The organism is Stappia sp. (assembly GCF_965276915.1).
Classification (GTDB): Bacteria; Pseudomonadota; Alphaproteobacteria; order Rhizobiales; family Stappiaceae; genus Stappia.
In genome coordinates this window covers 57249-114108 of record NZ_OZ255709.1, presented here as the reverse complement: position 1 = coordinate 114108, position 56860 = coordinate 57249, and the positions used below count along the sequence as shown (strand labels likewise).

The following is a 56860-nucleotide window of genomic DNA, read 5'->3' as shown; positions in this document are numbered from 1 at the left end:
CGCGGACGAAGTTCTTGCCAAGGTGCCGGCGCAGCCGATGCTCAATGCCGGGATTGCCGGTGCCTATCGTCGCGCGGTCGAGACGCGCGAGCGGGGCGGGGAGGCCAGCCGCCGGGATCAGGCGGGCGGGCCGGCAGGGGACGGCTGCCATGTGGCGCCTGCCGTGTTTGAAACCAGCGCGTCGGCGTTCCTCGCCGGGTCGGACCTTCATGAGGAAGTGTTCGGCCCGGCCGCGCTGGTGGTGCGCTGCCGGGATGAGGGCGAGCGTGCGGCGGTGGCTGCAGCGCTCGAGGGACAGCTGACGGCGACGCTGCTGATGGAGGACGCCGACACACGGATTGCACGCGCATTGCTGCCAGTGCTGGAGCGCAAGGCGGGGCGGCTGCTCGTCAACGGTTATTCCACAGGTGTGGAAGTGTGCCACGCGATGATGCATGGCGGCCCCTATCCGGCCTCCACCGACACCCGCTCGACCTCGGTCGGATCGCGGGCGATCCTGCGCTTCCTGCGGCCTGTCGCCTATCAGAACATGCCGGCACCGCTGTTGCCGGAAGGACTTGGCGATGCGGATCGTGGCCCGCGTCTGGTTGACGGGACGGCTCTATCGGATAGGTAAGAAGGAGAATTCAAGGGTTCGCGCGCCGGGTGCGGACCCGCCACAGTGCCGCGATCCGCGTGCTCCTCGGCTGCGCCCTGTCCCCGGCGGCGGGCAGGAGCGCCGGGCAGGAGCGGCGGGCAACCAGGAGACTGCATGCTCCCCTTCGGTCGCTTTGTCCCCGCCACCGTCCCGCATTGGCTCGCACCCGTTGCCGGACTGTTGCTGACAGCCCTGATCGCCCTCGCCTGGACAGGGCCTTCCGTTGCCCAGTCGACAGGGCAGGACACTGCGACACCCACGGCCCCCGCTGCCGCTTCTCCCGAACAGGGCGCGGATGCGCTGATCCGGTTGCTGCAGGATCCCGGCGCGCGCGACGCGCTCATCGACTATCTGCGCCGCCAGCCGGCGCAGTCCGGTGGCGAAACGGCCCCCGCAGCCGGCCCCGCGGCAGATGCACCCGCGGAGACCGCCGCCGGAGAAACGACCGGCGATGCCGCCGTGGCGGAGGCGGAAGCCGCGGTGGAAACGGCGGAGCGCCAACCGACCCATATTGCGGTCCGGATCGCTGTGGCGACGCAGGACTTCCTGCGCGAGGGGCTGACATATGCCGAGCGCATCACCCGCGCCTTCACCTCGCTACCGACCGCGCTGTCCTACAGTGCAGGTGCGAACTGGGAGCGCGTTCAGGGGATCGTCCTGCGGCTTCTTGTCATCGCCTCCGTGGTTTTCGTCATCGTCTTCGGCCTGCGGCGGATCGCCGATGGCGTTTTCGCAAGGCTGACAGGTGGCGGCGAAAGCACGAAGATCGTGCGCCGGGTGATCCTGCTGCTGCTGAGGGCCGTGATCGAGGCGGCGGTGGTTGCCATCGCGATCGCCGCGGGCTACGCGGTCGCCGTCTATGCAAGCGGCAGTGCGGGCAAGGTGGAGCTGGTCGAATCGCTCTTCCTGAACGCCTTCTTCCTGGTCCAGGTGGCGAAGGTCGCGACGCGCTTCGCGCTCAGCCCGAAGTTCAGCGCGCTGCGCCTGGTGCCGCTGGACGATAGCCAGGCGCTCTACTGGCGCCGCTGGCTGTTCGCCATCTACAACCTGCTTGGCTACGGTACGATGGTCGTGGTGCCGCTTGTGTCGCGCAACATCTCCTTCCTGCTGGCGGATTCCGTGCGGATGATGATCGTGCTGGCAAGTGTTGCGCTCGCCATCGTCGCCATCATGCGCAACCGGCAGGCGACCCGCGACCGCATCCTGTCCTATGCCGAGAACCAGTCCAACGTGTTCACCTCCGGTCTTGTCGAGGTGGCTGGGCGAACATGGCACGTGGCGGCGATCCTCTATGTGCTGCTGCTGCTCTCGGTGTGGCTGTCCCGGCCGTTCGATGCCACCACCTTCATGGTGCGGGCGACCGCGTTGTCGGTGCTGACCGTGATGGCGGGAACCATCGTCTCGCTGGTCCTGACGAGGGCTATCATCGGGGGAGTGCGCCTGCCGCAAACGGTGCATGAGCGGATGCCGCTGCTGGAGCGGCGGCTCAACACTTTCGTGCCACGCGTGCTCTCTTTCGTTCGCTTTGGCGTTTTCGTCGGCGTCGTGATCGGCATCCTGCATGCGTGGGGTGCTGTCGATGTGCTGACCTGGTTTGGTTCCGACGACGGGCGCGACTGGGTCGGGCGTTCCGCGTCGGCGGGCATTGTCGTGCTGGTCGGCTTCCTGATCTGGCTCGGGGTGATGTCCTGGGTGGATCTGCGCATGAACCCGCGCGGACGGCTGCCGACTTCGCGGGAGAAGACGTTGTTCGGCCTGTTCCGCAACGCCTTCTCGATCCTGCTGGTGGTGATGATCACGCTGCTGGCGCTGTCCGAGATCGGTGTCAATATCGGCCCGCTGATCGCCGGTGCCGGTGTCTTCGGCCTGGCGATCTCCTTCGGTTCGCAGAAGCTTGTGCAGGACATCATCACCGGCGCCTTCATCCAGTTCGAGAACGCGATGAACGAAGGCGATGTGGTGACGCTCGGCGGCGTGACGGGGACGGTGGAGAAACTCACCATCCGCTCCGTGCGGCTGCGCGATCTCGACGGCACGGCGCATATGATCCCGTTCTCCACGGTCGACCGGGTCGCCAACTTCATGCGTGGCTGGGCCTATCACGTGGCGGTCATCGGCGTTGCCTATGACAGCGACCTGAGCGAGGTGAAGATGGCGATGCATGTTGCCTTCGACCGTCTCAAGGCAGGCGATCTGGCGTCGGAAATCCTGGAGCCGCTGGAGATGCACGGCGTCACGGCCTTCGGCGACAGCGCGATCACGGTGCGTGCGCGCATCAAGACGCGGCCGGGGTCTCAATGGTCGGTGGGCCGGGCCTACAACGAGCATATCAAAACCGTGTTCGACGAGCGCGGCATCGAGATCCCGTTCCCGCAGGTGACCTACCACGCTCCGCCGTCATCCGTTCCGCCCGCGGCCGTGGCGCTGACCGCTGCCGCGACTGCCGATGCGCAGTCGGCCGGCGCGGCGGACGACGGCAAGACCGTCGACCTGCCGGCGGAGGAGGCACCGGTAGCGCCGAAGCCGGCGAAACGCGCTTCGCGGCCGCGCAAGCGCCAGCAGGACATCCCGTCCGAAGACGAGCTCTAACCCCGTCCGGCGCCTCATTTCGGAGGGGGTGGAACGGGCTTGCGCTTCACCCATCAATTCGATAAATCTCGAATTATGGAAAAGATGGATGCCATCGCGGCGCTCAGCGCCCTTGGACAGGAAACGCGCCTCGACGTTTTCCGGATGCTGGTGCGCGCCGGGCCGGGCGGGATTGCCGCCGGCGACCTGGCGGAACGTCTCGGGGTGCGGTCGAACACGCTGTCGACCCATCTTGCCGTTCTGGTCCGTGCCGGTCTCATCGCATCCGAACGCGAGGGGCGGACGATCCTCTATCGCGCGGAGTTTGACGGAGCCCGCGCGCTGATCGGCTTTCTCGTCGGCGACTGCTGTGCCGACAGGCCGGAGCTTTGTGCCCCGTTCATCGCCGGATTGCCCGGAGCTTTGCCAGTGAAGGCCGGATCATGACGACACTGACGCTCTCCCGCCGCCTGTTCGCCGAGGCTCTGGGCACGCTCCTGCTTGTCGCCACCGTCGTCGGATCCGGGATCATGGCAGACCGGCTGAGCGCCGACACGGCGGTCTCGCTTCTTGGCAACACATTGCCGACGGGGGCGATCCTCGTTGTGCTGATCACCATCCTCGGGCCGGTCTCGGGCGCCCATTTCAATCCGGCCGTGACCCTGGTTTTCTGGATCAGGCGCGAGCTTGCCTCGCGCGAGGCCATGGCCTACGCGACGGCGCAGATTGCCGGCGGACTGGCCGGGACGGTTCTCGCACACGCGATGTTCGAGCTGCCGCTGGTGCAGGTGTCGCAGACGGTGCGCAGCGGTACGGGTCAATGGGTGGCGGAGATTGTCGCGACATTCGGCCTGCTGGCGGCGATCCTCGGCGGACTGAAGCATGCGCGCCAGGCGGTGCCCTGGCTTGTCGGGCTCTACATCACCGCCGCCTACTGGTTCACCGCCTCGACCTCCTTCGCCAATCCGGCTGTCGCCATCGCACGTGCCGCCAGCGATACGTTCGCAGGCATCCGTCCGTTGGACGTGCCGGCCTTCGTGCTGTGCCAGGCCGGAGGCGCCGTGCTGGCGCTTGCCGTGATGTCGTGGCTTCTGGGAGACCCTGTCAGGGATCCGGAGGCTGCGTGAAACCTTCCGTTCGCGCGGTCGCGCTGCTCGGCCTCACGCAAATCCTCGGGTACGGGACGCTGTTCTATGCGGTGGTTCTGACGGCACCGCGCATCGCCGAAACCTTTGGCTGGTCCAAGGCAACGGGGCTTGGCGGCTTCTCGCTCGGGCTTCTGGTCGCGGGCCTCGCATCGCCGCGCGTCGGCGCGATGATCGAGGTTCATGGCGGGCGCAAGGTGATGGCAGCCGGATCGCTGGTCGCGACCTTGGGGCTGGCGGCAATGTCAGTCGTCAACGGCCTCGCAGGCTATCTCGCGGTGTGGGCCCTGCTGGGGCTCGCCATGTCGATGACGCTCTACGATCCCGCCTTCGCAACGCTCGGCCGGCTGTTCGGGGCGGCGGCACGCACCCGGATCACGGCGCTGACGCTGATCGCCGGTTTCGCCTCGACGCTCTCCTGGCCTGTTACACTGTGGCTCGTCGAGACCGTTGGCTGGAGGGGCGCCTATCTCGCGTTCGCCGCCGCCACGCTGCTGCTTGCCCTGCCGGCCCATCTGCTGCTGCCGCGCGAGGGGAGCGTGCAGCCGGACATCCCGCCGGCGGAGGCCGGACAGGCTTCAGCGATCGACCCGCCCGCCACCGGCAGTCTCGAGGCCGGTATTCGGCGCAAGGTTTTCCTGCTGCTCGCCCTGTCGTTCTCCTGCAACGCTTTCCTTTTCATCGGACTTTCCGCGCATCTTCTGGCTGCGCTGATCGCGCTCGGCCTGCCGGCGGTGACGGCGGTGGCGGTGGGAACCCTGATCGGGCCCGCGCAGGTGGGGGCCCGCGTGATCGAACTGGCCTTTGCCCGCAAGACGCATCCGCTCGGTGTGGCGCTGGTGTCGGCCGGCCTGATCCCGCTCGCTTTCGCCGTGCTGGTGTTCGCAGGTGTGGAGCCGGTGCCTGCGGCCGTCTTCGCCGTCATCTATGGCGGGTCGAACGGATTGGTGACGATCGTGCGCGGCACCTTGCCTCTGGCGCTTTTCGGAGCCGATGGCTATGCGCGATTGCTCGGGCGGATCGCGCGGCCGGCGCTGATCGTCGGGGCGGCGGCTCCCTTTGCAATCGGTGCCGTGATCGACGCGGGCGGCCCGGCGGCGGGCCTGACCCTCGCATTCGTCGCCGGGTGCCTGTCGTTTTCGGCGCTGGCCGGGATTGCCGTGCTGTTGCGCCAGCGCTGTTCGTTTGTGGTCCGTTAGGAGACCGGCTCAGCCGGATGAGCCAAGGGCGGGCATGCCGGTCGAGGCGAGGGTCATCGCCTGGCGGCGGAGATAATGCATGAGGTCGTCGGCCTTGCCGCGCGCCGCGGCGACGTCGCCGTCCGCTACCGCCTGCATCAGCTCCATATGATGCCAGGCAGCGGAGTTGAGGTCGGTCTCGCCGAAATAGCGGAACCAGAAACGGCGCGAGTGGGTTTGCAGCGGGGCGACCACGCGGGCGGCGAAGGGATTGCAGGCGGCGACCGCGACAATCTCGTCGAAGGTCTTGTCCTGCCGCATGAAGTCCTCGACATCGCCGCGTGCGGCGGCGTCCCGCATGGCGCGGGCACAGTCGGCCAGACCGTCGCGTTCGGCACGGCTGGCAAGATGCGCGGCCGCTCCCGTCAGAAGCAGTTCGAGTGCGTGGCGGGCATCCAGAACGCGGCCGAAATCGCCCGGATTTATATCGGCGACAAGAATGCCGAGGCGCGGGCGGATGGTGACCAGTCCCTCCCAGGCCAGGCGCTGGATCGCCTCGCGTATCGGGGTGCGACCCATTTCGAGCAGTGCGGCAAGCCGGTTCTCGGTGATTGCCGCGCCGGGGAGAAGGCGCAAGGTGACGATCTGTTCTTCAAGAGCCCGGTAGGCCCGCGCCGCCCGGCTTTCCTCGTTGGCGCCGTCGTCCGATGCCACGGGCTGCCCGTTGCCGTTGTCGAGGGCGGTCGCCACGGTGTGCTCGGGGGGCATCCTTGTCTCCTGCTGCTCTTTGCCGGCATCGCGATGCGTGCTGCTCAATATTGATATATCAGTTGTTGACAGAAAGAAAGTCACGTGAAAATGTGGCTTCAGCTTCTGATATATCAGTTGACGGCAAGGAGTATCCGATCATGTGGCAGGGCGTCTTTCCGGCGGTAACGACCAAGTTCACCGATGATGACAGGCTCGACAGGGCCGAGATGGAGCGCTGTTTTGCGTTGCAGGTGGAGGCCGGCGTCGACGGCCTGATCGTGTGCGGTTCACTTGGCGAGGCAATGGCGCTGGAGCCGGAGGAAAAGCTCGAGATCCTGGCGATCGCGAAGTCGGTTTCCAGTGGTCGTCCGGTGCTGATGACCGTCTGCGAGAGTTCGACCAGGCGGGCCGTTTCGGCGGCGCAGGCGGCGGCGAAGGCCGGCGCCGACGGGTTGATGGTGCTGCCGGGCGTTCCCTACAAGTCGGCGCCGCACGAGACGGTAGCCCACCTGCTGGCCGTGACACGTGCCGCCGGCGTGCCGACGATGATCTACAACAATCCGGTGGCTTACGGCGTCGATGTGACCCAGCCGATGTTCGAGGCGCTCGCCGTCGAGCCGCTGGTCGTGGCGATGAAGGAATCCACCGACGACATCCGCAGGGTCAGCGAGGTGATCTCGCATTTCGGCGATCGTTTCGACGTCTTCACCGGTGTCGACAACCTGGCGCTGGAAAGTCTCGTGATGGGCGCAACCGGCTGGGTTGCCGGCCTCGTCGTCGCCTTTCCGAAGGAGACGGTGGCGATCTGGAAGCTTGCCCAGGCCGGGCGCATCGAGGAAGCGCGTGCGATCTACCGGTGGTTCCGCCCCTTGCTCGATCTCGATGTCTCGACCAATCTGGTCCAGAACATCAAGCGCGCCGAGGTCCATGCGATCCGGTCGAACGACCGTTGCCGAGCGCCGCGCATGGCGCTCAGCGGGGCGGAGTCCGAGCGGGTGGACGCGGTGATCCGCGCTGCGCTCGATTGCCGGCCGGCCCTGCCCAACGTCTGATGCACCGGCGGCGCATCATCGCATCGAGGTCTGACAGCGCATCATGAGCGATCTGCCCCATGTGACCATTCTGGGCGCCGGCATCATCGGCCTTGCCACGGCGGCAACGCTGCTGGGGCGCGGTCATGCCGTCACGGTGATCGACCGGGGAGACCCGGGCGGCGCGACCTCGCGCGGCAACGCGGCCGGCATTGCCTGGACGGATGTCGCGCCCTTGGCTTCGCCCGGGATCTGGCGCAAGGCGCCAGGCTGGCTGCTCGATCCGCTCGGTCCGCTGTCGCTGCGTCCCTCCTACGCGGTTTCGATCCTGCCCTGGATGCTGCGCTTCATGGGGGCCTCGCGGCCGGCCAACTGGCGGAAGTCGGTTTCCGCCATTGCCGCGCTGAACGCTGCAGCCGTGCCTGCATGGGAGCGGTTGTGGAGCGAGACGGGAAGCGGGGCACGGGTGCGCCGCGAGGGATGCCTCGATGTGTTCGACAAGCAGCGGGAGATCGCGGGTGCGCGTGCCGGTTGGCAATTGCAGCGCGATCACGGCATCGAGGTGCGGGAACTCTCCGGCGACGAGATGCGCGAGATGGAGCCGGATCTCGGGTCGAGTGTCGCGGGAGGGGCATTTGTCCCGGGCTGGATGCATCTCGACGATCCGCATGGAATGTGCCTCGACCTGGCCGCCCATGTACGGGCACGCGGCGGCGTGATCGAGGATGGCGAGGCCGTGTGCGTCGGGCGCAGCGGTGACGGTCTGCTGCTGCGCATGCGCGAGGGGCCGGTCCGGCATGCCGGGCAACTTGTGGTCGCCTGCGGAGCATGGTCGCGCCGGTTCGCCTCGAAACTCGGCGAGGATGTGCCGCTCGACACCGAGCGGGGGTACAACATCACTGTTCCCGAACCGGGCGTTTCCTTCCGGCGCTTCGTCATGCTGGCCGGCTACGGGTTCGTGCTGTCGCCGATCCAGGCGGGCCTGCGCATTGGTGGCGCGGTGGAATTCGCAGGGCTCGATGCCGAGCCGAACTGGAAGCGGGTGGATGCGCTGGTGACAAGGGCGAAACGCGTGGTGCCGGGACTGCAGGCGGATCGCGGCGAGCGCTGGATGGGGTTTCGTCCGTCGATGCCCGACAGCCTGCCGGTGATCTCCGCCAGCCGCACGACACCGGGCGTCACTTATGCTTTCGGCCATGCGCATCACGGCTTGACGCAGGCCGCCGTTACCGGCGATCTGGTCGCCGACCTGATCGCCGGAAAAAAGCCGGAGATCGACCTTTCGCCCTACGCCATCGACCGGTTCTGACATCCGGTCTCCATCCGGGGAGTTCATCGTGGCCCGCCACACGTTCTTCTGCATCGACGGCCACACTTGCGGCAATCCCGTGCGCCTTGTCGCCGGCGGCGGTCCGCAGCTTGCCGGTGACAGCATGCTGGCGCGGCGCGCCGATTTTCTCGCCCGCCATGACTGGATCCGGACCGGCCTGATGTTCGAGCCGCGCGGTCACGACATGATGTCCGGCTCGATCCTCTATCCCCCGACGCGGCCCGATTGCGATATAGGGGTCCTTTATATCGAGACCTCGGGCTGTCTGCCGATGTGCGGACACGGAACCATCGGCACGGTGACGATGGCGATCGAGGAAGGCTTGCTGCGGCCGGCGATACCCGGAACTGCGCGGCTGGAAACCCCGGCGGGTCTCGTTATCGCCGACTACGAGACGGACGGCGAGCATGTGAAGAGTGTGCGCCTGACCAATGTGCCCTCCTTCCTTGCGGCGCGCGATCTGGAGATCGACTGCCCGGAATTTGGCCGGCTACGGTTCGATGTCGCCTATGGCGGCAACTTCTACGCGATCATCGAACCACAGGAGAATTTCGCCGGTGTCGGCTCGGTGGAGATCGACCGGCTTGTGGCGGCCAGTCCCGCTCTCCGCGTGGCGTTGAACGAGACCTACGAGATGGTCCATCCCGAAGACGCCCGCATTCGCGGCATCACGCATATCCAGTGGACGGGGCCTGCGATGCAGCCCGGGGCGGATGCGCGCAACGCGGTCTTCTACGGCGACAAGGCGATCGACCGGAGCCCGTGCGGCACCGGAACCTCGGCCCGCCTCGCCCAGTTGCACGCACGCGGACATCTGAAAACCGGTGATCGTTTCGTGCATGAAAGCGTTATCGGCTCGCTCTTCACCGGCGGGATCAAGGAGGAGACAACGGTGGGCGGTGTGCCCGGCATCGTTCCGACCATTGAGGGCTGGGCAGTGAAGACCGGGACGTCGACGATCACGCTCGACGAACGCGATCCCTACATGGCCGGCTTTTCCGTTACCGGCACGGGCGTGAAGCTCTATCCGCGGCCGTGAAAAGCCCTGTGTTGCGGGTGCCATTTCGCGCGCCGAAGCTGTAGACAGGGAGCGAACCAAACGGGAATCGCTTCATGGACTGGTCTCCCCAGCAACAGGATGCGCTTGCTGAAACGGCGCGCTGGCTGAAAACGCGCGACAAGCAGGTGTTCCGTCTTTTCGGCTATGCCGGAACGGGCAAGACGACACTTGCCCGGCATCTGGCCGAAGGTCTTGATGGAGATGTCGCCTTCGGCGCATTTACAGGCAAGGCGGCGCATGTGCTGCGCCAGAAGGGCTGCGTCGACGCCACCACGATCCATGCGATGATCTACCGGCCGCGCGGCCGCAAGGACGACACGGAGGAGGAGGAGGGCTCGCTCAGCTTCTCCATCAACCGGGACAGTGTCGCGGCGAAGGCCAAGCTGATCGTCATCGACGAATGCTCGATGGTGGACGAGGATCTTGGCCGGGACCTGCTCTCCTTCGGGACGCCGGTGCTGGTGCTCGGCGATCCGGCGCAGCTTCCCCCGGTCAAGGGCGGCGGCTTTTTCACCGAGGCGGAGCCCGACATCATGCTGTCGGAGGTGCACCGGCAGGCGCGCGACAACCCGATTGTCCACATGTCGATGCTGATCCGCGAGGGCGGCGACCTGACGCCGGGTCGTTACGGCGACAGCCGGATCATCTCCCGGCGGGAGATCGATGCGGGTGCGATCCTGGCCGCCGATCAGGTGCTGGTCGGAACCAACAAGACACGGCGGCTCTACAACGGGCGCATCCGCGAGCTGAAAGGGTTCACCACGCCGATGCCGGCAGTGGGCGACAAGCTCGTGTGCCTGCGCAACGACAAGACCAAGGGGCTGCTGAACGGCGGGCTGTGGACCGTCGACCGGTTGCGGCCGGCGCGGGGCAACACGCTGCGCTTCGACGTGCGCCCGGAAGACGAGGCGGGCGGCAAGTCCAAGGTTCAGGTCAAGGTGCTGCCGGGTCTTTTCGAGGAAGGTGCCGAACAACTCCCCTATGCGATACGCCGGCGCTCCGACGAGTTCGATTACGGCTATGCCCTGACGGTTCACAAGGCACAGGGCTCGCAGTGGGACGATGTGGTGCTGTTCGACGAGAGCTGGGCCTTTCGCGAATACCGCGACCGTTGGCTCTACACGGCCGTGACGCGCGCCGCGCACACGATCACCGTCGTGCGCTGAGCGGCCCCGCGCCTGTGGGCAATCGGGTGCAGGAGTGGCGTCCCATCGCGGCGGGGCGTATGGTGCGCGCCCGCCCGCGCTCGTTGCCGAGACGGGCGCAAGACCGCCAGCCCGTACGGATGCCCGCATGACAGATCCCTATACTGACGCCCCAGAGACCTCTGCCTCTCCCTCCGCTTCGGGTACGAAGGCAGCCTTGCCGCCGGCGGTGGCCGCGAAGATCGCGGGCCGTATCGCGGGTGAGCTCTCCTGCCGGCCGGAGCAGGTCAAGGCGACGGTGGAGCTGCTCGACGGCGGTGCGACGGTGCCTTTCGTCGCGCGCTATCGCAAGGAAGCGACCGGCGGACTGGACGACACGCAGTTGCGTACGCTGGAGGAGCGGCTCACCTATCTGCGGGAGATGGAGGAGCGGCGTGCGGCGATCCTGAAATCCGTCGATGAGCAGGGCAAGCTCGACGCGGACCTGAGCACGAAGATCCTTGCCGCCGATACCAAGGCGCAGCTTGAGGATCTCTATCTCCCCTTCAAGAAGAAGCGGCGGACCAAGGCGCAGATCGCCCGCGAGGCAGGGCTTGAGCCTCTGGCGGATGCGCTTCTCGGCGATCCCGCCCGCGATCCTCAGAAGGAAGCGGCCGGGTTCATCGATGCCGACAAGGGGGTTGCCGACGAGAAGGCGGCTCTCGATGGCGCCAGGCAGATCCTGATGGAAAGGTTCTCCGAGAATGCCGCCCTTGTCGGGCGGCTGCGTTCTCATCTGGCGCGCGGCGGCGTGCTGCGCTCGCGGGTTGTCGACGGGCAGGCGGAGGCAGGCGCCAAGTTCGCCGACTATTTCGATTATCGCGAGAAATGGGCCGACGTTCCCAGTCATCGAGCCCTGGCGCTGCTGCGCGGGCGCAACGAGGGTGTGCTGGCTCTGGAACTCGTCGTCGACGAGGAGGACAGCGACCCGGTCAGGCCGGTGGAGCGCATGGTGATGCATGCCGCCGGCATCGAGGTGCGAGGCCGTCCGGCGGACAAGTGGCTTGCAGAGACCGCACGCTGGGCCTGGCGGGTCAAGCTGTCGCTGCACCTGGAACTCGACCTGATGAACACGCTGCGGGAGCGGGCCGAGGACGAGGCGATCCACGTCTTCGCCCGCAATCTGAAAGACCTGCTGCTGGCCGCACCCGCCGGCCACAAGGCGGTGCTCGGCTTAGACCCGGGCATCCGGACGGGCGTCAAGGTGGCCGTCGTCGATGCCACCGGCAAGCTGGTGGAGACGGCGACCGTCTATCCGTTTCAGCCGCGTAACGACGTGTCTGGTGCCAAGGCGGTGCTCAAGGCGCTGATCGCCCGGCACGGGACCACGCTCGTGGCCATCGGCAACGGCACCGCGAGCCGGGAGACCGACAGGCTTGTCGCCGAACTGATGACGGAGGTCCCTGACGCGCAGCTGACGCGCGTCATCGTCAACGAGGCCGGCGCCTCGATCTATTCGGCCAGCGCGCAGGCAGCACGCGAGCTTCCCGATGTCGACGTGTCGCTGCGCGGCGCGGCCTCGATCGCGCGGCGACTTCAGGACCCACTTGCCGAGCTGGTGAAGATCGAACCGAAGTCGATCGGCGTCGGCCAGTACCAGCATGACGTCAACCAGACGAAGCTTGCCCGCTCGCTCGATGCGGTCGTCGAGGATGCGGTGAATGCGGTCGGTGTCGATCTCAACACCGCGTCGGTTGCGCTGCTTGGCCGGGTGTCAGGCCTTTCCGCAGGGCTGGCGGAAGCGGTCGTCGCGCATCGCGAGGCCAATGGCGCGTTTCGGGACCGCAAGGCGCTGCTGAAGGTCGCAAGGCTGGGGCCGAAGGCCTTCGAGCAATGCGCCGGGTTCCTGCGGGTTCCGGGTGGGGACAATCCGCTTGATGCCTCATCCGTGCATCCCGAAGCCTATCCGGTGGCAAGCCGTATCGTGAAGGCTTGCGGGCGGCCGATGGCCGAAGTGATGGGCAATGCGGGGCTGTTGAAGACGCTCGATCCGGCCGATTTCGTCGACGACGCCTTCGGCCTGCCGACGGTGCGCGACATCCTGGCGGAGCTGGAGAAGCCGGGACGCGACCCGCGCCCGGAGTTCAAGACGGCGCGGCTTGCCGAGGGCATCGAGACGATGAGCGACCTGAGGCCCGGCATGGGGCTCGAGGGTACGGTCACCAACGTCACGAACTTCGGTGCTTTCGTCGATATCGGCGTTCATCAGGACGGACTGGTCCACGTCTCCCAGATCGCCGACCGGTTTGTGAAGGATCCGGCAGAGGTCGTGAAGGCGGGCGACATCGTGCGTGTGCGGGTGGTCGAGGTCGACATGGCGCGCAAGCGGATCGCGCTGACGATGCGCAAGGATGGCGGGGCGGAAGCCGGTCAGCCGGGCGGGCGCGGCGCAGGACCGGGCCACAATCCGCGCGGCAACGACCCGAGAGGCGGTGGGCCGAGAGGCGGTGGGCCAAGGGGAGACGGGCCGCGAGGCGGCGGACCTGGTGGCGGCGCGCCCAAGGGGGGCGGCCCGAAAGGCGGAGGACGCTCCGGAGGCGGTGCCTCGCAGGGCGGCGGCTCGCAAGGGGGAGGCGACGGCGCGATGGCCGCCGCCCTTGCGGCCGCCTTCAACAAGAAGAAGCGCTGAACGGGGGAAGGACCCGGGACGTCGGGTCCTTCCGCTGATCGACTGGCGGGCTACTTGAACGACGCGCCGATCTTCGGCGTGCCGGGCAGTCCCTCATAGGCGAGCGTCACGCTCATGCCCGGCTTCATCGGATGGAGCGGGCCGATCGAGCCGACGGAGACAAGGTCTCCCGGCTTCAGCGCCTTGCCCTGCGCCTTGAGGACGCCCGCGATCCACGTCACCGCGTTGAGTGGATGGCCGAGAACCGCTTTGCCGGGAGCGGCCGAAAGCGTCTCGCCAGTGGCGTCGTCGGTGAGGCGGGCGGTAAACCCGGCGAGCATCGCAACGCCCTCCGCGCCTTGGGGCAGGACGATCAACTCGCCCATGACGCCGCGCCAGGCTCCGACATTGATGGAAGTGATCGCCGCGCCGTCGAGTTTCTCGTCCTTGCCGACGACCAGGGCGGGAAGCTCCAGGAACGGGCGGACGCCGGCGATCGAGGCCAGAACCTCCTCAGGCGTGGATGCCTCGTTCACCGCCGCATCGGAAATCTCGACGATGAGATCCGCCTCGTAAAGCGCGCGAACGGCATCGGACGGGCTGACACTCGCGCCGGGTTCCAGGATCATGCCCTTCAGCAACGTGCCGAAGACCGGCTCGCTGACGCCAAAGATCTCCTGTGACTTTGGCGAGGTCAGGCCTGCCTTGTAGCCGACCACCGGGCCGAGGTCCGCGGACAACCGGGCGACGATCTTTTCCTGCGCGCACAGCGCGTCGGCAATCGAGCCACCGGCCGCGACAGGTGCCGTGGTCGGCCGCGCGGCGGCACGCTCGGCGAGGAACGCATCGATTGCGGCGTCGTCCGGGCATGCGGCAAACGCCGGCGCGGAAACGAGAAACGAGGTGGCAAGCGCAAGTGTGACGACGGATGCGCGCATATGCGAAATTCCTCCCGATGAGCATGTTGTTCCGCGCGCCAGAGTGCCGAGCGCCGGACCCGGTGGCAAGAGGCCGGGGCACGTTCGCGACGGGCCGACCGGGGCCGGCGATTGTCATGCCTGCCCGTATTGTTCCTGAAGATAGGTCCAATAGTTGCCGAGATGGTGCTGCCAGAAGAAATCCTTCGGATCGGCCGGATTGCCGCCGGGCACCGCAAACAGCGGGACCATCGAGCCGGCGGTGGTGAAATTCAACGAGAGCTGGATGCGCGAGAGCATGCCGTCGATCGCATCGGCCACCGATGTCCCGTCGAGCCGTGTGCCTGCCGGGAGGCCGGGAAGTGCGTTCTGCGATACGACACCTTCGCGGATGAGCCTCGTCTTGAGATCGCTTGCGACCTCGAGCGCATGGGCAACGGCCTGCAAGCGAGCTGCCTCGACGGCGGGTTCCACGGTGGCGCAGAACGCGGCGATGCGCGGATCGACGAGAGAGGACCGGGCGCCGCCATATTCATGCAGCGGGTTGGGTGTATCGAGATCGCCGGGGATCTGGAGCGTGAACGGCACCTGCGGCACCCATCCTTGCGTGCTGGCGATCGTCCAACCGAGCCCCCTGACACCTGCGATGAAGTCGTAGTCGTATCCGTAGTGATCGTTACCGGGTTTGGCCGGAGCGAAGACATAGGTCTTGCAGGACAGCCCGGACAGTCCGGAAAAGATACCCGAGGCGTGCCCGATGAACGAAGTCAGAAGTGTCGCGATGGAAGCACCCTGGCTGTGTCCGGTGATGAGGATCTCGGCCTGCGGATCGAGCGAGAGCTCGCTCAGCGTGGCAAGCAGCGGGCGATCCGTCGTCAGCAGCATCAACAGCAGACTGAGGCTGAAGCCCAGATGCGTGCCGGCGACAACCGCGCTGCCGGTCTCGTCCCGCGCCAGATGGAAGGGAAGGTCGAGTTTCATGCCGCCGACTTTGATTGCGAGATCGAGCCGGGCATCGACCAGCGGGAACAGCAGGTCCGCGAGGATGCTGGCCTCCGTGTCCACGGTGCCGCGCACGACGATTGCATACTGGCCGGGCCTGTTATCGTTGCGCCAGACCTGCCAGAGATTGTCGAGCAGCGTGGGGGCGGAAGGCGAAAGACTGTCGACCTTCGACCAGCCGAGCTTGTCGGGATCGGGCGTCGGGACGGGGATCGCAGGAACGCCGTAGATCGCCTGCGACAGGGCGATCATCGCGGTTGCCTCGGTGAAATCGAAACCCGGCTGGAGTGCCATGCTGTCGGTTCCTTCTGCCTGCGTGGATGTTGCCACAGCATAGACCGGGGAACCGATTTTGGGTTGTGTATCTTTCAGACTGCGCCTTATGCGGGATTTCTCATGTGCAGGTGCAAACGTACAGGTACAAAAAAGCCGCCACGCGTGTTGCGCGCGGCGGCTGAATGCGGGACAGGCCGTGAGCGAGAGGCCTATTCGGCCTCGTCGGCGGATGCGGAGTTGAGCAGCGAGTAGCGCTCCACGCCGATCTTGTCGAGCAGGTCGAGCTGGGTCTCGAGGAAGTCGATATGGCCTTCCTCGTCGGCCAGAAGCTCCTCGAACAGCTTCATGGTGACGTAGTCGCCTTCGTCGTGACAGATGTCGCGTGACTTGGAATAGGAGGCGCGGGCATCCTGCTCGCCGGCAAGATCGGATTCCAGGACCTCCTTGACATCCTGGCCGATGCGCAGCGGAGCGACCTTCTGCAGGTTCGGGTGGCCCTCGAGGAACAGGATGCGCTCGATGATCTTGTCGGCGTGCTGCATCTCCTCGATGGATTCCGCCCGCTCCTTCTTGGCAAGCTTGGCGAGGCCCCAGTCGTCGAGCATGCGATAGTGCAGCCAGTACTGGTTGACGGCGCCGAGCTCCAGAAAGAGGGCCTCGTTCAGCCTTTCGATAACCTTGCTACTGCCCTTCATGTGATGCTCTCCTTTCGTGTTTCGCAGGCCACGCAGAGTGTGCGAGGGGGCCGCGCTTGATTGTCAATTTAGAATCATTCCAATCGAGTGTGAAGGGGATACGCGAGAAAAGCGCATGCGGATCGACATTTTCCGGTGCATGAACAGGACTGAACGGGCAAAAGGCCGCCCGGCGGCACGGTTCGCGACGGGCTTCCTGATTGCGGCGCCCGGTGAACCGTTGGGCTTCGGATTGCGTTAAACGTAGCAGACGTCACGCAAGGAACCTCCCATGTCGCATGCGATCGCCTTCCTCGGCACAGCCATCGTCTTTTTCGCGCTCGACTACCTGTGGCTTGCCCGGATCGCCGGACCCTTCTACCGCGAGCGACTCGGGACGCTGATGGCGGACGAGGTGAATTTCGCGGTCGCGGGTGCGTTCTATGCCGTCTATGTGGTCGGGATCGTGATCTTCGCGGTCGCTCCGGCATTGCGTTCCGGGCAGTGGCAAGACGCGCTTCTCTACGGATGCCTGTTCGGCTTCTTCGCCTACGCGACCTATGATTTCACCAATCTTGCGACCCTGCGGAACTGGCCGCTCGACGTGACCATTATCGACGTTGCCTGGGGAACCTTCGTGACGGGGGTCTCGGCGACATCCGCCTTTCTGGTTGCCCGCAACTTCGCCTGACCGGCCGGCTGCGGGAGCAGACGCCTTCAAGCTGCCGTCACGACTTGCGTTTTCCGATCCTCCACGTCCATTGTAGGGGCAATGAAGGGTGCCGATGATCAGCGGTGCCGCGGTACGCAAAGCGGAGGAAACGGCATGGCGGGTGCGGGTGATGTTGCGCTGGTGACAGGGGCGACGGCGGGTGTCGGCAAGGCCTGTGCCCTTGCCTTCCTGCGCGCGGGATACCGGACGGTGCTTGCCGGGCGGCGGGCGGCGCTTCTTGACAGCGCCATCGACGAATCCGGCGCCGACCCGGCCAACGCGCTTGCCGTTGCCTGCGATGTCAGCGACCCTGCCGCGGTCGACAGCCTGTTCGACGCGATCCAGAGCCGGTTCGGCCGGCTCGACGTGGTCTTCAACAATGCCGGTACGACGGTGCTGGGAACGCCTGTCGGGGATCTGTCCTTCGAGGACTGGCGCAAGGTGATGTCGGTCAATCTCGACGGGGCGTTCCTGATTGCGCGCGGCGCCTTCCGGGCGATGCGGGCGCAGGATCCGCAAGGCGGGCGGATCATCAACAACGGATCGATTTCGGCCTATGTGCCGCGTCCCGGATCCGTCGCCTATACGGCATCGAAGCATGCGATCACCGGGTTGACGCGGTCGATCTCGCTCGACGGGCGCGCGTGCAACATCGCCTGCGGCCAGATCGACATCGGCAATGCCGCCTCGGACATGACGGTGCGCATGAGCGAGGGCGTGCCTCAGCCCGACGGGACGGTGCGGGCGGAGCCCGTGATGCCGGTGGACAACGTCGCTGTGTCGGTCCTGCACATGGCCAGCCTGCCCCTGGAGGCCAATGTGCAGTTCATGACGGTGATGGCGACGGCGATGCCGTATATCGGTCGCGGCTGACACGCGACCGGACTTGAATCGGCCACGACCGACGCAAGGCGGGTTTCAGACGGTGAGGTGAGCGCGCACGGCGCTTTCCTCCAGCTCGTCGCGGGCGCCGGCCAGAACCACCTCGCCGCGATCCATCACGGCGAAACGGTCGGCGAGATCGCGGGCGAACTCGAAATACTGTTCGACCAGGATGATCGCCATCTCGCCGGTGTCGCGCAGGAAGGAGATTGCCCGGCCGATGTCCTTGATGATCGACGGCTGAATGCCCTCCGTCGGCTCGTCGAGGATGAGCAGGCGCGGTTTCATGACGATGGCACGGCCGATGGCGAGCTGTTGCTGCTGACCGCCGGAGAGATCGCCACCGCGCCGCGACAGCATGTCCTTCAGCACCGGAAACAGCTCGAAGACCGTGTCGGGCACCCGGCGCTCGGTGCGCGGCAGGACGGAATAGCCGGTCTCGAGATTCTCGCGAACGCTGAGCAACGGGAAGATGTCGCGCCCCTGCGGCACCAGGGCAATGCCCTTGCGGGCACGCTGATAGGGCGTCAGGCGCGATATGTCCTCGCCGTTCCAACGGATGGCTCCGCGGGAAATCGGCTGCTGGCCGGCGATCGCGCGCAAGGTGGAGGTCTTGCCGACGCCGTTGCGGCCCATCACGCAGGTGACCTTGCCGGTTTCGGCAGTGAGCGAGACGCTCTTCAGGGCCTGGGCCGCGCCGTAATGGAGGTCGATGGACTCAACGTTCAGCATGTAATCTCCGTTTCGGGCTTGCTCGTCAGTTCAGCAGCTTGCGGTTCAGAACCTGCAGCACCCGCTCCTGCTCCTCGTCCGGCCCGCCGCCAACGTTGCAGACAGCTCTGGCGATGCTGATCAACTGGTGCAGTTCGGACTGATCGAGACGGCTTCTCCAGAGCTTCTGGAATCGCTGGACCGGGTCGTCGGCATTGATGACGTTCTGTGCGATCCAGTCGCAGAAGGTCAGCATCTCCTCCATGTCGCCGGCCGGGACGATCCCCTGCATCCCCTCGCGGATGACGGCCTTGGCCTCGTCCTTGTGAGCGGGCTTTTCCTTCGCCAGGCAGAAGTAGAAAGTTACCGCGGCGATCACCGGATCCTCGATGGACGCCAGGGGGGCATCCTCGACCTTCCGGCGGAACTGCTTGCGCTTGTAGGCTCCGCGCATCCGCTCCACGGAATCGATCACCTCGCTTCCGGCTTCGCGGAGCATTTTCAAGCGCCAGTACCAGATCGCTGCGCCGACGACGATCGTCGCAAGAAGGGCCAAGAATGGCATCGTATATCTCCTGTCGGTTTGCCTCGACGAAAGACACATAGATGGCAACAGCGGCCTTGTTCCAGCGCTGATTGCATGTTCCGTGGTTACCTCCCCAGATAGACATCGATCACCTTCTGGTCGGAGGAAACATGGTCGAGCGAGCCTTCGGCCAGAACCGAACCTTCGTGCAGCACGGTCACCTTGACGTCGAGAGCGCGCACGAAGGTCATGTCGTGCTCGACGACGACGACGGAGTGGGTTTGCGCGATGTCGCGCAGGAGGTCGGCGGTGGCGGCTGTCTCCGCATCGGTCATGCCGGCCGCCGGTTCGTCGATCAGCAACAGTTGCGGGTCCTGGGCGAGCAGCATGCCGATCTCCAGCCACTGTTTCTGGCCATGGCTGAGATCGCCGGCAAGGTCGTCGCGGCGGGGAGAAAGGCGCACCAGGTCGAGCAGCGCATCGATGCGGCCCTGCTCGCCCGGTTGCTGGCTGTGGAACAGGGTCGCGAGCGGCCCGCGCGGCGCCTTCAGGGCGAGTGCGATGTTGTCCTCCACCGTGTGGCTCTCGAAGACGGTGGGCTTCTGGAACTTGCGGCCGATGCCGAAGCCGGCGATTTCCGCCTCGTCATGGCGGGTGAGATCGATGTCCTTGTCGAACCGCAATGTGCCAGTGTCGGGCCGGGTCTTGCCGGTGATGACATCCATCATCGTCGTCTTGCCGGCGCCGTTGGGCCCGATGATTGCCCGCATCTCGTTGCGGCCGATGAGAAAGGACAGGTTGTTGAGCGCCTTGAATCCGTCGAAGGAGACGCTGACACCGTCGAGATAGAGCAGGGAGGAGTGGATCGTCGGGGCTTGCGTGCTCATGCTGTTCACTCCGCTGCCTGGCCCTGCACGGCGTCATCGCTCGTTGCCCGGATGCCGTTGTCGCGATCCTCGTTCGAAGGAGCGGTGCGTGCTCTCCGGGCGGGAAGCCGGGACTTCAGCGTGTTGAAAAGACCGACGATGCCCTTCGGCAGGAACAGGGTAACGGCGACGAAGAGGGCGCCGAGCGCGAAGAGCCAGATCTCGGGAAGGGCGGCGGTGAACCAGCTCTTGGCGAAGTTGACAAGGACGGCACCGATCACCGGTCCGACCAGTGTTCCGCGCCCGCCGACAGCGACCCAGATGACCGCCTCGATGGAGTTGGCCGGGGCGAATTCGCCCGGGTTGATGATGCCGACCTGGGGGACATAGAGCGCGCCGGCAAGGCCTGCCATCATCGCCGAGACCGTCCAGACGAAGAGCTTGTAGTGCTCGACGCGGTATCCGAGGAAGCGGGTGCGGCTTTCCGCGTCGCGCAGCGCGACCAGCACCTTGCCGAGTTTCGATCCGGTGATCGCGATGGCCAGCACCAGCCCTGCGGCAAGGGCGAGAGCCGAGGCGGAAAAGAGGCCGGCGCGGGTGGCGTCCGACTGCACCGGGAAGCCGAGAATGTCCTTGAAGTCCGTCAGCCCGTTGTTGCCGCCGAAGCCCATGTCGTTGCGGAAGAAGGCGAGCAGCAGCGCATAGGTCATCGCCTGGGTGATGATCGAGAGATAGACGCCCGTCACCCGTGAGCGGAAGGCGAACCAGCCGAAGACGAAGGCGAGCAGGCCCGGCACGGCCAGCGCCATGACCATGGCGAAGGGGAAGGTGTCGAAGCCGGTCCAGTACCAGGGCAGTTCCTGCCAGTTGAGGAAGACCATGAAGTCGGGCAGCACCGGATCGCCGTAGACCCCCCGGGTGCCGATCTGGCGCATCAGGTACATGCCCATGGCGTAGCCGCCGAGCGCGAAGAAGGCGGCATGACCAAGCGACAGGATGCCGCAATAGCCCCACACGAGATCGAGCGCGAGGGCGAGCAGCGCATAGGTCAGATATTTGCCGGCGAGCGTCACCGCATAGGTCGGCACATGCAGCGGATGGCTGGCGGGCAGCGCAAGGTTGAGGGCCGGGACGAGGATCGCAGCCGCGACCAGTGCGAGCAGCAGGACAAGGCGGCCGCCGGTCAGCCCGCCGGAGAGATATCGCGAGATCATGGCTGGAGGCTCCGGCTCTGGTTGAAATGCACGGCGCTCACGCTTCCACCGCCCGACCCTTTTGCGCGAACAGGCCGCGCGGGCGCTTCTGGATGAACAGGATGATGAAGACGAGGACGAGGATCTTGGCCAGCACCGCGCCGGCGAAGGGCTCCAGGAACTTGTTGGCGATGCCGAGCGTCATTGCGCCAAGCAGGGTTCCCCAGAGATTGCCGACGCCGCCGAAGACCACGACCATGAAGCTGTCGATGATGTAGGACTGGCCGAGATTGGGCGAGACGTTGTCGATCTGCGACAGCGCCACGCCGGCGATCCCCGCGATGCCGGACCCGAGGCCAAAGGTGAGGGCGTCGACCCACGGCGTGCGGATGCCCATGGATGCCGCCATGCGGCGGTTCTGGGTGACGGCACGCACGTTGAGGCCGAAGCGGGTGAATTTCATCGCGATCAGCAGCGAGGCGAAGACGACGAGCGCGAAGACGAGGATCCACAGCCGGTTGTAGGTGATGGTGAGCTGGCCGATCTCGAAGGCACCCGACATGAAGGCCGGATTGCCGACCTCCTGGTTGGTCGGGCCGAAGATCGAGCGCACCGCCTGCTGCAGGACCAGAGAGACGCCCCAGGTGGCAAGCAGCGTTTCGAGAGGGCGGTTGTGCAGGAAGCGGATGATGCCGCGTTCGATGCCGACCCCGACGGAGCCGGCGACGAGAAAGGCGGCCGGCAGGGCGACCAGAAGCGAATAGTCGAAGAACTCCGGCGCCAGCGTGCGGAACAGGTTCTGGATGACGAAGGTCGTGTAGGCGCCAAGCATCACCATCTCGCCATGCGCCATGTTGATGACACCCATCACGCCGAAGGTGATGGCAAGACCGATGGCGGCGAGAAGCAGGACGGAGCCAAGCGACAGGCCGAACCAGATGTTGCGGGCGGTGTCCCATGCGGCCTGGAGCTTCTGGATATTGGCGATCGCTGCATTCGCCGCTTCGTGAAGGTCGGCCTGCGCGCCGTTCGTCACGGCGGTGAGCAGCGACAGCGCGTCCCGGTCGCCTCGCCCGGCGAGGGTCTCAATCGCGGCAAGCCTGTCGTCGAGCGGAAGATCTGAACTGAGGATCGCGGCGGCACGGGCCTCGCGCATCAGTGTGGCAACCGAAGGGTCGGTCTCGGCGGCAATGGCCGCGTCGAGCGCGGGGATGGCGTCGGCATCGCCGGCCTTGAAGATGGCCTCGGCCGCCTGGGCACGGACGGCGGGATCCGCGGCGCGCAGGGTGAGACCGCCGAGGGCGGAGCGAATCGAGCGGCGCAAGCGGTTGTTGACGCGGACCTTGTCGAGGGCGCCGCCGGACAGGGCGCCGAGATCCGCGCCCGTGAGCGGGTCGGTGAGCGCATAGGCGCCGCCCTTGCGTTTGCCGACAACCACCAGCGCGTCGGACTTGCGGACATAGAGATCGCCCTCGGACAGCGCTTCAAGGGCCGTGACGACCAGCGGGTCACCGGTTTCGGCGAGCCTGGCTACCTGCGCCTCGGTTTCGCTGAAGGAGCCCTTGCCGAGCGCGTTGACGAGCTCCCTGAGGACCGGGTCGACGTCCTGGGACAGGGCGGAGCCGCCGGGTGCGGCAAGGGCTGCAAGAAGAAGGAAAAGGCTGGCGGTCCACGCGGCGGCGGTCCGGCGGGCGCGTTGCGCAAGCCCGGATCGCGTAGGCGAGTTCCGGAAAAAGAATGGGGTCAAGGTCATGAGGAACGAACCTGTCACGAAGCCTGTCCGGGAAGGAATGGGAGAGGCAGGGCAAAGGAGGAGGCGGGTCTGGCGCCCGCCTCCCTCCCCTCTGGATGCGGCAGGCCGGATTAGCTGCCCGAGCCGCCGCACTTGCCCGTGACGGTGTTGAAGTTGCCGCAGGAGAGCGGCTTGCGCCAATCGGCGATCAGGTCCTTGGAGCCGTCGAGATAGTCGGACCAGGCGTCGCCGACGACGAGGCCGGAGGTTTCCCATACGGTCTCGAACTGGCCATCGTCCTGGATCTCGCCGATCAGCACCGGCTTGGTGATGTGGTGGTTCGGCATCATCGCGGAGTAACCGCCGGTGAGGTTCGGCACGGAGACGCCGACGATCGCGTCGATGACCGCATCCGGATCGGTGCTGCCGGCCTTCTCAACCGCCTTCACCCACATGTTGAAGCCGATGAAATGGGCTTCCATGGGATCGTTGGTGACGCGCTTGTCGTCGCCGATATAGGCCTTCCAGGCGGAAATGAACTCGGCATTGGCCGGCGTGTCGACGGACTGGAAGTAGTTCCAGGCGGCGAGATGGCCGACCAGCGGGCCCGTGTCGAGGCCGGCAAGCTCTTCCTCGCCGACGGAGAAGGCGACGACCGGAATGTCCTCGGCCTTGATGCCTGCGTTGCCCAGTTCCTTGTAGAAGGGCACATTGGCGTCGCCGTTGATGGTGGAAACGACGGCGGTCTTCTTGCCGGCCGAGCCGAAGGCCTTGATGTCGGAAACGATCGTCTGCCAGTCGGAATGCCCGAACGGCGTGTAGTTGATCATGATGTCTTCCTCGGCCACACCCTTCGACTTCAGGTAGGCTTCGAGGATCTTGTTGGTCGTGCGCGGGTAGACGTAATCCGTGCCGGCGAGCACCCAGCGTTCGACGCCTTCCTCGTTCATCAGGTAGTCGACGGCGGGAACCGCCTGCTGGTTGGGAGCGGCGCCCGTATAGAAGACGTTGCGCTGGCTTTCCTCGCCCTCGTACTGGACAGGGTAGAAGAGCAGCGAGTTGAGCTCCTCGAAGACCGGCAGGACGGACTTGCGCGAAACGGAGGTCCAGCAGCCGAAGACCGCGGACACGCCATTGACCTGGACCAGCTCGCGGGCCTTTTCGGCGAAGAGCGGCCAGTCGGAAGCCGGATCGACGACCACCGCCTCAAGCTTCTTGCCGAGAAGGCCGCCTTTCTTGTTCTGCTCCTCGATGAGCATCAGCATGGCGTCCTTCAGCGTCGTCTCCGAAATGGCCATGGTGCCGGAGAGCGAGTGCAGGATGCCGACCTTGATGGTCTCTTCCTGGGCGAAGGCGCCGGTGAAGGCGGTGGAGGCCATCAGCGCGCCGAGCGCGAGTGCGGCGATTGAACCTGAGCGATGGTTTTTCATTTGTTTCCCCTCTGTCGCGTCTCCCCGGGAGGAAGAGCCGCGACACAGAGGATCAAGATGCGTGCCAACTCGGCCGCAGATGTTAACGAAACCTTAACCGGCTGGATTCGCTTTGCTTTGCCGGGGCGACCGCCGACAGGGGCGCCTCACCCGGCAAAAAGGCAGGTGCACATGATATCTGCACAATTGTGCATCGCACCAAAAAACTGCACACATTTTCGGCAAACCTGCCGCTGCGGCAGCTGGCGACCTACCGTCCTTCGACGATGCCGGACTGTTCCAGGGCGCTGATCTCGGCATCGGACAGGCCGAGGACGTTCGCAAGCACGCTTCGCGTGTGCTCGCCGAGCACGGGCGGGGCGATCCTGTCGTTGACCGGCGTCTTGGAGAAGCGCAAGGGGCTGGCAACGCCGGGCACCGTGCCGCCGCTGCCATGGGGAAGGGCGGGGTTCATGAGGCCGCGCGCCTTGGCCTGGGGTTCCTCGAACACCTGGTCGATGGTGTTGATCGGGCCGCACGGCACGGCGGCAGCCTCCAGGTCGGCGATCCACTCGCGGGTCGTGCGCGTCTTGATGATCCCGGCGACCATCGGCGCCAGGATTTCGCGGTGGGCGACCCGGTCGCGGTTGACGGCAAAGCGCGGGTCGGCGGCAAGCTCGGGCCGGCCGACGACCTCGCAGAAGCGGACGAACTGGCCGTCATTGCCGACCGCGAGAATAAGGTGACCGTCGGCGCTGGCGAAGACCTCGTAGGGAACGATGGCGGTGTGCGCATTGCCCATGCGCACCGGCGGGGTGCCGGAGACCAGATAGCTCAGCGCCTGGTTGGCGAGCGAGGCGACCTGCACGTCGAACAGCGCGATGTCGAGATGCTGGCCCTCTCCGCTGCGCTCGCGATGGGCAAGGGCGCCGAGAATGGCGATGGTGGCGTTCAGCCCGGTCAGGATGTCGGCGAGTGCAACGCCCGCCTTCTGCGGCCCGCCGCCGGGAAGCGTGTCGCGCTCGCCGGTGACCGACATCAGCCCGGCCATGCCCTGGATCATGAAGTCGTAGCCGGCGCGCTGGGCGTAAGGCCCTGTCTGGCCGAAACCGGTGATCGAGCAGTAGATGAGGCCCGGATTGATCTGCGAAAGGCTGTCGTAGTCGAGGCCGTATTTCTTAAGGCCGCCGACCTTGTAGTTCTCCACCAGAATGTCGGATTTCTTCGCCAGCTCAATGATCAGCGCGCGGCCCTTGTCGCTGGCGATGTCGACGGCAACCGACTTCTTGCCCCGGTTGGCGGCCATGAAATAGGCGCTTTCGCCGGCGGCGGGTCCCTCCGCGACGAAGGGCGGGCCCCAGCCGCGCGTGTCGTCGCCGCTGCCGGGCCGCTCGATCTTGATGACGTCGGCGCCCATGTCGGCCAGCGCCTGCGTCGACCAGGGGCCGGCCAGGACGCGGGAGAGATCGAGCACGCGCAGATGCGACAGCGGAGCGGTCATGATCGGGAAACGCCTTCTTTCCGGAACGTGTGTCCTGCCTTCCTGAATGGGAGGAGGGGCAAGCTTTCCCCGGTCATAGCCCCGGCATCGCCATGCGTCCAATGACTTGGCGTTTCGACATCATTCCGGAGCGTTAGGACCGGTCAGGTGTCTCACCCATCGCCGCGCGGCTTTTCATCGCCCTTGCTGGTCGGTACCAATGAGCGGAGAGATGAAGGACAGGTTCAAGGGGAGGAAAGCCATGAGCTTCAACGCGCTGGTTGTCGACAAGGACGAGGCGGGGGCCGTGTCGGCCAGGGTCGAGGCCGTGACGGAAGACCGTCTGCCGGAGGGCGACGTCACCGTGGCGGTCGAGTATTCGACGCTGAACTACAAGGACGGACTGTGCCTCGGTTCCGGCGGCGGGCTGGTGCGGGCCTGGCCGCATGTGCCGGGCATCGATTTTGCCGGCACGGTCGAGACCTCCTCCGATCCGCGCTATGCGCCCGGCGACAAGGTGGTGCTGACGGGCTGGCGCGTCGGCGAGGTGCGCTGGGGCGGCTACGCCCAGAAGGCGCGGGTGATGGCCGACTGGCTGGTGCCTTTGCCGCAGGGCCTCACCACCCGCGATGCCATGGCGGTCGGCACGGCCGGCTTCACCGCCATGCTGGCGGTGATGGCGCTGGAGGATCACGGGCTGAAGCCGGGAGGCGGCCCGGTGCTGGTCACGGGCGCGGCCGGCGGCGTCGGCTCGGTCGCCACGGCACTTCTTGCAGCACTTGGTCACGAGGTCGCAGCTGTGACCGGCCGGCCGGAAACGGCGGATTATCTGAAAGGGCTGGGGGCGACGACCATTGTGTCTCGCTCGGATCTGGCGGAGACCGTCAAGCGGCCGCTGGAGAGCGAGACCTGGGCGGGCTGCGTCGACGCCGTCGGCGGGGCGATGCTGGCGCGGGTGCTGGGGCAGATGAAATACGGCGCCTCGGTCGCGGCCGTCGGCCTTGCCGGCGGTGCGGGTCTGCCGGCGACGATGATCCCCTTCCTGCTGCGGGCAGTCAACCTGCTCGGCATCGATTCCGTCATGCGCCCGTACGAGGACCGGGCGCGGGCCTGGAGCCGTATCGCCTCGGACATGCCGATGGAGAAGCTCGCGCAGATGGTCCGCCCGGCGACGCTGACGGATCTGCCGGATCTCGGTCAGGCGATCCTGAAAGGCGGCGTGCGCGGACGCGTTGTCGTCGACGTCAACGCCTGAACAAGGACAGCGAAGCGAACATGAGCCCGGGCGCGATGGTGTCCGGGCCGATACGGGCAACGGCCTTGCCGGCGATCCCGCAGGCCATCCGGTCGCGGGTCGGCGCCGGAACCCGGCCGAAAGGGCTCTAGAATTCCTCGTAGTAGATGCCCTTTTGCGCAAGCCGCCATTGTTTCAGCTGCTTTTCGCTGCTCTTGCGCATCCGTTCCATGTGCTCTTCGTGCAGCTTGCGCGAATGGGCCTCCAGATCTTTGCGGATTTCCCGATGGAATTTCTCGGTCTCCGCCTTTTCTTCTTCAATCTGCTTTTTGGTCTTTCCCCAGTTTGCGAAACTCATTTTCGGGTCCCCTCGTTATTCGCGAATTCCCCTAAAGGTTGCACTGTACCATCCTGCCATCGCGATTTGAAGTTCTCCGTCCGCCGTGGCCGTCTTCCCTTTCACACGGGGCTTCGCTACCAATGAGCCGCCTCAGGGACGAGGTGCCGGGACGTTTGGCGTCGCCGGGGGAGTAGAAGGGGACAGGGGTGCCAATGGACGCGAATACCGGAGCGCCCGGCAGTCACGCCGCGACGGCAGGCGTATCGAAATTCACGCGGCTTCGGCGGTTGCTGGCCCGTCCGGAGCTTGCCTTCCTGATGGAGGCGCATAGCGGGCTTTCCGCCAAGATCGTGGAAGAGGCCGGCTTCGAAGGTATCTGGGCGTCCGGTCTGTCGATGTCCGCGTCGCTGGGTGTGCGCGACAACAACGAGCTGTCCTGGACCCAGGTGCTCGACATGCTCGAATACATGTCCGACGCCTCCAGCCTGCCGATCCTTGTCGATGGCGACACGGGCTATGGCAATTTCAACAATTTCCGCCGCTTCGTCGGCAAGCTGTGCGCGCGGGGCATCGCCGGCGTCTGCATCGAGGACAAGATCTTTCCGAAGACGAACTCGTTCCTGGGAGAGAACCAGCCGCTGGCCGACATCGAGGAGTTCTGCGGCAAGATCAAGGCCGGCAAGGACACGCAGAGCCATCCCGACTTCCAGGTGGTGGCCCGCGTCGAGGCGCTGATCGCGGGACGCGGCGTGGATGAGGCGCTCAAGCGCGCGCATGCCTATGCCGACGCCGGGGCCGATGCGATCGTCATTCACTCGAAGAAGAGTTCGGCGGACGAAATCCTCGATTTCTGCCGGCAATGGGAGAACCGCGTGCCGGTGGTGCTGATCCCGACCAAGTATTATCGCACGCCGACCGAGCGGTTGCGCGAGGCCGGCGCCTCGATGATCATCTGGGCCAATCACAACCTGCGCAGTTCGATCAAGGCGATGCGGGAGACCTGTGCGACCTTGCGGGAGCAGGAAACGCTGCTTGAGGTGGAAAGCGATGTTGCCCCGCTTGGCGACGTTTTCTCTCTTGCCGGTGCCCAGGAACTGGAAGAGGCGGAGAAGCGCTACCTGGCGGCCTCCAGTCCGACGCGTGCCGTGATCCTGGCAGCGACCCGGGGGGAGGGATTGGGCGATCTCACGGCCGAGCAGCCGAAATGCATGCTGCCGGTGCGTGGCAAGTCGCTGCTTGGCCGGCAGGTCGACGCTTTGAAGCGCCATGGCGTGGAGGATATCAGCGTCGTGGTGGGCTACCGGGGCGATGCGGTCGATGTGGCCGGCATCTCCAAGATCGACAATCCCGATTACCAGACGACAGGCGAGGCGCGTTCGCTCGCGCTCGGTCTTGGCCCAGACGCGGCCGACACGATCGTTTCCTATGGCGATATTCTCTACCGGCCGTTCTTCCTCGCGCTGATGGAGGATCGGGAGGAAGATATCGTCCTGCTGGTCGACCCGCGTGCGGAGGAAACGCGCAGCGGGCGCGACGCGGTTGCGTGCAGCGTGCCGTTTTCCGACGACCCGGGCATCGAGGGCGATGCTCCGCGCCTGACCGGTTTTGTGGCCGGGGGAGGCGACGGGGAATGGGTCGGGTTGCTGAGGGCGAGTGCCGCGGGCGCGGCGCGGCTCCAGGAGACACTCCGGGGGATGGATGAGAGCGGCGAACTCGATGCGGCCGATCTCGGCCGCGTGCTGACGGTCATGGCCAAAAAGGGAGAGACGATCGGCGTCGTTTATGTGCGTGGTTTCTGGCGCAACGTGAACGATCTGATGGACCTCGCCCAGGCACGTGACGCGGTGTAGCCGATGATCGAGGCGGACGACTTTCTTGCCGGTGCCAAGCGGCAGGGCATTGATTTCTTCACTGGCGTTCCCTGCAGTTTCTTGACGCCGCTGATGAACGCGGTGATCTCCGATCCGGGCGCCCGTTATGTCGGAGCGACCAGCGAGGGCGAGGCTGTGGCCATTGCCGCCGGTGCCTGGCTCGCCGGGCGCGAGACTGTCGTGATGTTCCAGAATTCAGGGCTCGGGAATGCGGTCAATCCGCTGACCTCGCTCAACCACCCGTTTCGGATCCCGACGCTTGTCATCGCCACCTGGCGCGGCGAACCGGGTCTGGCGGACGAGCCGCAGCACGAGTTGATGGGCGAGATCACCGCGCCGCTGCTCGACCTGGTGGGAACGCACCGCATCGGGTTTCCGACCTCGGCCGGGGAGATCGAGCCGGCGCTTGCCGTCGCGGTTACGCATATGCGGGAAACCGGACAACCGGTCGCGATGATCCAGCCCAAGGGGGCGATTGCATCACGTTCGCTTGACGAGATGCGCCCGGAACCGCTTCCCAGGGTCGAGGTCGGCGACTTCGGCGGCGCCGCCCCGGCGCGGCGGATGGATCTGCTTGCGGCGATCCGCGACATCCTTCCGGAAAGTGCCGGCATCGTTGCGACCACCGGCCATACGGGGCGCGAACTCTACACGCTGCAGGATCACCCGGGCCATCTCTACTGCGTCGGCTCGATGGGCGGTGCCAGCGCCATCGGGCTCGGGGCGGCCCTGAACACCGGGCGCCAGATCGTGGTGCTCGACGGAGACGGTGCCGCGCTGATGAAGCTTGGCAACATGGCGACGATCGGCGCGCAACAACCTGCCAACCTCACCCATGTCATCCTCGACAATGAGCGCCACCTGTCGACAGGCGGGCAGGCGACGGTTTCGCCGAATGTCGACTTCGCCGCGATCGCCAGCGCTTGCGGCTATCGTTTTGCCGCGCGTGCCTGCGGGCTGGAAGCCGGTCTCGCGGCAATGAGGGAAGCGCTTGGCGTGCCGGGGCCGCGCCTGCTGCATCTGAAGGTCGCGGCCGAGCAGGTTGCCGGTCTCGGTCGACCGGGCATCACTCCGGCGGAGGTCGCGCGCCGGTTCCGGACGCATCTTGGCGAGGGCAGTCCGCAATGACCGGGGATGTCCGGAACGAACCGGTGCTGCTGACGCCCGGTCCGCTGACCACCAGCGCCAGGGTCAAGGCGGCGATGCAACGCGACTGGGGGTCGCGCGATCCGGAATTCGTGCGGCTCAGTGCGGCGATGCTCGACAGGCTTCGGGTGCTCGCCGGTGGAGGCGCGGAGCATGTCTGCGTGCCGCTTCAGGGCAGCGGCACGTTTGCCGTTGAGGCGATGCTGGGCAGCCTCGTGGCGCCGCAGGAGCGCGTGCTTCTGCTCGTCAATGGTGCTTATGGCAGGCGCATGGCAGAGATCTGCCGACGGATCGGCCGGGATTTCGATGTTTACGAGGTCGAGGAGACCGTGACCCACGATCCGCAGGAGCTGCAACGCCGGCTCGCCGGGGATTCGGGCCTTTCGGTTGTCGCCGCCGTTCACTGCGAGACGACCTCGGGGCTTCTCAATCCGCTGGAGGAGTTCGCCGCCGTGACCGGAGCGAATGGTCGCCGACTGCTTGTCGACAGCATGAGCGGCTTTGGAGCGCTGCCGCTTGATATGGCCGCACTCGGCATTTCGGCAGTTGCGGCTTCGTCCAACAAGTGCCTCCAGGGGGTGCCCGGACTTGGTTTCGTGATCGCCCGACACGATGAGCTCGAGGCTCGTGCTGGAGCGGCTCCTTCGCTCGTGCTTGACCTCCACGACCAGGCAAGGGCGCTGTCAGGCGACGGGCAATGGCGTTTCACGCCACCGACGCATGTCGTGGCGGCTCTTGCCGAGGCATTGGCAGAACTGGATGACGAGGGCGGTCCGGCTGCGCGGCTTGCCCGCTACACGGCGAACCGCGACACGCTCGTCGCCGGCATGCGCCGACTGGGCTTCCGTCCGGCGCTCGAGCCGGAGTTGCAGGCGCCGGTGATCATGTCCTTCATCGAGCCGGGCGAGGGGTGGTACCGGTTCGAGCCGTTCTACGACGCGCTCGCCCGCCGGGGTTTTGCGATCTATGCCGGCAAGATGCGGGAACTCGGCACATTTCGGGTCGGGACCATCGGGGCGATCGATACCGGGGTCATCGAACGGTTTCTGGCGGCGGCAGAAGCTGTTGTGACAGAAATGAAACAGAAATTGATCCGCTAGCCTTGCTGGTCTGGAACGAGCTCCGTCCCGATGACATCAGTCAAAGCGAAGCCTGTTAAGAAAAGTCAATTAAAACATTGGCTTGCCGGATTTCCCAAGGGTAGGTTTACCTGTCCAGGCGTGCCGGAGGCCGTGGAGAACGTCAGCCACGAAGGAAAAGTGCGAGAAGCGGAGGCAGCTTGTCGCAGTCTTTCCCATATCTCGGTGTTGTTGCGTATCGGCAAAGGGCCTGTCTTGTGACCCATTCGGATGGTTTCAAAACCTAGCAATTTCCGCCTGTTGCAGGCCGGATGCGATCCTTGGCAACGCCTTTCGCAGTCGCAGTCGCAGGCCACGGAACAGGCACCTGTCCGGCGCGCAGAGGGGCTGCGGGGTTGTCGGGTCGTCTGATGGCGGTGAGCGTTTCGTTGGCTTACTCGACAGTACCACGCCTTTCGGCTATTTAGCGAAATCCGCCTGAACAGAATTTAATAGCGGCGGCTGGCGTCGGAACTCCGGGTTGGGGAGCTCTCGGGCGGGAGATGCGCCGGTTGCGATCATCTTGCTGTCCTGTTGTCGCGGCAGGTTGCGGGTTGCAGACCGCCGGAAGGCCGATGGGTGACATCGGTGCGACAGCAGACCACCCCTTGCGAGGCTCCTGCTGTGGGCATCGCTGGAGCAGATGTGGCAACTGAAGAAATTGACAAGGCCCGAATTGTTTTCGACAGTTGATCGGGTTCTGGGGGTAAACAAGAATGAAGCCTGATCGGCCGAGCTTTGCCGTAGTCGCTGAACGGCGTTTTCGCCTTGCCGGCAAGGCAATCATCGAACAGCACAACCCCTATTTTCTCCCGATAGACCAGCAACGTGAGCTTTGCGAGCGGAACGGCATCCCGTTCATCAGCTTCGCCCATTACGACTATCTCGGCCTCAGCAAGCATCCTGACGTGGTCGCGGCGGCGAGCGAGGAACTGCACCGTCAGGGAACTGGCGTGGGCGCGTCGCGTCTTGTTGGCGGCGAGCGGGCGGGCCACCGTGTGTTTGAGCGCAAGCTGGCCGATTTCCTGGGCGTGGGGGACGCGATGTCGCTGGTCAGCGGCTATCTCGTCAACGTCTCCCTGATCAACTACCTGATGGGGCCGCGCGATCTGGTGCTGATCGACGAACTGGCTCACAATTCGATTTTCGTCGGGGCCAAGAACGGCCGCTACGACCATCGGGTCTTTGCCCATAACGACCTCGACGACCTTGAGCGCCAGCTTGACGAACTGCGTGGCCAGTATCGAAACGTCCTTGTTGTCGTCGAGGGACTGTACTCGATGGACGGCGATATCCCCGACCTTCCGAGGCTCGTGGCGCTGAAGGAAGCGCATGACGCATGGCTGCTTGTCGATGAAGCGCATTCCTATGGCGTTCTCGGCGCCACCGGTCGCGGGCTTTGCGAACATTTCGACGTCGACCCGAAGCGGATCGAGCTGACCGTCGGAACCTTGTCCAAGTCCTTCGTTTCGTCGGGCGGGTTCATCTGTGCGGAACAGGGCGTGATCGACTGGCTGCGCTTCACCTTGCCTGGCTTCGTCTACAGCGTCGGCCTCTCGCCCGCGGCCCTGGGAAGCGCCCATGGAGCGCTGGACCAGTTGCAGGCCGATCCGCAGCGGGTGACGCGTCTCCACGATAATTCCCTCTACTTCCGGGATCGTGCCCGCGAGGCCGGTCTCGACACGGGTGCGGCCATCGGATGCGGCGTCGTGCCCGTCCTCTTCGCCACCTCGATGCAGACGATGATCGCATCGCAGGTGCTATTGGAGCAGGGCGTCTATGCACCGCCGATTGTCCAGATGGGAGTGCCGAAGGATCAGCCGCGCATCCGCTTCTTCATCTCGGCGGATCACACGCACGAGCAGATGGACAAGGCAATCGGGATTGTCGCCGGAGCGGTCGCGGGAAATGCGGGCACCGGCGCCGAGCTGCAAACGGCGGTGATGGGCGCCTGAGGGCGGACGCGGGGCAGGATCGGGCAGAGTGAGCCTTGCGATGAGACCGCACCGACGGAGCTTCTGGCGTGCCTCGCTTGCGGCCTTGCCATGGCGGTTGCTCCTTTCGCCTTTCCCTTGCGTGCTGGCCGCCGGCATTGCGATTGCGGCTCCTGCCGTTTCCGCATTCGCCCAGGAAGGTACCGTGATCACCCACGGGAGCGCGCAGCAGCGCGCCAGCGGATCTGTCGTCGAAGAGGTCGACAGCCTGCCGGTTATCCGTCCGGACTTCCCGGTGCCCGACGATCCGGGCATGGTGTTCTACCTGCAGCGGTCTACCAACTCGAACACGGTCGTCTATGCCGCGCGGTTTCTCGACGATGGCAAGCTTGATCCGCGCCAGCCGATCGTGGCCTACTGGCGGCGCTTCAACACGACGGGCGAGCGGCTTCCGCTGAAGATGATCGAGGACAGTTTCGCTTTTGGCGTGCGCGCCCGCGCCACCGACGATCCGGATATCTTCTCCCTTTATGTGGTTTCCTACCCGGAGCGCAGGGCGACCTTGCGCCTGGTCGAACCGGGGCGGGCGGAGCTGCTGCTTCCCGCGGACGGGCGCCAGATGCGAATGCGCTACGGCTATGTCGATGTGGATGAAAGCGGCCTCATGCCAAGTGTCCGGGAAGTTGTGGTGACCGGCCACGATACGCAGACCGGTCGTGCGCTGGTCGAACGCATCCAGATAGAGTAACCCTTGCTCCGTCGGCGACCAGGCCGGCGGGCAGGAGATTTCTGCCCGGAACAGGATTTCCGGGTGTGGGCAAAGGATGCCCGGACGGCGCGCGGACCATGCAGCCGGGTCGGGTTCGGGGGTAACAACACGATCATGACCGCTTCTTCCGCCAGAACGATCCGCACAGCCGTTGTGGGTGCCGGCAATTGCGCCAGTTCGCTTGTCCAGGGCGTCGCCTATTGTCGCGCGCTTGGGGAGGCCGCCATCGGCGTTCCCTTTCCCGTTCTTGCCGGATATCGCCCGCAGGATGTCGAGATCGTACTGGCGCTTGATGTCGATGCGCGCAAGGTCGGCCGGACCGTCGGAGAGGCGGCGGTGGCGTTTCCCAACTGCACCGAGATCTTCCACCGTGATCTCTCGGGAATGACGGCGCCGGTGCTGCGAGGCCCCGACCTTGACGGGGTCTCGGCCTTCATGCGCAACCAGGCGCCGGATCGCAGCTTCGTTGTCTCGAGCGCGCCGGCGCTTGACAAGGCCGGTATTGTTGCGGCGCTGCGCGCGGCCGAGGCGGAGGTGATGATCAATTTCCTGCCGGTCGGTTCGGTCGAGGCGACGCAGTTCTATGCCGAATGCGCGCTGGAGGCAGGATGCGCCTTCGTCAACGGGATCCCGGTCTTCATTGCCTCCGATCCGGTTTGGGCCGCCCGCTTCACCAGCGCCGGCCTGCCGATCCTCGGTGACGACTTCAAGGCGCAGTTCGGCGCGACCATCACCCACCGTGCGCTGGCGCGGCTTGCCGACATGCGCGGCGTCAAGGTCGACCGCACCTATCAGCTCAATGTCGGCGGCAATACGGATTTTCTCAACATGATGGACGGCGATCGCCTGGCGATGAAGCGCGAGTCCAAGACCGAGGCGGTACAGACGGCGATGAATGCGCGTCTCACGGACAACGAGATCCGTATCGGCCCGTCCGACTACGTGCCCTGGCTGGAGGATCGCAAGGTTGCCTATGTGCGGCTCGAGGGCAGGCTTTTCGGCGGGGTGCGAACCCATGTCGAGATGCGGCTCGAGGTCGAGGATTCCCCCAATGCGGCGGCGATGGCGCTGATCGCGATCCGTTGCGCGGCAATCGCCCGCGACAAGGGGCTTTCCGGTCCGGTCGAGGATGCGAGCGCATTTCTTTTCAAGCATCCTCCGGTTCAGATCGAGGATGCGGAAGGGTATGATCGCCTTCTCGCCTTTGCCGGGGAAAGGGCTGCGTGAGCTCGGCAGCCTTGTCCGGGGGCGACGCCTCGCGCCCTGTTGCCCTGATCACCGGCGGCAGCAGCGGTATCGGCAGGGCGCTGGCATTGCTGCTCGCCCGGCGTGGATACGACCTTGCGCTGGTGGCCCGCGGGACGGAGCGTCTTGCCGAGGTCCGGGATGCCGTTGTCGCCGCGGTTCCGCACGCGCGTGTCGAGTGCCGCTCCGCCGATGTCGGCGATCCGGTGGCCGCCAGTGCCGCACTGGTCGACCTGGTCGATGTGCTGGGGGTGCCGCGCTGGGCCGTGATGAATGCGGGTATCGCCCGCCCGGGGCACTTTCTCGATCAACCGCTTGACGATCATGCCGCCCAGATGCGCACCAATTACATGGGTGCGCTCAATGTTGCCCACGCGCTGGCGCCGCGGATGGCGGCGGCGGGCGGCGGACGCATGATCTTCGTTTCGTCTGGGGCGGCCTTCTTCGGCATCTATGGTTATTCGGCCTACGCACCTTCGAAATTCGCCATGCGCGGTCTTGCAGAAGTGTTGCGCGTCGAACTTGCCCCGCATGGTATCGGCGTAACGCTGGCTTACCCGCCGGACACCGACACGCCGCAACTCGCCGCTGAAAACGAGACAAAGCCGCAGGCGACCCGGGAGATCACCGCCGGTGGCGGGCTGTGGTCGGCCGAGGCGGTGGCGGAGCGTATCGTCAAGGGCGCCGAGAAAGGACGCTTCGTCGTCGCGCCGGGCGCACAGATGACATTGCTTGCCCACGCGCACAGCCTGCTGGCGCCGGCCCTGCGGGTCTGGCAGACGCGGATAGCGCGCGCCCGTCGCGGATAGGCGCGATGTCGACCCAGACACTCTCCTTCGAACTCGCCGCCGTCGCTGTTCTCGCCTGTCTGGGCATTGGCGCGGTGCTTCTTGGTGTCGGCAGCCTGCTGCCGGTGACGGCGCCACGCGCCCGTCCGCTCTGGCCGGTTTTCGCCACCGAATGCGTCATCGTCGCCGGTGCCTTGCTGCCTTTCGCGCTCGGATATCCCTGGCTGGACGTGTTGCTTGGCCTGTTCGCCATACGGATCGCCTACGAGACCTTGCGCGTCGCGGGCTTGCGCTGGCCGGGTGCAACGACGACCGGACGCATGCGGCTTGCCCTTGAGGTCGCCGCCTTTCCCGGACTTCCCCTTCTGCTGTTCGTCATGGTGGCGCGTGAACCTGGCAACGCGGGACTGGTGCTTGTCTCGTTCCTTCTCGTCGAAACCTATGACAGCTATGCGTTGCTGGGCGGAAAGCTGTTCGGGCGCCGGCCGGCCTTTCCGAGACTGAGCCCGCGCAAGACCGTCGAGGGACTTGTCGCGGGAGCCGCCATGCTGGGGGTGACGGCCGCACTCGCCGGTCCGCTCGTCGTCGGCTGGAGCCTCGGCGCATCGCTCTCTGCGGCTGCCCTGATCGCGGTGACGGCGATTGCCGGAGATCTTGCCGGATCGCGCTTGAAGAGGGCCTCCGGTGTGAAGGACTATCCGCAGGTGCTGCCGAGGCAAGGGGGGCTGCTCGATATCACGGACGCCTGGTTGATCGCGGCGCCCGCCCTTGTCTGGCTGGCGGGTCTTTGGTGAGGCCGGATTGTTCCGTCCTTACCCAGCAAGCAATCGGGATGCGGGCCAGAGGATGGCAACGGCATAGAGGGCGGCGGCGGCGTCATCGAGCATGATGCCGGTGCCGCCTTTCACGTGGTCCTGCACCCAGTTGACCGGGAACGGCTTGACGATATCGAAAAAGCGGAAGGCAACGAAGCCCAAGGCCCACCACAGCGGTTCCGGCGGGAGGGCCAGGACGGTGGCGGCCGCACCGAAGCTTTCATCGATGACGACGCGTTGCGGATCGTCTTCGCGGCATGCCCTGGCGACAACCGCGGACGCCCATATACCGATCATCAACAGCAGAACCAGTCCGGCGACCTGGCCGGCTGGCGGGACTGTGCGGAGCGGGACGGCGCAAAGGAGACCCACCGCCGCGCCCACCGTTCCCGGCCAGACCGGAGACAGGCCGGCGCCAAAGGACAGGGCAAGCGTATGCGCGAGGCCCTGCTTCACTCTATGAACAAGACGGGACATGGCGACGGCCCTATGATGTCGTGACGGAATCGCGGCGTACCCGCGAGCACGGGACCGATGCCGGTGCCGCAATAGCATGAAACATGACGGGGAGCGATGAGACGGAAGGACAATCCGGGACGGGAATGCTTGGCAGGGATGGAGCCTCCCGCATCAAATGAGGCAACCGGTCGGTGAGACCGTTGATGTCGCTTGCCGGGCGATCTCTCTTCCTGCGTGCCTTGGGCAGGGTCGTGATCGTCGTCGCGACCATCGAGATCGTGTTCCTGGCGGAAAAGCTCACGGGTATCCTGGAAGAGGTGCTGGGCAACGGCGGTGATCTTGCCTCCGCAGTTTCCGTGCTGTTGCTCACCTCACCCGAGATTTTCGATTTCGCGCTGGCGCTTGCCTGTGTCATCGGCGGTTATTTCGCGTTTTCCGCCGCCCGTGAGGAGCGCGAGATGGTGGCCCTGTCGGCAGCTGGGGTTTCGTGGACCCTGCCGATCCGGGTGGCGGTGTTGCTCGGCGGACTTGCCTTCGTAGCAAGCCTTGCCGTTTCCGGCGTGATCGATCCGCTGGCACGCAATGCGACGCGGACGGTCATCTTCAAGTTGAAGAGCGAACTCCTTTTCGACCGCATTACCGGTCCGAGCGAGGGTACCCTGATCGAAACGATCCGGGGCAAGACCTTCGCCGCGCTCTCCGATACGGGCGTCGATCCACCGCATGAGAGCCTTTTCGTTCACCAGCCCGGCGAGGAAGGGCGTTGGCGGGTGACGCAGGCCGGAGACTGGAAGCTGATCGGCCCCGACGGGAAGGGGGACTACAATCTCGGCCTGGGGCGCGTCATTGCCTATGATTTTGTCCGGGTGGAACATCGCGAGGGTGCGGGAGTGCTGCGCCGGGGACGCGGCCCCAACCTGCTGGCGCTCGGGCAGACCGACATGGCGAATGTCCCGTCCCTTCCGCAGGTGAAGGTGGAGAACGTCTCCCTGCCCGTCAGTCTCGACAATATCCTGAACCATGCGCTGCGCCAGGATGTGGCGAGCGAGTGGACGGTGTTCGAGGCGCTGGGGCCTGACGGGGCGGGCGGCGAGACAGCGCGCGAGGCGCGGCGGATTGCAGGCGAGAGGTTGGCGCGCGCCGTCGCGGCCCTGGTGGCGCCACTTCTGGCGCTGGTTGCCTGTGCCTTCGCCGGACGCGGCGTTGCCGGAATGCTGGCGATGCCGCTGGCATGTGCCACGCTTCTTGTCTTCGATATTCTCTTGCGCAACCTTCTCGGCGGCTTGTCGGTCGTCGAGCCTCGAATGGCGCTGCTTGCGGCGATGGGCGTGGGCGTGGCCGCGTCCCTGGTGGCGACCATCGCTGTTCGGGACAGGGCGGCGGCGCTTCTGCGGCCCGTGCGCGAGCGGGCTTGAAGCGATGACGATCACGCCGGGTACGCCATATCCTCTACGACACAGCCAGCCGGCTCCCTCGCAACGGGCAGGGACACGCCCGCGCACGCCGATCCTCGGTCTTTTAGCAAGGCGTGGTTTCCGGCAACACCTGGGTGCGACCATTCTGGTCATGGCCATGTTCCTGATCGTCGCCTGGGCGATCGATCTGGCCCAGACGCTGGACCAGGTGTTGGAGCAGGCCGGGAAACTCGATCGCAATCCCGGCCTGCTGCTGGCGACTTATCTCGGCTTGCGGGCCGTCGACATCGCAACCCGGCTGTTCCCTGTCGCCTGTTTCATCGGGGTCTTTGCGGCCGAACTGATCCGCCTCTTCAACCGCGAGACGACCGTGATGGGGGCGGCCGGCTGGTCTCCGCGCCAGACGCTTGCCGTCGTGTGCCTGTTCGCGCTGGCGACGGGCGGCTTTCAGTTCGCGCTGGAACGATGGTTGCGGCCTGCTGCCGTCTTCGTCCAGGCCGAACTGGAGCTTGGCGGTTACGGGAGGCGGTTTGCCGCCGGCGATTTCGGCGAGCCCAGCTGGTTTGTCGTCAATGGCGGTGCGCTGAAGGCCAGGGTCTTGAGGTCGGGGGAACCGGAGCTGACGGACGTGGAGTTCTACCGGGGTGTCGTGGCGGGCGACCTGAGGGACGTGATCGTTGCCCGACGCGGCGAGCCGTCGAGCCGGCCGGGGTTCTGGCGGTTCCATGGGGTCGACCTGTGGGCGCGCCTGCCGGGAGAGGAGAACGGTACCGAGGGGCAACCTCCCGCCTTCGCCCAGACGTCGCTCTATCTGATCAGTCAGTATCCGGTCCTGGAATTGCGGCTGGACCTCCTGCCGGAAACGCTGACCTATTACGACATTCCGGCGTTCTACCTGCCCCAGGCACCGCTCGAGCGGCTGGCTGATGACGGCAACCCGCTCAAGGGAGCGGATGTTGATGCGGCCTTGTGGCGACGCTGGGCGGCATTCTTCCTGCCGGGAGCCTATGCATTGCTCGGTGCGAGCCTTGCGCCGGTGGCAGGGGCGGGGCGGATCGTCTCGCCTTTCAGGATTGTGATGCTCGCCCTTTGCGGCTACCTGGCGCTGGTGGCGACGAAAGTGTCGTGGGCGATGGGAGAGATCGGTGTGCTGTCAGGGTTCACCAGCAGCTGGCTTTCGATCCTTCTGGCACTGCTCGGGACGCTGGTTGCCCAGGCGATGCTGTCACGCCCGCACTGAAGGGGGCCGGCGGTTCCCGGAATGTCCGGAACAACGTGCCGTCGTCAGCGCGCCCGGGCGGCGAGAATGCGCGGATACACCTGCTCGGCGGCACGGGCCAGCATCGCCTCGTTGTCGACCTCGGCCCAGGCAAGGTCCGCCACTTTCGGACAGGTCACGGGATGCGAGCGGGCAAGCTCCACAAGACCGTTTTCATAGTCTTCCATCGCGTTGTCGAACACGAGATCGGGACCGATGCGCTTCAGGTGACGGACCGCGTCGCCGGTGAGATAGGTGAGGCCGACAAGCTCGCCATGAGGAACATCGGGCCAGCGATCGACAAGTTTCGACATGTCGCGAAGACAGCGGGCGCCATCCGTTTCGTCGGCCCAGACATGAACCTCGTCGCCCGCTCCGGTCGCACCTGACACAAGCAAGGCGGAGCGATCCGGTCGTGCAATGACGGTGGCGACAGCGCGCGGTTCGAAAATGAGATCCGATTCAAGCAGCAGGCAGGGACCGTCCTCTCCCTCAAGCCCGACCAGCAGGCTTTGAAGCGAACCCTTCACCTCGAAATCGGGATTGTGCCGCAGGTCGAGATCGGGGCAACGGATTGCGGCCAGATCGCGATACTGCTCGGCAAGATGGCCCGTGACGACGCGAGCATTGCCCACCCCATTGTCGGCCAGGGTCGTTACCGCTTCCTCGAGGAAGGTCCGCGCGCCGATCGAGATAAGGCCCTTGGGCGTCATGCGCCCGCGTTCACCCATCCGCACGCCGCGACCGGCGGCCAGAAAAATCGCTTTGATATCGAGCATGAAACCGTCGGAGTGTGGTAAGGCAGTCCAGTAATAGGGGAGGTGTCCGGCCGGGGCAATAGTCGGTTGGCACTGCTGAAAGCAAGCGTGAACGGGCGAACGGGGATGCAGCCGTCGATCACCGTAAAGGGCCTCTGGTCCGAATATCGGCGGGACAAGCTCACGGCGGAATTGCGAGGCGATTGGGCGGTGGCTGTTTTCTACCGGCTGCCGAGCATGGTTCTGATCGTGCCGCTGGCGCGACTTGGCGTTGCGCCCGTTGCGGTGACTGTTGCGGCGTTGGTCGTGGCGCTTGCGATGCTCCCCGCAGCGTTCCTGCCGTCGGTGCCGTTGGCCGGCACGACCGTCGTCTGTCTCGCCTTCGCATTTCAGGTGCTCGATTGCGTGGATGGAGGGCTGGCGCGGGCGACTGGCGGCACCAGTGTGCGGGGCGCGACGTTCGATTTTCTCGCCGACATGGTCCAGTGGGGAGTGCTCTACGCCAGCATCGGGATACTTGCCGACCGTGCAGGGGACGGAAGCGCGTTCTGGAGCTCGATCGGGCTTGCCGCCGGCTGGAGCCGGCTTTTCGCGCGTGTCGTGCGCGATGCAGGCGCGCGCGCCGAAACACGCGCACCCGTTCCGGCGGTCGAGGCGAAGCAGGAGCAGGTGACCTTCACAGGCCTGATCCTTGCGTTCCTGGCGGGACTGAGCGGGCTGATACCAGTGTTGCTCGCGTTTGCGTTGGCAACCGGCCATCTGGCAGTTCTGACGCTGTTCCTGCTGGTCTACGGGCTTGCGGATATCGCCGAGGGGCTGACCGGGGTCCTCGCAAAGGGACGAGACAGCGGGCCGCGATGAAGATTGTCCAGATCTGTCCTTATGACATGACCCGGCCCGGCGGGGTGCAGTCGCATGTCCGCGACCTGTCCCGCTGGCTGAGGGACGAGGGGCACGCGGTGCGTGTCGTCGCGCCGTATCCGCCGGCCGGCATCGCCGGCGGAGAAGTGTCCTGTTGCGGCCGGGCGCGCATGGTTTCGATGTTCGGAACCCGGTTCGAAGTCAGCCTTGCCGGGCGGCGCGAGTTGAGGGAACTGGCAGTCGATCTCCACGACTGGGGTGCGGAGGTTGTCCATCTGCATACGCCGTGGACCCCGTTGATGGCCTGGCAGCTCTGGCGGAGACTGCATCTCCCGGCGGTGACAACGTTCCACGCGACCCTGCCCGAAGCCAGTGCCGGCGGATTGTCCGGACGTGCGCTGCGCGCCGTTGCCGGCTATTTCATGAAGCGCTCGCAGGCCGTCGTGGTGCCGTCGGAAGCGCCGCTGGCACATCTGCGCCCGCAGGAGCGAGGCGTTTCGGCTCATGTTCTGCCGCCGGCGGTGAACCTGGCTCCCTGGCGCGAGGCCGGTGCCAAGCGGGGGCAACGCCCGCCCGGGCGACTGGAGATCGGGTTTCTCGGCCGCTTCGAGGCCCGCAAGGGCCTGCATGTCCTTCTCGCTGCCTGGCCTGAGATCGCCATGCGGGTCCCGGAGGCACATCTGACCATCGCCGGGGGCGGGCCGCTTCTGCCGTCGGTCCGCCAAGCGATGGCGGGTCTCCATGGCGATCGCATACGACTGGTCGACACACCCGATGATGCAACGGCGCGGAAACTGGTGGCCGGCTGGGATATCTTCGTTGCTCCCGCGCCGTATGGCGAGAGTTTCGGTCTTGTGCTCGTCGAGGCAATGGCCGCCGGCGCGTTGCCGATTGCCGCGGCGAATGCCGGCTACACCGGGGTCCTGGAACACGGAGAGGGCGCCAGCCTGCTGGTCCCGCCTGAAGATGCCGGGGCGTTGGCCCGGCGTATCGTCGAGCTGGCGGCAACGCCCGACCGGCGAAATACGCTGCGCCGCTGGACGATGGCGCGTGCCCGGGAGCTTGACCTGCCGGCGACGGGCAGGCGGCTTGTGGAGATCTACCGAGAGGCGCTTGCGCTGCCTGGCTGAGCGGCTTTCTCGAAACGCGAGGGACGCGGGTACCAGCGTTCGAGAGTGTGGCGCACATGGGCGACGACGCGCGGATTGGGGGCGTCTTCGAAGCTGTCGTTCAATGTGATCGTGGCGGGTTTGCGCCACTCCAGCCGGCGCAGTTGCAGCCAGGTCCAGGCGTACCAGTTCTCCAGCGACGCATAGCCGGCCATCTGCCGGACTTCCGCGCCGTCGGCCCGGTTGGCCGCATCGGTTTCCAGCGCGAAATGCGGATAGAGATATTCCGGAGGGACATTGCCGTGGGCCCGGAAACGGCTCTGGCGTGTGGCGGCGATCTCGTCGGCAAAATGCTCGCACATCCGTGCGAAGAGATCCCGGTCGATGATTTGCGGTCCGTGGGCAAGATAGGAAAAGGGTTTTGCGCCGAATGCCGCCGCCAGCACCTCGTTGGCCCTGGCGAGCGCAAGGTTCCAGGGGCTCGAACTGGCCGGGTCGAGCGCCGACATCACGGGCGACGGTCGGTCTTCCAGAAAGACCTTCGAACGCCCGTCTGCCGCCTTGAAGTCTTCTGCCTTCAGCGGCCGGAATGCCAGCATGTCATCCTCGAAATAGAGAAACTGGGAAGACAGGTCCGGGATCCTCGCCAGATGGCTGACGATGGAAAAGGAGTTGAATGTCGGCAGGATTTCCGGCGCCATGATCCGGTCGTGATGGACGACGCGGATGTCCGGATGGCCGGTGTCGAGCCATGCCGGCACCTGCGGCCGGCAGCATACGATGTGGATCCGGCGCACGAAGGGCATGTAGGCGTCGAGCGAGCGCAGCGAATAGCGCAGAAGATCGAGATTGTCGCGTGTGCGATTGGGATTGGTGTCGCGCCGGTCGGTCGCGTAAGCGCGCAGCGTTTGCGCATAGCCGGGGAAGCTGTCATCGACCCATGTGTAGACCACGTCCACGGATTTCGGCTGGGGCGCGCCGGCGCAATCGGTTGACATCGGTAGGTCACCAGTCTCCGGAACTCATGTGCGAACGTTGCCGTCCGTGGTGCCGATGAGGCCCCGCCTGTTTCCCCGGTTCTCAAGGGGCGATGAAATCTATAAACCCGATGCCGGCGAAGGAGCAAACGCATCTGGAGATGCCGGCAGGCGGGGGCAATGCAAGTGGGCGAAAACGGTTCTCAGGACACGGACATGCGCGATGCCGGGATTGCCGGCGCCGGCCGGTCGGCGCGTGACCTCGTGATTGCCGCAGATTTCGGGACATCCGGCGTCAAGCTTGCCGCGCTCGACAGGTCGCTGGCACTGAAGGCGGTCGCGATGCGGGCCTATCCATTGTCGCTTCCCGCGTCCGGACAGGCGGAGCAGGCGCCGGCCGACTGGTGGAAGGCCCTTGCGGAAGGCATCGCGGACCTGCGCGGGCTGATACCCGATCTTGCCGAACGCGCCGCCGCACTGGTGTTCTGCGCACAGATGTGCGGCGTTGTCGCGAGCGATGCGTCGGGTGCGCCCTTGCGTCCGGCGATCGTCTGGCTCGACAAGCGGGCCGGCACGATGTCGCGGCAGATGAATGGCGGTTTTCCCTCGCTTGCCGGCTACCGGCTCGACAAGCTCCTTGCCTGGACCCGGATCGCCAATGGTGCGCCGTCGCACAACGGCATGGATCCGCCGGCCAAGATGCTATGGCTGAAACAGTTCGAGCCGGACGTCTTTGCCGGGGCGCACAAGCTTCTCGACGTCAAGGACTGGCTGCTCAACAGGGCGACGGGGCGCTTCGTCACGACCGCCGACAGCGCCAACCTTACATGGATGATGGACACCAGGAAGGGGCGGGAAGGCTGGTCCGCCTATCTTGCCGGACGGCTGGGCATTCCGCTCGACAAGCTGCCGGAGATCGTCGACGGCACCGAAACGGTTGGTGGTCTGCTGGCGGACGCGGCCACCGAACTCGGGCTGGAGCCGGGATTGCCGGTGATTGCCGGTGCCGGCGACGTGGCGGCGACGGCCATTGGCTCCGGCGCGATGGCCGATGGCGAGTTGCATGCCTATGCCGGCACCAGCGCCTGGCTCAGCGGGTTCTTTCCCTCCCGGCGGATCGACATCTTTCATTCCTTCGCGACGATTTCTTCAAGCGTCGGCTACAGGCCCTTGCTGATTGCGACCCAGGAAAGCGCAGGCACTGCTTTTGCCTGGGCCGCACGACTGACCGGCGGGGCGGAAGGCGACACGGATAGTGCGCTTGCCCGTGCCTATGAGGGGATCGGTCCGGTGCGGGCCGATGACCCGCTGTTCGTGCCATGGCTGGCGGGCGAGCGGGTTCCCGTCGACGACGATCGCCTGCGCGGTGTGTTCTATGGGCTTGGCATGCAACACGAGCGGAGCGCGCTGTTGCGCTCGGTGCTGGAAGGTGTCGCGCTCAACATGCGCTGGGCCCTCTCCAAGGTGTCGAAACAGCGTGGCGTGCTTGCCGACGTGCCGCTGCCGCTGGTTGGCGGGGCCGCCGTGAATCCGCTTTTCGCGCAAGGTCTCGCCGATGCACTCAAGCGGCGTGTCGAGGTTCGCGCGCCCCGGCATGCGGGTGTGCGCGGGGCGGCGGCAATCGCCGGCACGAACCTCGGCTGGTTCGACAGCGTGGAGGCCGCGGCGCCGGCGCTGGCGACGGGACCCGCCGAGATCTACGATCCGCAGCACGAGGGCATGGTCTTGAGTGATGCCCGCTCCGCCATGCTCGAACGGCACCGTTCGCGCCTCATTGCGCTTTATCGCTGAACCGGCCTTTCGGCCTCAAGGACAACGCCATGATCGACGGATTGTTCAAGCGCCATATCGACCCGCTATGGGAGAGCATGGCGAGCCCTCTCATCAAGGCCGGCATGAGCCCCAACCAGGTGACGGCAACCGGTCTCGCGCTCGTGACGCTGAGTTCGGCGCTTTATCTGTGGCATGAAAGCCCGGCGCTGTTTGGCCTGATGCTCGCCTTTGCCTTCGCCTTCGATGCGCTGGACGGGGCGGTGGCGCGGCGGCGCGACATGTGCACCAAGTCCGGCGGCTATTTCGATGCAATGGTCGACCGTTACCAGGAACTGGCGGTGCTCGCCTCGATCGCTGCGGTCAGCGATCTGTGGGCGCTCGCCCTGATCGCGTTTTCCGGCGGCGTGATGACGAGTTATGCGAAGGCCCGCACGGCGATCGAGATCCCGATCAGCAACGAGGCGTGGCCGGACTTCTTCGAGCGGCTCGAACGGATCATCTTTCTTTGCGCGATGCTGCTTGCCGCGGGAGGACTGTCGCTTGCCGGTCTGCCTGCCGGGACGACCATTGCTGCCGGCCTGGCGATCTACGCGCTTCTTGCGCATGCAACATCGGTGCAGCGTATCCGGCGCGCGATCTCACTGTTGCGTGCCGCCGACGCTTTGCACAGGGACGATGGCGGGCCGGAGAGCGATATCAGCAAAGCCAGCAGTTTTCCGGCAGGGACGCGGTCGTGACCGGGTTGCCTTCGGCGATCCAGTGCATGACACCTTTCTCGAGGCTGTCGATCCTGCTGTAGCCGGCGCGCTCCGCGAAATAGCGGGCGACAACGGAGGAGCGGCTTCCGGTCCGGCAGATCAGCACGACGGGGTCGTCCTTGCCCGCGAGCGTCGTGAAGCCGGCGAGAAAACCGGGGTTCACCTTGCCATCGCTGTCGAAGAAGGTGAGGAGACGGGCGCCTTCGATTATACCGGTTTCCTTCCATTCCTCGGGGCGACGGATGTCGACCAGCACGGCGCCGTCGGCCAGCTTCTTCTTCAGGGCATCATTGTCGAGATTGCCGAAATTGGCCTTCGAGACGGCGAGCAGTTCGACCTCGAAGCGCAATGTCGCATTGGGCGGGATGACGCCGCCCGCGCCGCGCGCGCCATAGCCGAGTTCAGGAGGGATGACGAGTTCGCGCTTGCCGCCGACCCGCATTCCCTCGACCCCCTGGTCCCAGCCCCGGATCACGCGGCTTGCCCCGAGCGGAAAGGAGAAGGGCTCGCCGCGATCGAGGCTTGAGTCGAACTTCGTGCCATTGGCGAGCCAGCCCGTGTAGTGCACGGTCACGGTCGACCCAGGAACGGCTTCCTCTCCGGTGCCGATGACGATGTCGCGGATTTCGAGTTCGGCGGCGAGCGCGCCCAGCGACAGGGGCAAAAGGGCGCAAAGCGCGATAAGAAGTCTCAGCATCGAGATGATCTCCCGGGATCGGACAATAGGTCTGGCCGAAGATAGCGCGGAGCCCGGCGATCGGAAAGCGGACCGTCGGCAAGGACGGGCGAGGCGCCGGGCTTGCCAGTCCCGGGAAGCCCGGCCATCGTGCCACGAGATCGAAAGAGCGCGCGAGAACAGGACCATAACCCATGAGAGATGACGATGCGGAACTTGCCAGCCGGCTGTTGGGCCTTGCCGGGCATACGGGGTCCTGCCCGCCGATAACGGATGAGGATGCGGGTTTCGGGCTTGTGCGGGCCTACGAGGTGTCGGCGGCCATCGTCGAGCAAAGACGAGCGCGGGGCGAACGCCCTGCCGGGTGGAAGATCGGTTTTACCAACCGAACGATCTGGGACGAGTACGACGTTCATGCCCCGATCTGGGGACCGGTTTATGACACGACGGTCGCCGAGGTGGCAGGGCCGGGCGTTTCCACCTGCGACATCTCGCGGCTGATGGAGCCTCGGATCGAGCCGGAAATCGTGTTTCGTATCGCTGCTCCGCTGCAGGCCGGAGCCGGAGAGGCGGAGCTTCTCGCCTCTATCGACGGCGTGGCGCTCGGCTTCGAGTTTGTGCAGTCGCCTTTCCCCGGATGGCGGTTTCAGGCAGCGGACACCGTGGTGGCGTTTGCCTTGCATGGATTGCTGAGACACACGGCCTTCTCGCCGGTGACTCACGAGAACCGTGATGCCTGGCTGGCGCGCCTTGGCGACTTCACGCTCGATCTCTTCAGAAACGGACAGCATACCGATTCTGGACATTCGGAGAATGTTCTCGGCGGTCCCTTGAGCGCGCTCAAGGCTCTGGTCGACGGCTTGCCCGATACGGCGCTGGCGACGGGGATAGGGGCGGGCGCCGTGGTCACGACAGGGACGCTGACCCGCGCCTTTCCCGTGGCATCCGGCGAGACATGGAGCACGCGCGTCGCCGGGCTGCCGCTGGACGACATCACCCTTGCTCTGACCTGAAGACGGCGCGAGGCACGGTTCGTGCCATCGATATTTTAGGATTGAAACACTTGAGTTGGCCCCTAAACTGCGCCCGCCCCGCCCCGGCGCGGCAGGTGCGAGCTTGCGCCGCATAGCCATTTGCAAGGAGACGCCGTCGTGACCGAACCCGTTCGCTACTCTATCGAGGACGGCATCGCGCTGATCGTCATCGACAATCCTCCCGTCAACGCGCTCTCACAGGCCGTGCGTGCAGGTCTTGCAGCCGCCATCGGGAGGTTTGCCGCGGACGGGGATGCAAAGATCGCGGTGATTGCCGGCGCCGGGCGCACTTTCATTGCCGGCGCCGACATTCGCGAGTTTGGCAAGCCGATGGCCGAACCGTTCCTGCCCGACGTGATCAACATGGTCGAGGCCTGCGCCAAACCGGTGGTTGCCGCCTTGCACGGAACGGCACTTGGCGGCGGGCTCGAGGTTGCGCTGGGCTGTCATGCGCGTGTGGCTCTTGCCTCGGCCAAGGTCGGATTGCCGGAGGTGACCCTCGGAATTCTGCCCGGTGCCGGCGGCACGCAGCGGCTGCCGCGTCTGGCCGGAGCCGACGCCGCGCTCGACCTGATCACCAGCGGCCGCCATGTCGGAGCCGTAGAGGCTTTGAAGCTCGGCGTCGTCGACGCGGTGGTGGATGGAGACGATCCGCTGGAGGCGGGCAAGGCGTTTGCGCGCGAGCTGACCGGCGGTGCCGGTGTTGCCGCCGGCCGCCGCAGTGGCGAGATTGACGCGGGCGACAAGGATCCGGCGCTCTTCGCCGACTGGCGGGCACGGACGCGGAAGTCGGCACGCGGGCAGCTGTCGCCCATGGTCGCGATCGATGCTGTCGAGGCGGCCTTCGACCTGCCGTTCGCCGAGGGGCTGGCGCGCGAGCGGGCACTTTTCACCGAGCTGATGAATTCCGAGCAGAGGGCCGGGCTGATCCACGCGTTTTTCGCGGAACGCGCCGTGGCGAAGATCCCGGAGGCGCAAGGGATCGCGCCGCGAGACATTGCCTCGGTCGGGGTGATCGGCGGGGGCACGATGGGCTCCGGCATTGCCGTGGCAGCTCTCAATGCGGGACTGCCGGTCACTCTGGTCGAACGGGACGCGGCAAGCGCGGATCGGGCGCGCGGTATCGTGACGAAGTTGCTCGACGACGGCGTGCGGCGCGGCAAGCTATCCCAGGCGCGCCGGGAGCAGATCCTTGGCCGGGACTTCACGACGGCAACGGACTACGCGGCGCTTGCCTCGATCGATCTCGTCATCGAGGCGGTTTTCGAGGACATGGACGTGAAGAAGGAGGTCTTCACGAAGCTCGATGCGGTGGCCCGTCCTGGCGCGATCCTGGCGACAAACACTTCCTATCTCGACGTTGACGAGATCGCGGCCGCGACCTCACGGCCCCAGGACGTCATCGGCTTTCACTTCTTCTCGCCCGCCCATGTGATGCGGCTTCTGGAAGTGGTGGTCGCGAAGCAGACGGGCGCCGATGTCGTTGCGACCGGGTTCACGCTGGCCAAACGGCTGAAGAAGGTCGCCGTGCGGGCGGGTGTCTGTGACGGGTTTATCGGAAACCGGTTGCTCAACACCTACCGGAAGGCTGCCGACTACATGGTCGAGGATGGCGCCAGTCCCTACGAGATCGATGCGGCACTGGTCGGCTTCGGGTTCCCCATGGGGCCGTTCGCGGTGGGGGATCTTGCCGGGCTGGACATCGCCTGGGCGGGGCGCAAGCGCCGGGCTGCAACACGCGATCCCCGCGAACGCATTGTCGGGTTTGCCGATCGTCTTTGCGAGCGGGGCTGGTTCGGCCAGAAGACCGGGCGCGGGTTCTACCTCTACGAGGACGGCGCGCGGCGCGGGACGCCGGATCCGGAGGTTGAAGCCATCATCGCCGCCGAGCGCGAGGCCAAGGGGATCACGCCCCGCAGCTTCTCCGCCGAGGAGATCGTGACGCGCTATATGGCCGCGATGATCAACGAGGCCGCGAGGATCGTCGAGGAGGGCATTGCCCTGCGCCCGCTCGATGTCGATGTGACGATGATTGCCGGTTACGGCTTTCCACGCTGGCGCGGCGGCCCGATGCACTACGCGGACCGGATGGGCCTGCAGGCCGTGCTTGCCGATCTTCGGCAGCTTCACGCGGAAGATCCGTTTTTCTGGGAACCCGCTCCCTTGCTTGCCCGACTGGTGGAAGCCGGAGAGGATTTCGCTTCGCTGAACGGGCAGGACTGAACCGCCACCTCCGACTTTTTTGCCGGAGGCCTGTTGCGCTGCCAGAGAACCCGTTTTCGACAAGCGCCGGGAACCAGGAGCTCCCTGCGCTTTTTTTTGGTGCGCGAAAAAGATCGCGCGGAAAATGTTTATAATCAGCGTTTTCATTTTATCGGGCAGATGCGCAATGATGTTACCTGGATCTCATTTGGTTCGAAATTAATTCACTATTTTTCGGCTTTTGACACGCAATGGTTGTTGCGTCGCGGGAGGAATATGCGGCTTTGCAACAACGAAATCGCTTGATTTGTTTAGCATTCACTATCCAACTAAACATCGCGGTAAACATCCGAAACGGGTGGAGTCCACGCGGGAGGCGGGGGCGCGGCCGGTGACTGCACATTGCGGGCCCGACAGAACAGCCGCGAGACTGTGGGAGGATCACGTGAACAGATATCGGAAGACATGGGCTGCAGCCCTGTGCGGAACGATGATGAGCGGGTTGGCCGTCACGTCGGCACAGGCGGAAGACATCACCCTGTGCTGGGCTGCCTGGGACCCGGCCAACGCGCTTGTCCAGCTGTCGAAGGATTTCACCGCCGAAACCGGCATCGGCATGAAGTTCGAGTTCGTGCCATGGCCGAACTTCGCCGACCGCATGCTCAACGAGCTCAACTCGGGCGGCAAGCTCTGCGACCTGCTGATCGGCGATAGCCAGTGGATCGGCGGCGGTGCGGAGAACGGCCATTACGTCAAGCTCAACGACTTTTTCGAGGCCGAGAAGATCAGCATGGACGATTTCGCTCCGGCGACCGTCTATGCCTACTCGACCTGGCCGAAGGGCACGCCGAACTACTGGGCGCTGCCGGCAATGGGCGATGCCAACGCCTGGTTCTATCGCAAGGACTGGTTCTCGAAGCCGGAGATCCAGGCAGCGTTCAAGGCCGAGTACGGTCGTGACCTCGCTCCGCCCAAGACCCAGACCGAGCTGATGGAGATTGCCAGGTTCTTCCAGGGTCGGGAGATCGACGGCAAGACCCGCTATGGCATCAACATCTTCACCGAGCGCGGCTCGGAAGGCATCACCATGGGTGCGACAGGCGCGCTCTATGCGTGGGGGTTCAAATACGAGAACACGCCGGGCAAGTACGACATGGAAGGCGCGGTGAACTCACCCGAGGCGGTGGCGGCACTGGAGTTCTACAAGGAGCTCTACAAGTGCTGCACGGCGCCGGGCTACACCGACAGCTACATGCAGGAGAGCCTCGACAGCTTCAAGTCCGGCCAGGTCGCGATGGCGATGAACTGGTTCGCCTTCTTCCCCGGCCTCTACAAGGACGAACAGGTCGGTGGTGACAAGATCGGCTTTTTCGTCAATCCCGGCCAGAACGTCGAAGCCTCGACGCTCGGCGGGCAGGGCATCTCCGTCATCTCCTATTCCGACAAGAAGGAACAGGCGCTCAAGTACATCAAGTGGTTCGCCCAGCCGGAGGTGCAGGCCAAGTGGTGGTCGCTCGGCGGCTACTCGGCCCACAACTCGGTCCTGAACGATCCGGGCTTCAAGGACAGCCAGCCCTTCGCGGCCGACTTCCTCGTGGCGATGGGCGGCGTGCAGGACTTCTGGCAGGAGCCGGCCTATGCCGAACTGCTTCTTGCCATGCAGAAGCGGTTGCACGACTACGTCGTTGCCGACCAGGGCACCGCCCAGGAAGCCCTCGACAAGCTGATCGAGGACTGGACGGAAACCTTCGAGGACGAAGGAAAACTCTGAACACATCCAGAGTGATGCTCTCCCGCCGTCCAACTGGCGGCGGGGGAGATGCCGGAGAGAACCGGTGCAGGTTCCCGCACCAGGGTACGGTTCGCGCAGCTCCGGCGAAAACCGGCCGGCCTGCGCCCTGCGAACGTCGCCCGAATCCTTGACTGCCGCCCGACCGTTGCCCAATCGGAACCCCGTCATGTCACAGCAAGAGATCAGCAGCAGCGCCGCCGAGCAGGTGGCCAGCCGGACGCCGCCCGGCCTTGCGCGAAAAGTGCGCGGCCTGTCGGACCGGGCGATTGCCTGGATCTTCATCGCGCCAACGATCGTGCTCCTGCTTGCGATCAACGTGTTCCCGCTGATCTGGACGGTCTATCTGTCCTTCACGAATTTCCGCGCCAACCGACCCAACCGGGAAGTCGAATGGGTGGGCCTGCGCAATTACGAGCGCGTGCTGACCGACAGCGACATCTGGCACAACATGCTGGTGACGTCGCATTTCCTGTTCTGGACGATGTTCTTCCAGGTGCTGATCGGTTTCGGCCTCGCATGGCTGATCAACAAGAACTTCCGCGGACACGGTGTCTGGACGACGGTCATCCTGCTGCCGATGATGCTGTCTCCCGCTGTCGTGGGCAATTTCTGGACGTTTCTCTATCAGCCGCAGATCGGCCTCTTCAATTATGTGGTGAGCTTCTTCACCGGCGCCGACCCCTCCTCGTTCCAGATGATCGGCAGCGTCGACCTGGCACCCTGGGCGATCGTCATTGTCGATACGTGGATGTGGACGCCCTACACGATGCTGATCTGCCTCGCGGGGCTGCGCTCCATTCCCGACTACATCTATGAAGCGGCGGAGGTCGACCGGGCCGGACCTTTCCGCACCTTCTGGTCGATCACGCTGCCGATGGTGATGCCGTTCCTGATGCTGGCGGTGCTGTTCCGCGCCATCGAGAACTTCAAGATGTTCGATCTCGTCGTCGAGTTGACGTCGGGCGGTCCCGGATCAGTGACGGAACTGGCGTCGATCAACCTGAAGCGCGAGGCCTTCGAGAAATGGCGCACCGGCCTTTCCTCGGCCTTCGCCATCATCCTGTTCGTGACGGTGTTCGGCGCTGCCAACATCTACGTCAAGGCGCTCAACACGGTGAAGAGCAGATGAGCACGACAACCGCCCACTCCGTCGTCGCACCAGGCCGCCGGACACGACTTGTCGCCGGCCTTCTGGTCGTCGTCTACGCACTCGTGACCATGGTGCCGCTCGCCTGGATCTTCCTGACGGGCTTCAAGACGCCGCCGGATTCCATCTCCTATCCGCCGAAGGTGGTGTTCGAGCCCTCGCTCGAGGGCTACGTGAACCTCTTCACGACGCGCTCGCGGCAGACGCCGGAATACATGGAAAGCCTGCCGCCGCCCCAGACCTGGTACGAGGACCTGGTGCGCTCGCGGCACATGGTCATTGCCGGTCCGTCGAAATTCGGCGAGCGTTTCCTCAACTCCGTGATCATCGGCTTCGGGTCGACCTTCCTGTCGGTCTTCCTCGGGACGCTGGCTGCCTACGCGTTTTCCAGGTTCAAGGTTCCACTGGCCGACGATCTGCTGTTCTTCATCCTCTCGACCAGGATGATGCCGCCGATCGCCGTGGCGATCCCGATCTTCCTGATGTACCGCACGGTCGGGCTTTCCGACACACATCTGGGCATGATCATTCTCTATACGGCGGTCAACGTGTCGCTCTCCGTCTGGCTGCTGAAGGGGTTCGTCGACGAGATCCCGCGGGAATACGAGGAAGCGGCGCTGATCGACGGCTACACGCGGCTTCAGGCTTTCGTGAAGGTGGTGCTTCCCCAGATGGCGACCGGCATCGCGGCGACGGCGATCTTCTGCCTGATCTTCGCCTGGAACGAATACGCCTTCGCATTGCTGCTAACGTCCGGAACGGCGCAGACGGCCCCTCCCTTCATCCCCACCATCATCGGCGAAGGCGGCCTCGACTGGCCGGCCATCGGCGCGGGCGTGACGCTGTTCCTGCTGCCGGTGCTCGTCTTCACCATCCTGCTGCGCAAGCACCTTTTGCGGGGCATCACCTTCGGAGCGGTTCGCAAATGACCGGGTCAACGGACAAGGCCAGGCCGGCAGTGCCCGGCGGCGATCTTCAGAACGCGCGCGACAGGATCGCCGCGCAGCGGACGCATCCGCCAGGTCATGCCGCACGCCTGGCTGCGGGAGCCAGTGCGCAGGGAGGTCGCCGTATCCTGCGGCGCGGTCCGTGGGAACTGCTCGCGACGGTGCTGATCGGGCTTGGTGTCGTCATGCTGATGCAGCCATTCGCCATGGCCCTCTTCACCTATTCCTTCATCACGATCCTGACCGGCACCGTGATGTTCATCATCGTCAGCCACTTTCCGGAATAGGACGCCATGGCGGAGATCAGGGTCGAAGCCCTCCAAAAGAATTTCGGCGAGTTCACCGCGGTGAAGGGATCCACCTTCACCGTCGCCGATGGCGAGTTCTTCGTCATGCTGGGCCCGTCGGGCTGCGGCAAGACGACCACGCTCAGGATGATCGCGGGGCTGGAACTGCCGACCTCCGGGAGCATCTTCCTGGGAGGCGAGGACGTCACCTTCAATCGCGCCTCGCATCGCGACATTGCCTTCGTGTTCCAGCTTTTTGCGCTCTATCCGCATATGAACGTGCGCAAGAACATGGGCTTCCCGCTGGTGTGCCAGGGCATGCCGCGCGCCGACATCCGCCAAAGGGTCGAGGAAACGGCGCGCCTGCTGCGGATCGACCACATTCTCGACAAGCCGGTCTCGGGGCTTGCCGGCGGCGACCGGCAGCGGGTGGCGCTCGGGCGCGCCATCGTGCGCCGGCCGATGGCCTTCATGATGGACGAGCCGCTGGGCACGCTCGACAGCGAGTTCCGCGACCTGATGGTCCGAGAGTTGCGCGAGTTGCACAACTCGATCGGGGCGACGACGGTCTACGTCACCCACGACCAGCTCGAGGCGATGGCCATGGCCGACAAGATCGCGGTGATGAACCATGGCGTCATCGAGCAGTTCGGCCATCCCCAGGAGATCTACGACCGGCCGGCGACGATGTTCGTCGCCGATTTCATCGGCTCGCCGCCGATGAACTTTCTGACTGTCGAGGGAGGTCTTGCGCCCGGCGCGCGCGATGTCGGCCTGAAGGAGGCGCGCATCGAGGTGCCGGAACTGCGCGAGGCGGCACCGGCGGAAACGCTCATGCTCGGTCTGCGCCCGGAACATATCCGCCTTGACGATGCCGGTCCGTTGCGCGGCGAGGTTTTCGGCACGGAGTATCTCGGCACCACGCAGATTGTCACGCTCAACGTTGGCGACACGCAGGTCAAGGCGCGCCTGGCGGCGGATGTCATGTTGCGCGAAGGCGAAACCGTCGGCCTGTCGCTCGATACTGCCCGGTTGTCGCTCTTCGACGCGACCAGCGGGCGGGCGCTGGCCAGCGCCCGCGATGATGCGGCGCATGCCCTGCGCACCGGAACGGGAGGCTGACATGGCAACGGTGAGCCTGTCGGGCATCAACAAGCATTTCGGCCGGACAAAGGCGATCGACGATCTGTCGCTCAGCATCGCTTCGGGCGAGTTCGTCGTTCTGCTCGGCCCGACGGGCGCAGGCAAGACGACGACGCTGCGGCTGATCGCCGGTCTCGAGACGCCGGATGGCGGGCGTGTGTCGATAGACGGCGCCGACGTGACCGCGACGCCACCTGCCGGACGCGATGTCGCCTTTGTCTTCCAGCAATACTCGCTCTATCCGCATCTGAGCGTCTTCGACAATCTCGCCTTCCCGCTGCGCTCCCCGGCGCGCCGGGTTCCCGAAAACGAGATCCGCCGGACGGTCGAGCAGGTCGCCGGGATGCTGCGCATCGGCCACAAGCTCAAGAACCGCTCGACACAACTCTCCGGCGGCGAGATGCAACGTGTCGCCATCGGCCGGGCGCTGGTGCGCCAGCCGTCGATCTACCTGATGGACGAGCCGCTGTCGTCGCTCGATGCGAAGCTGCGCGCGGACCTGCGCCTGGAACTGAAGCGGATCCAGCGCGAACTGGATGCCACGATCCTCTATGTCACGCATGACCAGATCGAGGCGATGACGATGGCGGACCGCATCGGCATCCTGTCGGAAGGGCGGCTTGTGCAGATCGGCACCCCCCGGGAGATCTATGAGGACCCCGACAATGTCTATGTCGCGGCCCGGCTCGGCCAGCCTTCGATCAACGTTCTTCCGGTGGGGATACTGCCGGCGCCGGAAGTGCCGGCCAATGCGTTCTCGATCGGCGCGCGCACGGAACATTTGCGCATTGCGCAGGCGGATGCCACAAGCGCCAACGCACGGCTCGACTGGGTCGAGCATCTCGGCGACCAGAACCACCTGCATATCCGCATCGGCGATTTCCGGCTGACAACGCTGGCCGATCCGGCAAGCGACCTTGCCTCCGGCGAAGCGATCCGGGTGGAAGCGGCTACGGCGCTTTACTTTGACGAAGACGGAAAGCGGATCAGATAGATGAGCGACACCGACAAGGACGTGGGAGCGACCATCGAGGCGGTGGCGCAGGCGATCATCGCGCATGCGGACGAGCTGACCGAGCTGGATTCGGCGATCGGCGACGGCGACCACGGCCACAACATGAAGCGCGGCATGC

At 65.4% G+C, this 56860-nt stretch carries 51 protein-coding genes and 2 pseudogenes (2 of these 53 only partly in view); 36 read left to right on the top strand and 17 right to left on the bottom strand.

The features are described 5' to 3' along the window. From ACQY46_RS00505 to ACQY46_RS00485, 5 genes are all read left to right on the top strand, one after another. Nucleotides 1-616 carry the end of an aldehyde dehydrogenase (NADP(+)) gene (locus ACQY46_RS00505; RefSeq protein ID WP_428698379.1) on the top strand. It extends 959 nt beyond the left edge of the window, so only the last 616 of its 1575 coding nucleotides appear in the window; the start codon falls outside the window, past its left edge; the stop codon is at nt 614-616. A gap of 135 nt (nt 617-751) precedes the next feature. Further along, nucleotides 752-3226, top strand: coding sequence for a mechanosensitive ion channel domain-containing protein (locus tag ACQY46_RS00500; RefSeq protein WP_428698378.1), 2475 nt, complete (start codon nt 752-754; stop codon nt 3224-3226). Nucleotides 3227-3265: 39 nt separating this feature from the next. Then, nucleotides 3266-3652 (top strand): ArsR/SmtB family transcription factor, encoded by a 387-nt coding sequence (locus ACQY46_RS00495; protein WP_428698377.1) that lies wholly within the window; start codon nt 3266-3268, stop codon nt 3650-3652. Further along, complete coding sequence (locus ACQY46_RS00490; RefSeq protein ID WP_428698376.1) at nt 3649-4332, top strand: aquaporin; 684 nt, start codon at nt 3649-3651, stop codon at nt 4330-4332. Before ACQY46_RS00495 ends, ACQY46_RS00490 begins: the two co-directional genes overlap by 4 nt. Further along, nucleotides 4329-5549, top strand: a complete 1221-nt coding sequence (locus tag ACQY46_RS00485) for an MFS transporter (protein ID WP_428698375.1) — start codon at nt 4329-4331, stop codon at nt 5547-5549. The genes ACQY46_RS00490 and ACQY46_RS00485 overlap by 4 nt, the downstream gene beginning before the upstream one ends. Nucleotides 5550-5558: 9 nt before the next feature. Here ACQY46_RS00485 and ACQY46_RS00480 read toward each other — a convergent pair whose 3' ends face one another. Further along, entirely contained in the window at nt 5559-6296 is a 738-nt protein-coding gene (locus tag ACQY46_RS00480; RefSeq protein WP_428698374.1) for a GntR family transcriptional regulator, read from the bottom strand. A 140-nt stretch (nt 6297-6436) separates the two neighbouring features. Here ACQY46_RS00480 and ACQY46_RS00475 point away from each other — a divergent pair, with 140 nt between their 5' ends. The 5 genes from ACQY46_RS00475 to ACQY46_RS00455 all read left to right on the top strand — a co-directional run bounded on the left by ACQY46_RS00475 (nt 6437) and on the right by ACQY46_RS00455 (nt 13512). Next, nucleotides 6437-7330 (top strand): dihydrodipicolinate synthase family protein, encoded by an 894-nt coding sequence (locus ACQY46_RS00475; RefSeq protein ID WP_428698373.1) that lies wholly within the window; start codon nt 6437-6439, stop codon nt 7328-7330. A 43-nt stretch (nt 7331-7373) separates the two neighbouring features. Further along, nucleotides 7374-8618: an NAD(P)/FAD-dependent oxidoreductase gene (locus ACQY46_RS00470; protein ID WP_428698372.1), complete on the top strand. Its 1245-nt coding sequence runs from the start codon at nt 7374-7376 to the stop codon at nt 8616-8618. Between the two features lie 28 nt (nt 8619-8646). Continuing rightward, nucleotides 8647-9678: a 4-hydroxyproline epimerase gene (locus ACQY46_RS00465; RefSeq protein WP_428698371.1), complete on the top strand. Its 1032-nt coding sequence runs from the start codon at nt 8647-8649 to the stop codon at nt 9676-9678. A gap of 74 nt (nt 9679-9752) precedes the next feature. Then, complete coding sequence (locus ACQY46_RS00460; RefSeq protein ID WP_306029044.1) at nt 9753-10865, top strand: ATP-dependent DNA helicase; 1113 nt, start codon at nt 9753-9755, stop codon at nt 10863-10865. Nucleotides 10866-10992: 127 nt separating this feature from the next. Then, nucleotides 10993-13512, top strand: a complete 2520-nt coding sequence (locus ACQY46_RS00455; RefSeq protein WP_428698370.1) for a Tex family protein — start codon at nt 10993-10995, stop codon at nt 13510-13512. A 50-nt stretch (nt 13513-13562) separates the two neighbouring features. Here ACQY46_RS00455 and ACQY46_RS00450 read toward each other — a convergent pair whose 3' ends face one another. The 3 genes from ACQY46_RS00450 to bfr all read right to left on the bottom strand — a co-directional run bounded on the left by ACQY46_RS00450 (nt 13563) and on the right by bfr (nt 16381). After that, entirely contained in the window at nt 13563-14429 is an 867-nt protein-coding gene (locus tag ACQY46_RS00450) for a 2-keto-4-pentenoate hydratase (RefSeq protein ID WP_428698369.1), read from the bottom strand. Between the two features lie 114 nt (nt 14430-14543). Then, nucleotides 14544-15704 (bottom strand): lipase family protein, encoded by a 1161-nt coding sequence (locus ACQY46_RS00445; RefSeq protein ID WP_428698368.1) that lies wholly within the window; start codon nt 15702-15704, stop codon nt 14544-14546. A 191-nt stretch (nt 15705-15895) separates the two neighbouring features. Next, on the bottom strand, nt 15896-16381 hold the full coding sequence (gene bfr / locus ACQY46_RS00440) for a bacterioferritin (RefSeq protein ID WP_428698367.1): 486 nt from the start codon (nt 16379-16381) through the stop codon (nt 15896-15898). Nucleotides 16382-16652: 271 nt separating this feature from the next. On the opposite strand from bfr, the gene ACQY46_RS00435 reads away from it, so the two are divergent. After that, the gene (locus ACQY46_RS00435) at nt 16653-17051 is read left to right on the top strand and encodes a DUF2177 family protein (RefSeq protein WP_428698366.1); all 399 of its coding nucleotides are present in this window, start codon (nt 16653-16655) and stop codon (nt 17049-17051) included. A gap of 135 nt (nt 17052-17186) precedes the next feature. Next, on the top strand, nt 17187-17945 hold the full coding sequence (locus tag ACQY46_RS00430; protein ID WP_428698365.1) for an SDR family oxidoreductase: 759 nt from the start codon (nt 17187-17189) through the stop codon (nt 17943-17945). Nucleotides 17946-17990: 45 nt separating this feature from the next. Here ACQY46_RS00430 and urtE read toward each other — a convergent pair whose 3' ends face one another. The 7 genes from urtE to ACQY46_RS00395 all read right to left on the bottom strand — a co-directional run bounded on the left by urtE (nt 17991) and on the right by ACQY46_RS00395 (nt 25892). Next, nucleotides 17991-18686 (bottom strand): urea ABC transporter ATP-binding subunit UrtE, encoded by a 696-nt coding sequence (gene urtE, locus ACQY46_RS00425; protein WP_428698364.1) that lies wholly within the window; start codon nt 18684-18686, stop codon nt 17991-17993. A 25-nt stretch (nt 18687-18711) separates the two neighbouring features. Next, a complete protein-coding gene (locus tag ACQY46_RS00420; protein WP_428698363.1) occupies nt 18712-19230 on the bottom strand; it encodes a hypothetical protein in 519 nt (172 codons plus the stop codon). An 86-nt stretch (nt 19231-19316) separates the two neighbouring features. Next, nucleotides 19317-20078: an urea ABC transporter ATP-binding protein UrtD gene (urtD, locus tag ACQY46_RS00415; protein WP_428698362.1), complete on the bottom strand. Its 762-nt coding sequence runs from the start codon at nt 20076-20078 to the stop codon at nt 19317-19319. A 5-nt stretch (nt 20079-20083) separates the two neighbouring features. After that, a complete protein-coding gene (urtC, locus tag ACQY46_RS00410; protein WP_428698361.1) occupies nt 20084-21271 on the bottom strand; it encodes an urea ABC transporter permease subunit UrtC in 1188 nt (395 codons plus the stop codon). 37 nt (nt 21272-21308) lie between these two features. After that, nucleotides 21309-23003: an urea ABC transporter permease subunit UrtB gene (gene urtB, locus ACQY46_RS00405; RefSeq protein WP_428698360.1), complete on the bottom strand. Its 1695-nt coding sequence runs from the start codon at nt 23001-23003 to the stop codon at nt 21309-21311. A 110-nt stretch (nt 23004-23113) separates the two neighbouring features. Next, nucleotides 23114-24412: an urea ABC transporter substrate-binding protein gene (gene urtA, locus ACQY46_RS00400; RefSeq protein WP_428698359.1), complete on the bottom strand. Its 1299-nt coding sequence runs from the start codon at nt 24410-24412 to the stop codon at nt 23114-23116. 250 nt (nt 24413-24662) lie between these two features. After that, nucleotides 24663-25892: a CaiB/BaiF CoA transferase family protein gene (locus tag ACQY46_RS00395; RefSeq protein ID WP_428698358.1), complete on the bottom strand. Its 1230-nt coding sequence runs from the start codon at nt 25890-25892 to the stop codon at nt 24663-24665. Between the two features lie 241 nt (nt 25893-26133). Here ACQY46_RS00395 and acuI point away from each other — a divergent pair, with 241 nt between their 5' ends. Then, complete coding sequence (gene acuI, locus ACQY46_RS00390; RefSeq protein ID WP_428698357.1) at nt 26134-27126, top strand: acryloyl-CoA reductase; 993 nt, start codon at nt 26134-26136, stop codon at nt 27124-27126. A 127-nt stretch (nt 27127-27253) separates the two neighbouring features. On the opposite strand, the gene ACQY46_RS00385 is transcribed toward acuI, so the two are convergent. Next, nucleotides 27254-27463 carry a hypothetical protein gene (locus tag ACQY46_RS00385; RefSeq protein WP_428698356.1) on the bottom strand — a complete coding sequence of 70 codons (210 nt, stop codon included), beginning with the start codon at nt 27461-27463 and terminating at the stop codon, nt 27254-27256. 194 nt (nt 27464-27657) lie between these two features. Between ACQY46_RS00385 and aepX the strand changes: the two genes are divergently transcribed. The 8 genes from aepX (at nt 27658) to ACQY46_RS00345 (ending at nt 37110) form a co-directional block, all read left to right on the top strand. Continuing rightward, nucleotides 27658-29295 carry a phosphoenolpyruvate mutase gene (gene aepX / locus ACQY46_RS00380; protein ID WP_428698355.1) on the top strand — a complete coding sequence of 546 codons (1638 nt, stop codon included), beginning with the start codon at nt 27658-27660 and terminating at the stop codon, nt 29293-29295. Nucleotides 29296-29298: 3 nt separating this feature from the next. Continuing rightward, on the top strand, nt 29299-30444 hold the full coding sequence (gene aepY, locus ACQY46_RS00375; RefSeq protein ID WP_428698354.1) for a phosphonopyruvate decarboxylase: 1146 nt from the start codon (nt 29299-29301) through the stop codon (nt 30442-30444). Next, nucleotides 30441-31562: a 2-aminoethylphosphonate--pyruvate transaminase gene (locus tag ACQY46_RS00370; protein ID WP_428698353.1), complete on the top strand. Its 1122-nt coding sequence runs from the start codon at nt 30441-30443 to the stop codon at nt 31560-31562. The genes aepY and ACQY46_RS00370 overlap by 4 nt, the downstream gene beginning before the upstream one ends. Before the next feature lie 734 nt (nt 31563-32296). Beyond that, nucleotides 32297-33535 (top strand): aminotransferase class I/II-fold pyridoxal phosphate-dependent enzyme, encoded by a 1239-nt coding sequence (locus tag ACQY46_RS00365; protein WP_428698352.1) that lies wholly within the window; start codon nt 32297-32299, stop codon nt 33533-33535. Between the two features lie 184 nt (nt 33536-33719). Further along, on the top strand, nt 33720-34262 hold the full coding sequence (locus ACQY46_RS00360) for a DUF4833 domain-containing protein (protein WP_428698351.1): 543 nt from the start codon (nt 33720-33722) through the stop codon (nt 34260-34262). Between the two features lie 135 nt (nt 34263-34397). Beyond that, on the top strand, nt 34398-35510 hold the full coding sequence (locus ACQY46_RS00355) for an inositol-3-phosphate synthase (RefSeq protein ID WP_428698350.1): 1113 nt from the start codon (nt 34398-34400) through the stop codon (nt 35508-35510). Beyond that, nucleotides 35507-36337: an SDR family oxidoreductase gene (locus ACQY46_RS00350; protein ID WP_428698349.1), complete on the top strand. Its 831-nt coding sequence runs from the start codon at nt 35507-35509 to the stop codon at nt 36335-36337. Before ACQY46_RS00355 ends, ACQY46_RS00350 begins: the two co-directional genes overlap by 4 nt. 5 nt (nt 36338-36342) lie before the next feature. Then, nucleotides 36343-37110 carry a phosphatidate cytidylyltransferase gene (locus tag ACQY46_RS00345; protein WP_428698348.1) on the top strand — a complete coding sequence of 256 codons (768 nt, stop codon included), beginning with the start codon at nt 36343-36345 and terminating at the stop codon, nt 37108-37110. A gap of 18 nt (nt 37111-37128) precedes the next feature. Here ACQY46_RS00345 and ACQY46_RS00340 read toward each other — a convergent pair whose 3' ends face one another. Further along, a complete protein-coding gene (locus ACQY46_RS00340; RefSeq protein ID WP_428698347.1) occupies nt 37129-37608 on the bottom strand; it encodes a phosphatidylglycerophosphatase A family protein in 480 nt (159 codons plus the stop codon). Nucleotides 37609-37781: 173 nt separating this feature from the next. On the opposite strand from ACQY46_RS00340, the gene ACQY46_RS00335 reads away from it, so the two are divergent. Together ACQY46_RS00335 and ACQY46_RS00330 are read left to right on the top strand one after the other, a co-directional pair. Beyond that, entirely contained in the window at nt 37782-39005 is a 1224-nt protein-coding gene (locus tag ACQY46_RS00335; RefSeq protein WP_428698346.1) for an LptF/LptG family permease, read from the top strand. 4 nt (nt 39006-39009) lie between these two features. Further along, nucleotides 39010-40245, top strand: coding sequence for an LptF/LptG family permease (locus ACQY46_RS00330; RefSeq protein WP_428698345.1), 1236 nt, complete (start codon nt 39010-39012; stop codon nt 40243-40245). A gap of 44 nt (nt 40246-40289) precedes the next feature. Here the strand turns inward: ACQY46_RS00330 and ACQY46_RS00325 are convergent, their stop codons facing one another. Then, the gene (locus tag ACQY46_RS00325; RefSeq protein ID WP_428698344.1) at nt 40290-41042 is read right to left on the bottom strand and encodes an NTP transferase domain-containing protein; all 753 of its coding nucleotides are present in this window, start codon (nt 41040-41042) and stop codon (nt 40290-40292) included. Nucleotides 41043-41147: 105 nt separating this feature from the next. On the opposite strand from ACQY46_RS00325, the gene ACQY46_RS00320 reads away from it, so the two are divergent. Together ACQY46_RS00320 and ACQY46_RS00315 are read left to right on the top strand one after the other, a co-directional pair. Next, nucleotides 41148-41882 carry a CDP-alcohol phosphatidyltransferase family protein gene (locus ACQY46_RS00320; protein WP_428698343.1) on the top strand — a complete coding sequence of 245 codons (735 nt, stop codon included), beginning with the start codon at nt 41148-41150 and terminating at the stop codon, nt 41880-41882. Next, complete coding sequence (locus ACQY46_RS00315) at nt 41879-43012, top strand: glycosyltransferase family 4 protein (protein WP_428698342.1); 1134 nt, start codon at nt 41879-41881, stop codon at nt 43010-43012. Before ACQY46_RS00320 ends, ACQY46_RS00315 begins: the two co-directional genes overlap by 4 nt. Here the strand turns inward: ACQY46_RS00315 and ACQY46_RS00310 are convergent. Continuing rightward, the gene (locus ACQY46_RS00310; RefSeq protein ID WP_428698341.1) at nt 42982-43989 is read right to left on the bottom strand and encodes a stealth conserved region 3 domain-containing protein; all 1008 of its coding nucleotides are present in this window, start codon (nt 43987-43989) and stop codon (nt 42982-42984) included. The two genes, ACQY46_RS00315 and ACQY46_RS00310, sit on opposite strands and share 31 nt — an antisense overlap. 195 nt (nt 43990-44184) lie before the next feature. On the opposite strand from ACQY46_RS00310, the gene ACQY46_RS00305 reads away from it, so the two are divergent. Both ACQY46_RS00305 and ACQY46_RS00300 read left to right on the top strand, forming a co-directional pair. Next, nucleotides 44185-45759: a xylulokinase gene (locus ACQY46_RS00305; RefSeq protein WP_428698340.1), complete on the top strand. Its 1575-nt coding sequence runs from the start codon at nt 44185-44187 to the stop codon at nt 45757-45759. Between the two features lie 29 nt (nt 45760-45788). Then, nucleotides 45789-46478 carry a CDP-alcohol phosphatidyltransferase family protein gene (locus ACQY46_RS00300; protein WP_428698339.1) on the top strand — a complete coding sequence of 230 codons (690 nt, stop codon included), beginning with the start codon at nt 45789-45791 and terminating at the stop codon, nt 46476-46478. Here ACQY46_RS00300 and ACQY46_RS00295 read toward each other — a convergent pair. Both ACQY46_RS00295 and ACQY46_RS00290 read right to left on the bottom strand, forming a co-directional pair. After that, nucleotides 46438-46728 (bottom strand): annotated as a pseudogene (locus ACQY46_RS00295) (rhodanese-like domain-containing protein); the annotation flags it as partial. The gene ACQY46_RS00300 and the pseudogene ACQY46_RS00295 overlap by 41 nt on opposite strands. Before the next feature lie 90 nt (nt 46729-46818). Further along, nucleotides 46819-47196, bottom strand: a pseudogene (locus tag ACQY46_RS00290) (FKBP-type peptidyl-prolyl cis-trans isomerase); the annotation flags it as partial. Between the two features lie 173 nt (nt 47197-47369). On the opposite strand from ACQY46_RS00290, the gene ACQY46_RS00285 reads away from it, so the two are divergent. From ACQY46_RS00285 to dhaL, 9 genes are all read left to right on the top strand, one after another. After that, nucleotides 47370-48188, top strand: coding sequence for a 2-keto-4-pentenoate hydratase (locus ACQY46_RS00285; protein WP_428698338.1), 819 nt, complete (start codon nt 47370-47372; stop codon nt 48186-48188). Nucleotides 48189-48326: 138 nt separating this feature from the next. Continuing rightward, entirely contained in the window at nt 48327-50432 is a 2106-nt protein-coding gene (locus ACQY46_RS00280) for a 3-hydroxyacyl-CoA dehydrogenase NAD-binding domain-containing protein (protein ID WP_428698337.1), read from the top strand. 469 nt (nt 50433-50901) lie between these two features. Next, nucleotides 50902-52182 (top strand): ABC transporter substrate-binding protein, encoded by a 1281-nt coding sequence (locus tag ACQY46_RS00275; protein ID WP_428700555.1) that lies wholly within the window; start codon nt 50902-50904, stop codon nt 52180-52182. A 187-nt stretch (nt 52183-52369) separates the two neighbouring features. After that, entirely contained in the window at nt 52370-53332 is a 963-nt protein-coding gene (locus ACQY46_RS00270; protein ID WP_428698336.1) for a carbohydrate ABC transporter permease, read from the top strand. Then, entirely contained in the window at nt 53329-54279 is a 951-nt protein-coding gene (locus ACQY46_RS00265) for a carbohydrate ABC transporter permease (protein WP_428698335.1), read from the top strand. The genes ACQY46_RS00270 and ACQY46_RS00265 overlap by 4 nt, the downstream gene beginning before the upstream one ends. Nucleotides 54280-54386: 107 nt before the next feature. Then, entirely contained in the window at nt 54387-54584 is a 198-nt protein-coding gene (locus ACQY46_RS00260) for a hypothetical protein (RefSeq protein WP_428700554.1), read from the top strand. A gap of 6 nt (nt 54585-54590) precedes the next feature. Beyond that, nucleotides 54591-55706, top strand: coding sequence for an ABC transporter ATP-binding protein (locus tag ACQY46_RS00255; protein WP_428698334.1), 1116 nt, complete (start codon nt 54591-54593; stop codon nt 55704-55706). Nucleotide 55707: 1 nt separating this feature from the next. Continuing rightward, nucleotides 55708-56721: an ABC transporter ATP-binding protein gene (locus ACQY46_RS00250; RefSeq protein WP_428698333.1), complete on the top strand. Its 1014-nt coding sequence runs from the start codon at nt 55708-55710 to the stop codon at nt 56719-56721. After that, a protein-coding gene (gene dhaL, locus ACQY46_RS00245; RefSeq protein WP_428698332.1) for a dihydroxyacetone kinase subunit DhaL crosses the window boundary here: on the top strand, nt 56722-56860 show its beginning. It continues 470 nt past the right edge of the window; only the first 139 of its 609 coding nucleotides appear in the window; the start codon lies at nt 56722-56724; its stop codon lies off the right edge, out of view.

Bases quoted from the DNA above. Each gene is read 5' to 3' on its own strand.
- ACQY46_RS00500 (WP_428698378.1), top strand. From the start codon at position 752: ATGCTCCCCTTCGGTCGCTTTGTCCCCGCCACCGTCCCGCATTGGCTC.
- ACQY46_RS00490 (WP_428698376.1), top strand. From the start codon at position 3,649: ATGACGACACTGACGCTCTCCCGCCGCCTGTTCGCCGAGGCTCTGGGC.
- ACQY46_RS00480 (WP_428698374.1), bottom strand. From the start codon at position 6,296: ATGCCCCCCGAGCACACCGTGGCGACCGCCCTCGACAACGGCAACGGG.
- ACQY46_RS00475 (WP_428698373.1), top strand. From the start codon at position 6,437: ATGTGGCAGGGCGTCTTTCCGGCGGTAACGACCAAGTTCACCGATGAT.
- ACQY46_RS00470 (WP_428698372.1), top strand. From the start codon at position 7,374: ATGAGCGATCTGCCCCATGTGACCATTCTGGGCGCCGGCATCATCGGC.
- ACQY46_RS00460 (WP_306029044.1), top strand. From the start codon at position 9,753: ATGGACTGGTCTCCCCAGCAACAGGATGCGCTTGCTGAAACGGCGCGC.
- ACQY46_RS00455 (WP_428698370.1), top strand. From the start codon at position 10,993: ATGACAGATCCCTATACTGACGCCCCAGAGACCTCTGCCTCTCCCTCC.
- ACQY46_RS00450 (WP_428698369.1), bottom strand. From the start codon at position 14,429: ATGCGCGCATCCGTCGTCACACTTGCGCTTGCCACCTCGTTTCTCGTT.
- ACQY46_RS00445 (WP_428698368.1), bottom strand. From the start codon at position 15,704: ATGGCACTCCAGCCGGGTTTCGATTTCACCGAGGCAACCGCGATGATC.
- bfr (WP_428698367.1), bottom strand. From the start codon at position 16,381: ATGAAGGGCAGTAGCAAGGTTATCGAAAGGCTGAACGAGGCCCTCTTT.
- ACQY46_RS00435 (WP_428698366.1), top strand. From the start codon at position 16,653: ATGTCGCATGCGATCGCCTTCCTCGGCACAGCCATCGTCTTTTTCGCG.
- ACQY46_RS00430 (WP_428698365.1), top strand. From the start codon at position 17,187: ATGGCGGGTGCGGGTGATGTTGCGCTGGTGACAGGGGCGACGGCGGGT.
- urtE (WP_428698364.1), bottom strand. From the start codon at position 18,686: ATGCTGAACGTTGAGTCCATCGACCTCCATTACGGCGCGGCCCAGGCC.
- ACQY46_RS00420 (WP_428698363.1), bottom strand. From the start codon at position 19,230: ATGCCATTCTTGGCCCTTCTTGCGACGATCGTCGTCGGCGCAGCGATC.
- urtD (WP_428698362.1), bottom strand. From the start codon at position 20,078: ATGAGCACGCAAGCCCCGACGATCCACTCCTCCCTGCTCTATCTCGAC.
- urtC (WP_428698361.1), bottom strand. From the start codon at position 21,271: ATGATCTCGCGATATCTCTCCGGCGGGCTGACCGGCGGCCGCCTTGTC.
- urtB (WP_428698360.1), bottom strand. From the start codon at position 23,003: ATGACCTTGACCCCATTCTTTTTCCGGAACTCGCCTACGCGATCCGGG.
- urtA (WP_428698359.1), bottom strand. From the start codon at position 24,412: ATGAAAAACCATCGCTCAGGTTCAATCGCCGCACTCGCGCTCGGCGCG.
- ACQY46_RS00395 (WP_428698358.1), bottom strand. From the start codon at position 25,892: ATGACCGCTCCGCTGTCGCATCTGCGCGTGCTCGATCTCTCCCGCGTC.
- acuI (WP_428698357.1), top strand. From the start codon at position 26,134: ATGAGCTTCAACGCGCTGGTTGTCGACAAGGACGAGGCGGGGGCCGTG.
- ACQY46_RS00385 (WP_428698356.1), bottom strand. From the start codon at position 27,463: ATGAGTTTCGCAAACTGGGGAAAGACCAAAAAGCAGATTGAAGAAGAA.
- aepX (WP_428698355.1), top strand. From the start codon at position 27,658: ATGGACGCGAATACCGGAGCGCCCGGCAGTCACGCCGCGACGGCAGGC.
- aepY (WP_428698354.1), top strand. From the start codon at position 29,299: ATGATCGAGGCGGACGACTTTCTTGCCGGTGCCAAGCGGCAGGGCATT.
- ACQY46_RS00370 (WP_428698353.1), top strand. From the start codon at position 30,441: ATGACCGGGGATGTCCGGAACGAACCGGTGCTGCTGACGCCCGGTCCG.
- ACQY46_RS00365 (WP_428698352.1), top strand. From the start codon at position 32,297: ATGAAGCCTGATCGGCCGAGCTTTGCCGTAGTCGCTGAACGGCGTTTT.
- ACQY46_RS00355 (WP_428698350.1), top strand. From the start codon at position 34,398: ATGACCGCTTCTTCCGCCAGAACGATCCGCACAGCCGTTGTGGGTGCC.
- ACQY46_RS00345 (WP_428698348.1), top strand. From the start codon at position 36,343: ATGTCGACCCAGACACTCTCCTTCGAACTCGCCGCCGTCGCTGTTCTC.
- ACQY46_RS00340 (WP_428698347.1), bottom strand. From the start codon at position 37,608: ATGTCCCGTCTTGTTCATAGAGTGAAGCAGGGCCTCGCGCATACGCTT.
- ACQY46_RS00330 (WP_428698345.1), top strand. From the start codon at position 39,010: ATGACGATCACGCCGGGTACGCCATATCCTCTACGACACAGCCAGCCG.
- ACQY46_RS00325 (WP_428698344.1), bottom strand. From the start codon at position 41,042: ATGCTCGATATCAAAGCGATTTTTCTGGCCGCCGGTCGCGGCGTGCGG.
- ACQY46_RS00320 (WP_428698343.1), top strand. From the start codon at position 41,148: ATGCAGCCGTCGATCACCGTAAAGGGCCTCTGGTCCGAATATCGGCGG.
- ACQY46_RS00315 (WP_428698342.1), top strand. From the start codon at position 41,879: ATGAAGATTGTCCAGATCTGTCCTTATGACATGACCCGGCCCGGCGGG.
- ACQY46_RS00310 (WP_428698341.1), bottom strand. From the start codon at position 43,989: ATGTCAACCGATTGCGCCGGCGCGCCCCAGCCGAAATCCGTGGACGTG.
- ACQY46_RS00305 (WP_428698340.1), top strand. From the start codon at position 44,185: ATGCGCGATGCCGGGATTGCCGGCGCCGGCCGGTCGGCGCGTGACCTC.
- ACQY46_RS00300 (WP_428698339.1), top strand. From the start codon at position 45,789: ATGATCGACGGATTGTTCAAGCGCCATATCGACCCGCTATGGGAGAGC.
- ACQY46_RS00285 (WP_428698338.1), top strand. From the start codon at position 47,370: ATGAGAGATGACGATGCGGAACTTGCCAGCCGGCTGTTGGGCCTTGCC.
- ACQY46_RS00275 (WP_428700555.1), top strand. From the start codon at position 50,902: ATGATGAGCGGGTTGGCCGTCACGTCGGCACAGGCGGAAGACATCACC.
- ACQY46_RS00270 (WP_428698336.1), top strand. From the start codon at position 52,370: ATGTCACAGCAAGAGATCAGCAGCAGCGCCGCCGAGCAGGTGGCCAGC.
- ACQY46_RS00265 (WP_428698335.1), top strand. From the start codon at position 53,329: ATGAGCACGACAACCGCCCACTCCGTCGTCGCACCAGGCCGCCGGACA.
- ACQY46_RS00255 (WP_428698334.1), top strand. From the start codon at position 54,591: ATGGCGGAGATCAGGGTCGAAGCCCTCCAAAAGAATTTCGGCGAGTTC.
- ACQY46_RS00250 (WP_428698333.1), top strand. From the start codon at position 55,708: ATGGCAACGGTGAGCCTGTCGGGCATCAACAAGCATTTCGGCCGGACA.